The organism is Leptospira perdikensis (assembly GCF_004769575.1).
Classification (GTDB): domain Bacteria; phylum Spirochaetota; class Leptospiria; order Leptospirales; family Leptospiraceae; genus Leptospira_A; species Leptospira_A perdikensis.
This window is the reverse complement of record NZ_RQGA01000003.1, coordinates 461,373-519,043: the sequence shown is the minus strand read 5'-3', so window position 1 is coordinate 519,043 and position 57,671 is coordinate 461,373. Positions and strand designations below refer to the sequence as shown.

At 37.0% G+C, this 57,671-nt stretch carries 60 protein-coding genes (2 of these 60 cut by a window edge); 37 read left to right on the top strand and 23 right to left on the bottom strand.

Going from position 1 to position 57,671, the window contains the following annotated elements; genetic code table 11:
• A protein-coding gene (locus EHQ49_RS03780; RefSeq protein ID WP_135576494.1) for a hypothetical protein crosses the window boundary here: on the top strand, nucleotides 1-310 show its 3' portion. 116 nt of this gene lie to the left of the window's left edge; the window shows 310 of its 426 coding nt (coding positions 117-426); the start codon falls outside the window, past its left edge; the stop codon is at nucleotides 308-310.
• 74 nt (nucleotides 311-384) lie between these two features.
• Here the strand turns inward: EHQ49_RS03780 and EHQ49_RS03775 are convergent, their stop codons facing one another.
• Both EHQ49_RS03775 and EHQ49_RS03770 read right to left on the bottom strand, forming a co-directional pair.
• Nucleotides 385-1,251 (bottom strand): DUF4349 domain-containing protein, encoded by an 867-nt coding sequence (locus EHQ49_RS03775; RefSeq protein WP_135576492.1) that lies wholly within the window; start codon nucleotides 1,249-1,251, stop codon nucleotides 385-387.
• 294 nt (nucleotides 1,252-1,545) lie between these two features.
• The gene (locus EHQ49_RS03770) at nucleotides 1,546-2,799 is read right to left on the bottom strand and encodes a U32 family peptidase C-terminal domain-containing protein (RefSeq protein ID WP_135576490.1); all 1,254 of its coding nucleotides are present in this window, start codon (nucleotides 2,797-2,799) and stop codon (nucleotides 1,546-1,548) included.
• A 127-nt stretch (nucleotides 2,800-2,926) separates the two neighbouring features.
• On the opposite strand from EHQ49_RS03770, the gene EHQ49_RS03765 reads away from it, so the two are divergent.
• The 6 genes from EHQ49_RS03765 to EHQ49_RS03740 all read left to right on the top strand — a co-directional run bounded on the left by EHQ49_RS03765 (nucleotide 2,927) and on the right by EHQ49_RS03740 (nucleotide 6,779).
• Complete coding sequence (locus tag EHQ49_RS03765; RefSeq protein WP_135576488.1) at nucleotides 2,927-3,430, top strand: hypothetical protein; 504 nt, start codon at nucleotides 2,927-2,929, stop codon at nucleotides 3,428-3,430.
• A gap of 45 nt (nucleotides 3,431-3,475) precedes the next feature.
• On the top strand, nucleotides 3,476-4,873 hold the full coding sequence (locus tag EHQ49_RS03760) for an OmpP1/FadL family transporter (protein WP_135576486.1): 1,398 nt from the start codon (nucleotides 3,476-3,478) through the stop codon (nucleotides 4,871-4,873).
• A gap of 15 nt (nucleotides 4,874-4,888) precedes the next feature.
• The gene (locus tag EHQ49_RS03755; RefSeq protein ID WP_135576484.1) at nucleotides 4,889-5,371 is read left to right on the top strand and encodes a hypothetical protein; all 483 of its coding nucleotides are present in this window, start codon (nucleotides 4,889-4,891) and stop codon (nucleotides 5,369-5,371) included.
• A 16-nt stretch (nucleotides 5,372-5,387) separates the two neighbouring features.
• Nucleotides 5,388-5,801, top strand: a complete 414-nt coding sequence (locus tag EHQ49_RS03750) for a hypothetical protein (protein ID WP_135576481.1) — start codon at nucleotides 5,388-5,390, stop codon at nucleotides 5,799-5,801.
• Nucleotides 5,802-5,809: 8 nt separating this feature from the next.
• The gene (locus EHQ49_RS03745; RefSeq protein WP_135576479.1) at nucleotides 5,810-6,217 is read left to right on the top strand and encodes a hypothetical protein; all 408 of its coding nucleotides are present in this window, start codon (nucleotides 5,810-5,812) and stop codon (nucleotides 6,215-6,217) included.
• Nucleotides 6,218-6,365: 148 nt separating this feature from the next.
• Entirely contained in the window at nucleotides 6,366-6,779 is a 414-nt protein-coding gene (locus tag EHQ49_RS03740) for a hypothetical protein (protein ID WP_135576477.1), read from the top strand.
• A 22-nt stretch (nucleotides 6,780-6,801) separates the two neighbouring features.
• On the opposite strand, the gene EHQ49_RS03735 is transcribed toward EHQ49_RS03740, so the two are convergent.
• Nucleotides 6,802-7,239, bottom strand: a complete 438-nt coding sequence (locus tag EHQ49_RS03735; RefSeq protein WP_135576475.1) for a bacteriohemerythrin — start codon at nucleotides 7,237-7,239, stop codon at nucleotides 6,802-6,804.
• Nucleotides 7,240-7,561: 322 nt separating this feature from the next.
• Between EHQ49_RS03735 and EHQ49_RS03730 the strand changes: the two genes are divergently transcribed.
• The 22 genes from EHQ49_RS03730 (at nucleotide 7,562) to EHQ49_RS03625 (ending at nucleotide 26,208) form a co-directional block, all read left to right on the top strand.
• Complete coding sequence (locus EHQ49_RS03730) at nucleotides 7,562-8,125, top strand: fasciclin domain-containing protein (RefSeq protein ID WP_244241328.1); 564 nt, start codon at nucleotides 7,562-7,564, stop codon at nucleotides 8,123-8,125.
• 30 nt (nucleotides 8,126-8,155) lie between these two features.
• Entirely contained in the window at nucleotides 8,156-8,617 is a 462-nt protein-coding gene (locus EHQ49_RS03725) for a c-type cytochrome (RefSeq protein ID WP_135576472.1), read from the top strand.
• A gap of 8 nt (nucleotides 8,618-8,625) precedes the next feature.
• Nucleotides 8,626-10,545: a Sec-dependent nitrous-oxide reductase gene (nosZ, locus tag EHQ49_RS03720; RefSeq protein ID WP_135576470.1), complete on the top strand. Its 1,920-nt coding sequence runs from the start codon at nucleotides 8,626-8,628 to the stop codon at nucleotides 10,543-10,545.
• 5 nt (nucleotides 10,546-10,550) lie between these two features.
• Nucleotides 10,551-11,162: a hypothetical protein gene (locus EHQ49_RS03715; RefSeq protein WP_135576468.1), complete on the top strand. Its 612-nt coding sequence runs from the start codon at nucleotides 10,551-10,553 to the stop codon at nucleotides 11,160-11,162.
• Nucleotides 11,152-11,538: a nitrous oxide reductase accessory protein NosL gene (locus tag EHQ49_RS03710; RefSeq protein ID WP_135576466.1), complete on the top strand. Its 387-nt coding sequence runs from the start codon at nucleotides 11,152-11,154 to the stop codon at nucleotides 11,536-11,538. Before EHQ49_RS03715 ends, EHQ49_RS03710 begins: the two co-directional genes overlap by 11 nt.
• Nucleotides 11,492-12,850, top strand: coding sequence for a nitrous oxide reductase family maturation protein NosD (locus EHQ49_RS03705; RefSeq protein ID WP_244241327.1), 1,359 nt, complete (start codon nucleotides 11,492-11,494; stop codon nucleotides 12,848-12,850). Before EHQ49_RS03710 ends, EHQ49_RS03705 begins: the two co-directional genes overlap by 47 nt.
• On the top strand, nucleotides 12,847-13,554 hold the full coding sequence (locus EHQ49_RS03700) for an ABC transporter ATP-binding protein (protein WP_135576462.1): 708 nt from the start codon (nucleotides 12,847-12,849) through the stop codon (nucleotides 13,552-13,554). The genes EHQ49_RS03705 and EHQ49_RS03700 overlap by 4 nt, the downstream gene beginning before the upstream one ends.
• The gene (locus tag EHQ49_RS03695) at nucleotides 13,551-14,336 is read left to right on the top strand and encodes an ABC transporter permease (protein WP_135576460.1); all 786 of its coding nucleotides are present in this window, start codon (nucleotides 13,551-13,553) and stop codon (nucleotides 14,334-14,336) included. The genes EHQ49_RS03700 and EHQ49_RS03695 overlap by 4 nt, the downstream gene beginning before the upstream one ends.
• Nucleotides 14,337-14,428: 92 nt before the next feature.
• Entirely contained in the window at nucleotides 14,429-14,842 is a 414-nt protein-coding gene (locus tag EHQ49_RS03690) for an LIC_11090 family protein (RefSeq protein WP_135576458.1), read from the top strand.
• 104 nt (nucleotides 14,843-14,946) lie between these two features.
• Entirely contained in the window at nucleotides 14,947-15,732 is a 786-nt protein-coding gene (locus EHQ49_RS03685; RefSeq protein ID WP_135576456.1) for a hypothetical protein, read from the top strand.
• A gap of 76 nt (nucleotides 15,733-15,808) precedes the next feature.
• Nucleotides 15,809-17,416: a copper chaperone PCu(A)C domain-containing protein gene (locus EHQ49_RS03680; protein ID WP_135576454.1), complete on the top strand. Its 1,608-nt coding sequence runs from the start codon at nucleotides 15,809-15,811 to the stop codon at nucleotides 17,414-17,416.
• Nucleotides 17,417-17,607: 191 nt separating this feature from the next.
• The gene (locus tag EHQ49_RS03675; protein ID WP_135576452.1) at nucleotides 17,608-18,219 is read left to right on the top strand and encodes a GNAT family N-acetyltransferase; all 612 of its coding nucleotides are present in this window, start codon (nucleotides 17,608-17,610) and stop codon (nucleotides 18,217-18,219) included.
• An 8-nt stretch (nucleotides 18,220-18,227) separates the two neighbouring features.
• On the top strand, nucleotides 18,228-18,992 hold the full coding sequence (locus tag EHQ49_RS03670; protein WP_135576450.1) for a phytanoyl-CoA dioxygenase family protein: 765 nt from the start codon (nucleotides 18,228-18,230) through the stop codon (nucleotides 18,990-18,992).
• A gap of 179 nt (nucleotides 18,993-19,171) precedes the next feature.
• A complete protein-coding gene (locus EHQ49_RS03665; protein WP_135576448.1) occupies nucleotides 19,172-19,669 on the top strand; it encodes a DinB family protein in 498 nt (165 codons plus the stop codon).
• A 1-nt stretch (nucleotide 19,670) separates the two neighbouring features.
• Complete coding sequence (locus EHQ49_RS03660) at nucleotides 19,671-20,078, top strand: hypothetical protein (RefSeq protein ID WP_135576446.1); 408 nt, start codon at nucleotides 19,671-19,673, stop codon at nucleotides 20,076-20,078.
• Nucleotides 20,068-20,517, top strand: coding sequence for a GNAT family N-acetyltransferase (locus tag EHQ49_RS03655; protein ID WP_135576444.1), 450 nt, complete (start codon nucleotides 20,068-20,070; stop codon nucleotides 20,515-20,517). The genes EHQ49_RS03660 and EHQ49_RS03655 overlap by 11 nt, the downstream gene beginning before the upstream one ends.
• Nucleotides 20,518-20,541: 24 nt before the next feature.
• Nucleotides 20,542-21,153 (top strand): FMN-binding negative transcriptional regulator, encoded by a 612-nt coding sequence (locus EHQ49_RS03650; RefSeq protein WP_135576442.1) that lies wholly within the window; start codon nucleotides 20,542-20,544, stop codon nucleotides 21,151-21,153.
• 44 nt (nucleotides 21,154-21,197) lie between these two features.
• Nucleotides 21,198-22,376: a chromate efflux transporter gene (chrA, locus tag EHQ49_RS03645; protein WP_135576440.1), complete on the top strand. Its 1,179-nt coding sequence runs from the start codon at nucleotides 21,198-21,200 to the stop codon at nucleotides 22,374-22,376.
• A gap of 18 nt (nucleotides 22,377-22,394) precedes the next feature.
• Nucleotides 22,395-23,957, top strand: a complete 1,563-nt coding sequence (locus EHQ49_RS03640; protein ID WP_135576438.1) for an NAD(P)/FAD-dependent oxidoreductase — start codon at nucleotides 22,395-22,397, stop codon at nucleotides 23,955-23,957.
• Nucleotides 23,958-23,959: 2 nt separating this feature from the next.
• The gene (locus tag EHQ49_RS03635) at nucleotides 23,960-25,258 is read left to right on the top strand and encodes a DUF2079 domain-containing protein (RefSeq protein WP_135576436.1); all 1,299 of its coding nucleotides are present in this window, start codon (nucleotides 23,960-23,962) and stop codon (nucleotides 25,256-25,258) included.
• Nucleotides 25,259-25,300: 42 nt separating this feature from the next.
• The gene (locus tag EHQ49_RS03630) at nucleotides 25,301-25,876 is read left to right on the top strand and encodes an LBF_2127 family putative lipoprotein (RefSeq protein WP_135576433.1); all 576 of its coding nucleotides are present in this window, start codon (nucleotides 25,301-25,303) and stop codon (nucleotides 25,874-25,876) included.
• Nucleotides 25,846-26,208, top strand: coding sequence for a hypothetical protein (locus tag EHQ49_RS03625; RefSeq protein WP_135576430.1), 363 nt, complete (start codon nucleotides 25,846-25,848; stop codon nucleotides 26,206-26,208). The genes EHQ49_RS03630 and EHQ49_RS03625 overlap by 31 nt, the downstream gene beginning before the upstream one ends.
• On the opposite strand, the gene EHQ49_RS03620 is transcribed toward EHQ49_RS03625, so the two are convergent.
• The 6 genes from EHQ49_RS03620 to EHQ49_RS03595 form a co-directional block, all read right to left on the bottom strand.
• Complete coding sequence (locus tag EHQ49_RS03620; protein ID WP_135576428.1) at nucleotides 26,205-27,566, bottom strand: TolC family protein; 1,362 nt, start codon at nucleotides 27,564-27,566, stop codon at nucleotides 26,205-26,207. The genes EHQ49_RS03625 and EHQ49_RS03620 overlap by 4 nt on opposite strands.
• 8 nt (nucleotides 27,567-27,574) lie before the next feature.
• Nucleotides 27,575-30,637 (bottom strand): ATP-binding cassette domain-containing protein, encoded by a 3,063-nt coding sequence (locus tag EHQ49_RS03615; protein ID WP_135576426.1) that lies wholly within the window; start codon nucleotides 30,635-30,637, stop codon nucleotides 27,575-27,577.
• 2 nt (nucleotides 30,638-30,639) lie between these two features.
• A complete protein-coding gene (locus EHQ49_RS03610) occupies nucleotides 30,640-31,743 on the bottom strand; it encodes a beta-barrel domain-containing protein (RefSeq protein WP_135576424.1) in 1,104 nt (367 codons plus the stop codon).
• Nucleotides 31,736-34,801, bottom strand: a complete 3,066-nt coding sequence (locus tag EHQ49_RS03605) for a peptidase domain-containing ABC transporter (RefSeq protein ID WP_135576422.1) — start codon at nucleotides 34,799-34,801, stop codon at nucleotides 31,736-31,738. The genes EHQ49_RS03610 and EHQ49_RS03605 overlap by 8 nt, the downstream gene beginning before the upstream one ends.
• Complete coding sequence (locus EHQ49_RS03600) at nucleotides 34,802-36,298, bottom strand: transferase (protein ID WP_244241325.1); 1,497 nt, start codon at nucleotides 36,296-36,298, stop codon at nucleotides 34,802-34,804.
• Nucleotides 36,299-36,417: 119 nt separating this feature from the next.
• Entirely contained in the window at nucleotides 36,418-37,599 is a 1,182-nt protein-coding gene (locus EHQ49_RS03595; protein ID WP_135576418.1) for an acetyl-CoA C-acetyltransferase, read from the bottom strand.
• A gap of 104 nt (nucleotides 37,600-37,703) precedes the next feature.
• Here EHQ49_RS03595 and EHQ49_RS03590 point away from each other — a divergent pair, with 104 nt between their 5' ends.
• Nucleotides 37,704-39,086 (top strand): DUF6938 domain-containing protein, encoded by a 1,383-nt coding sequence (locus EHQ49_RS03590; RefSeq protein ID WP_244241324.1) that lies wholly within the window; start codon nucleotides 37,704-37,706, stop codon nucleotides 39,084-39,086.
• A gap of 15 nt (nucleotides 39,087-39,101) precedes the next feature.
• Here the strand turns inward: EHQ49_RS03590 and EHQ49_RS03585 are convergent, their stop codons facing one another.
• The gene (locus tag EHQ49_RS03585; protein WP_135576414.1) at nucleotides 39,102-39,410 is read right to left on the bottom strand and encodes an Hpt domain-containing protein; all 309 of its coding nucleotides are present in this window, start codon (nucleotides 39,408-39,410) and stop codon (nucleotides 39,102-39,104) included.
• A 143-nt stretch (nucleotides 39,411-39,553) separates the two neighbouring features.
• Between EHQ49_RS03585 and lpxA the strand changes: the two genes are divergently transcribed.
• Entirely contained in the window at nucleotides 39,554-40,360 is an 807-nt protein-coding gene (lpxA, locus tag EHQ49_RS03580) for an acyl-ACP--UDP-N-acetylglucosamine O-acyltransferase (protein WP_135576411.1), read from the top strand.
• Nucleotides 40,357-41,325, top strand: coding sequence for a UDP-glucose 4-epimerase GalE (gene galE / locus EHQ49_RS03575; RefSeq protein WP_135576409.1), 969 nt, complete (start codon nucleotides 40,357-40,359; stop codon nucleotides 41,323-41,325). Before lpxA ends, galE begins: the two co-directional genes overlap by 4 nt.
• Here the strand turns inward: galE and EHQ49_RS03570 are convergent.
• From EHQ49_RS03570 to EHQ49_RS03550, 5 genes are read right to left on the bottom strand one after another with little or no spacing between them, the layout of a single operon-like run.
• Nucleotides 41,320-42,108, bottom strand: a complete 789-nt coding sequence (locus tag EHQ49_RS03570; RefSeq protein WP_135576407.1) for a M15 family metallopeptidase — start codon at nucleotides 42,106-42,108, stop codon at nucleotides 41,320-41,322. The two genes, galE and EHQ49_RS03570, sit on opposite strands and share 6 nt — an antisense overlap.
• A gap of 26 nt (nucleotides 42,109-42,134) precedes the next feature.
• Nucleotides 42,135-44,204 (bottom strand): ATP-dependent DNA helicase RecG, encoded by a 2,070-nt coding sequence (recG, locus tag EHQ49_RS03565; RefSeq protein WP_135576405.1) that lies wholly within the window; start codon nucleotides 44,202-44,204, stop codon nucleotides 42,135-42,137.
• Nucleotides 44,201-44,602 carry a hypothetical protein gene (locus EHQ49_RS03560; protein WP_135576403.1) on the bottom strand — a complete coding sequence of 134 codons (402 nt, stop codon included), beginning with the start codon at nucleotides 44,600-44,602 and terminating at the stop codon, nucleotides 44,201-44,203. Before EHQ49_RS03560 ends, recG begins: the two co-directional genes overlap by 4 nt.
• Nucleotides 44,603-45,607: a metallophosphoesterase family protein gene (locus EHQ49_RS03555; protein WP_135576401.1), complete on the bottom strand. Its 1,005-nt coding sequence runs from the start codon at nucleotides 45,605-45,607 to the stop codon at nucleotides 44,603-44,605.
• Complete coding sequence (locus EHQ49_RS03550; RefSeq protein ID WP_135576399.1) at nucleotides 45,608-46,288, bottom strand: hypothetical protein; 681 nt, start codon at nucleotides 46,286-46,288, stop codon at nucleotides 45,608-45,610.
• A gap of 56 nt (nucleotides 46,289-46,344) precedes the next feature.
• Here EHQ49_RS03550 and EHQ49_RS03545 point away from each other — a divergent pair, with 56 nt between their 5' ends.
• Nucleotides 46,345-47,346 carry an NAD(P)H-dependent glycerol-3-phosphate dehydrogenase gene (locus EHQ49_RS03545; protein WP_135576397.1) on the top strand — a complete coding sequence of 334 codons (1,002 nt, stop codon included), beginning with the start codon at nucleotides 46,345-46,347 and terminating at the stop codon, nucleotides 47,344-47,346.
• Here the strand turns inward: EHQ49_RS03545 and EHQ49_RS03540 are convergent.
• The 8 genes from EHQ49_RS03540 to EHQ49_RS03505 form a co-directional block, all read right to left on the bottom strand.
• A complete protein-coding gene (locus EHQ49_RS03540) occupies nucleotides 47,343-47,747 on the bottom strand; it encodes an MAPEG family protein (RefSeq protein WP_135576395.1) in 405 nt (134 codons plus the stop codon). The two genes, EHQ49_RS03545 and EHQ49_RS03540, sit on opposite strands and share 4 nt — an antisense overlap.
• A 126-nt stretch (nucleotides 47,748-47,873) precedes the next feature.
• Nucleotides 47,874-48,665 (bottom strand): alpha/beta fold hydrolase, encoded by a 792-nt coding sequence (locus tag EHQ49_RS03535; RefSeq protein WP_135576393.1) that lies wholly within the window; start codon nucleotides 48,663-48,665, stop codon nucleotides 47,874-47,876.
• On the bottom strand, nucleotides 48,662-49,417 hold the full coding sequence (gene map / locus EHQ49_RS03530; protein WP_135576391.1) for a type I methionyl aminopeptidase: 756 nt from the start codon (nucleotides 49,415-49,417) through the stop codon (nucleotides 48,662-48,664). The genes EHQ49_RS03535 and map overlap by 4 nt, the downstream gene beginning before the upstream one ends.
• Nucleotides 49,418-50,392, bottom strand: a complete 975-nt coding sequence (arsS, locus tag EHQ49_RS03525; protein WP_135576389.1) for an arsenosugar biosynthesis radical SAM (seleno)protein ArsS — start codon at nucleotides 50,390-50,392, stop codon at nucleotides 49,418-49,420. It lies immediately after the preceding gene.
• Nucleotides 50,393-50,394: 2 nt separating this feature from the next.
• Complete coding sequence (locus EHQ49_RS03520) at nucleotides 50,395-50,736, bottom strand: arsenosugar biosynthesis-associated peroxidase-like protein (RefSeq protein ID WP_135576387.1); 342 nt, start codon at nucleotides 50,734-50,736, stop codon at nucleotides 50,395-50,397.
• 128 nt (nucleotides 50,737-50,864) lie between these two features.
• A complete protein-coding gene (locus EHQ49_RS03515; protein ID WP_135576385.1) occupies nucleotides 50,865-51,641 on the bottom strand; it encodes an enoyl-CoA hydratase/isomerase family protein in 777 nt (258 codons plus the stop codon).
• A 1-nt stretch (nucleotide 51,642) separates the two neighbouring features.
• Complete coding sequence (locus EHQ49_RS03510; protein WP_135576383.1) at nucleotides 51,643-53,691, bottom strand: AMP-dependent synthetase/ligase; 2,049 nt, start codon at nucleotides 53,689-53,691, stop codon at nucleotides 51,643-51,645.
• Nucleotides 53,692-53,759: 68 nt separating this feature from the next.
• The gene (locus EHQ49_RS03505) at nucleotides 53,760-53,972 is read right to left on the bottom strand and encodes a hypothetical protein (RefSeq protein WP_231292475.1); all 213 of its coding nucleotides are present in this window, start codon (nucleotides 53,970-53,972) and stop codon (nucleotides 53,760-53,762) included.
• A 166-nt stretch (nucleotides 53,973-54,138) separates the two neighbouring features.
• On the opposite strand from EHQ49_RS03505, the gene EHQ49_RS18805 reads away from it, so the two are divergent.
• The 4 genes from EHQ49_RS18805 to EHQ49_RS03485 form a co-directional block, all read left to right on the top strand.
• Nucleotides 54,139-54,369 (top strand): hypothetical protein, encoded by a 231-nt coding sequence (locus EHQ49_RS18805; RefSeq protein WP_084764902.1) that lies wholly within the window; start codon nucleotides 54,139-54,141, stop codon nucleotides 54,367-54,369.
• A 229-nt stretch (nucleotides 54,370-54,598) separates the two neighbouring features.
• Nucleotides 54,599-56,122 carry a MutS-related protein gene (locus EHQ49_RS03495; protein ID WP_135577719.1) on the top strand — a complete coding sequence of 508 codons (1,524 nt, stop codon included), beginning with the start codon at nucleotides 54,599-54,601 and terminating at the stop codon, nucleotides 56,120-56,122.
• A gap of 105 nt (nucleotides 56,123-56,227) precedes the next feature.
• A complete protein-coding gene (locus tag EHQ49_RS03490) occupies nucleotides 56,228-57,268 on the top strand; it encodes a HEAT repeat domain-containing protein (protein WP_244241323.1) in 1,041 nt (346 codons plus the stop codon).
• 17 nt (nucleotides 57,269-57,285) lie between these two features.
• Nucleotides 57,286-57,671, top strand: partial view of a hypothetical protein gene (locus EHQ49_RS03485; RefSeq protein WP_135576379.1) — the 5' end (the start) only. 1,306 nt of this gene lie beyond the right edge of the window; 386 of the gene's 1,692 nt are visible here — the first part of the coding sequence; the start codon lies at nucleotides 57,286-57,288; its stop codon lies off the right edge, out of view.

The following is a 57,671-nucleotide window of genomic DNA, read 5'->3' as shown; positions in this document are numbered from 1 at the left end:
TAAAACATCCGATAAAAAGAAATGTTTATCTCAAAGAGAAAAACATGTAAAAGCACTAAAAAAAGGGTCCAAATCATATGAATCCTATTTAAACGCCCTTCAGAAATGCGAACAAGAGTTAGCTGGTAGTACGGAAATCAATCCAAATTTGACAACAAAAGAAAAAACTTCAGTCATCTGCGATTGTTTTCAAAAAGCAGAAAAACAAAACAGTATGACATGTTTCAAATTACAAAGTGACTATGGAAAAACGATAGCAGATCCAGAAGAGAAAAAACAGTTTAATCTCTCTTCTGGAAGTTGTAATTAAAAAATCAACCAAAGACGAACGTTAACAACTAAAGAATGTAACCTTTAGTTGTTATGTTTCCTTCGATCTCTCGATTACTTTTTAAAGTAATGATAAACCTTTTTCAAAGGGAAGTATAAAATACCAGCAAGTAAGAGAAATGGAATCATCCAAATGAGATAATAGGTTAATTCTAAAAATACATTTAGAATTCCTATGAATGCATTTTTATAAGTTGGTATTTGAATTTTATCGGGTGGGATGGGACTTGAAAAATTGATATTCAATGTAGCCCATTTCACCCTATCTTTGATTTTCCAAATTTCATGTTCCGACTGGTCCAAATTGTTTTCGCTATCTGTAATCGCTTCTTCGATCGCTTCCCAGTTTTTAGAATTACCTGAAGTTTGATTGTTTGCATTCGTACGTCGACCTAAACGAATTTTCTCTCGATTCGATTTTATTTTTTGCCAAACCATTCCTTCCGTATGATCTACAGTGGAAATATCTTCACTCAGTAATACTCCATAACTATCCAATTCAATCAGTGCATCATAAAGTTTTTCAGATCGAATATGGACTCGTAAATTCATATAAGGAGAGTCTGTATTCACTGCAGAACTACTTTCGATAAATCCATATTTGGTGATAAAAGTTAGAAGGTCCTTTCTTGTTTTGATTAAGTCTTGAGTTTGATAACTCAATTGAACTTGGTATTCAAGTAATCGTTCTGAAGTATTTTGAATGGGAACAAATACTTGCCCCAGTTGGTTGGGTGCGGAATCTGCATCAAGAGTTTCTTCTGCTCTGGGAGCACTCGGTGCTACTTTTTTCTCCATAGCCACATCAGAGGACATCTTTGCTGATTCTAAAGGAGCCGCCGATTCTTCGTTAGCTTCTTTGCCACAGTTGAGGAAAAACACAAACAGAACGAAAAAAATAACTTTAAAAAGATTTTTCACAATACCCTTACCTTACATTTCTATATTCTATTAACAGTTCTCCTTAGACAAATTCTCAAATGAAAAAAATCGGAATTGGGGGCAAATCCAGCACCCTCCGGTGCTGGACCGGGCTTTCCGCTCCAATCTGCAAAGCAACAGAAGGTTTTCATTTTCTACCAGAACAAATACACCTAACTTCCGTTGCATTGCAGTATTTACGCTACAATCCCTTTCGCAAAAATTGACGACTAACTTCGCTTGGGGACTTACGCAGTTACTAACACCTTAATATTTGATTCCACCGATTTTCTCTTACAATTTTTTACTTAAAAACGATTTTGAAGGAATGACAAACGGAACCTCAAGTTCCACAGTTCCCATTCCCCCACTGATCACTTCCACAGGTTTTTCTTTATAAAAAATTTGATCCACAGTAAAGGACAATGCATCCGGATCAGAAGCTGTGATCACTTCCATCACATCTCCTTTTTGGATTTTATTTTTGACTTCAATGACAATCCGTTGTGTATCAGAATTATATTCTTTTACGAGCCCTGCATACTTTTGGCTCATAAAAAGACTCGTTCCAAATTCATTGTTTTGAAATTCTCTTTCTTCTTCCGGGACACGATCTTCCATACCTCGAGTTAAAAAACCAGAGAAGTACTTTCTAGAAGATACTTTATCCAATTCCTGTAACCACTTTCTATCAAATGATTCACCTCGTGCAATAGAATCTAAAGTATGACGATAACTGCGAGCCACCATTCCCACATAATAATCGTTTTTAGTACGACCTTCTACTTTTACAGAGTCAACACCCGCATCACATAGCTCTTGCAAAAACTCAATGGCACGTAAGTCTTTGGAATTCATTAAAAAAGTTCCCTCTTCGTCTGTGATGAGTTCCATCGGTTCTTCATTTTGTTTTGGGTTGGTGACAAAAACTTGATACAAATCTCGACATGCATTGTTGCAGGAACCTTGATTGGCATCTCGTTTTTTAAAATAATTACTCATAAAACAACGACCACTATGAGCAATACAAATCGATCCATGAACAAAAACTTCAATTTCCATATCGGGAACTTGGTTTTTGATTTCTGCAATTTCTGAAATGGATACTTCACGAGATAAAATAACACGAGTGGCTCCAAATTGTTTCCAAAACTTAACAGCAGCATAGTTCATTGTGTTCGCTTGGACAGAAATATGAATGTCAATTTCAGGATGTGATTCTTTGGTCATTAAAATCAATCCCGGATCTGCCATAATGAAAGCATCCGGTTTTAATGTTGCCATCTGGTCTAGGTATTTTGGAAAGGATGGAAGTTTTGAATTTCTTGGAATGTTATTCACCGTGAAGTAAATTTTTTTACCAAGTTTTCTTGCGAGGTTTACACCCGCATCCAAAGCCTCCATGGTAAAATCATTTTCTCTGGCACGTAACGAAAATCTAGGAACACCACAGTATGCAGCATCCGCGCCAAATAGATAAGCAATTTCTAATTTTTCTAAACTTCCTGCAGGTAATAATAATTCTGGAATTTTTCTAATTTGGGACATACACTTTACCCATCCCAAAAGAAGTTTCTTTTCTAAAAAAGAAAAATATATATTACAAATTTAGATCATTTCTAAATCAAAAAAAGGAAACGACAAACGAATCAACACATTCAATTCTTTAGAAATTATGTTGTTTTACTTTATCCTTTTAATTCTCCATATTTTCTCAGCTATGATTTGGGTTGGTGGAATGATTTTTTATGTCATTGTTGTCATGCCTGTGATACGAAATTTAGAATTCAAAGATCATAAATTAAAGTTATTACAATTAACAGCATTACATTTCAGAAACATATCTTACTTTATTTTTTTGATTTTTGTTGTTTCTGGAACAGGTTTATTATTTGAGAAAGGATTTTTCCATTTTGAGTCAGGTTTAGAATTATGGACATCTAACATTGGTTTAATGTTTTTAACCAAAATAGGTTTGTTCACCGTTTTATTTTTATCTTCTTTGTATCATGATTTTGTAACAGGTCCAAAAACCTTTGTTTACTTAACCACAGATCCCAGTCGTCACGAAAGGTATAGAAAAACATCGGCTTTCTTTGGAAGGTTCAATCTGCTGATCTCCGTATCAATTGCAATCTTTGGAATCTTGGCCTCTAGAGGATTTTCAATTTTTCTTTAGTTTTATCCCCTTGACAGCCTAGGCTTCAATCTTTCCCTTAAGTAAATGATTCTGAGTCGCACTTACATTTATTTAATGATTCTCATTCTAATTTTAGGACCTCGGTTTTCGGACACAGACCTGGAAGCCTTTCATGGAATCATGCAACCCGCCTTTGGTGCCAGACAAGCCGGGATGGGAGGAGCCTTCCAAGCCATTGGTGGATCTGTGATGGATTTGGAATCAAACCCCTCACATTTAGCGAGAACCAAAAGAACCAAATGGGAGTTAGGTTCTGCAATTCACTTACCAAACATAGAATATAATGATGAATACGTAGATGTAGACCCTAATCGATCGTATCGAAATACAATTGTAGAACATCCGAAAGCTGTTCTTCCCTATATCGGGATCATCAAACCGGTTTCGGATAATATAAGTATTGGATTTGCTTTGTATGCACAAGGTGGTGGCGGTGGTCAGTTTAAAAATATCAAACGACAAACACCAGACGGAAGGACATTGAACGAAACTTTTGGAATAAATATTCCTATTATTGGCGAAAGTACAAAAGCGGTTGAAGATTTAAATTTTAGATTTATGACCATGAAATCAACGTTTGGTGCTGGATACAAAAGAGGTAATTTTGCGATTGGTGCAGGAATCGATTTTGTTTATGGGTTTATGGAACTCAAAAGAACCTACCAAGATGAAACAAGGAGTCTTACCATTCCCGGTGGAATCCGTTACCAAAGTGATTCCGCTTATACTATGGGAGGAAAAATTGGAACCTCTTATGACATAACAGAAAACATCCGAGTGGCCTATTCGTATACAACAAGAAATCTTTTACCTATGGATGGAACCATGAAGATAGACGGTTATGCCCCCGAAAGATCTTTTGGTACAAGAGTGTCTCGTTATATGATTTGGCCAGACAAACATGTAATAGGAATATCATACAGAACCGATCGATTTCTGATCGACTTTGATATCAAATACGTTCCTTGGTCAGAAAGTTTTAATTCAAGTAAGTTTCGATTGGAAGATGTATGGATGAGAACACCCATTGGAGTAGAAACCAATAACTTTCAATTCAATTTAAACTGGAAAAACCAGACCATTTTTGCCCTAGGTGCCGAATACAAGTGGAATGATCGTTATACAAGTAGGATGGGATATAGTTATGGTAAAAATATCATTCCAGCTAGCGGTGTAAGTCCAATGTTAGGTGCAAGTATTGAACATCATGTATCTGTTGGGGGAAGTGTTTCCTGGAATGATTCCACAATACACATTGCTTGCGAATATGGATTCCCTAAAAAAACCTATGGTGGAAAAACTTCAGACTGGACGTTATCACATTCCGTATATTCTAGTACAGAAGTTCATCCATTTCAATTTTCGTATCAAAAACAAATGAGCATATTTAGCATTTATCTTGGAATGGAACAACTGATTTAAAATGGGAAGGAAAAAGTGAATTCAAAATCTATTGGAAAATTTGCTATCGGGCTTTGGATCGTAACAGTACTAACACTTGGTTATTTTTTTTATTTTGGAAGTACAAGTCGTTCGCTCGATAGTCGAACAGCGATCCATTTGACACCAGCAGAACGGCAACTGGTATTAACGGAAATGCGAGCATTATTATCATCCGTTAATGGAATGTTAAGTGGACTTGCTGAGAAAGATTATGAACGGGCTGCAAAGGCTGCCGATGCTGTGGGTATGGGTCTTGTTGCTAGTTTGGAACACCAAGAAAAAACGATTCTTTTAAAACTCCCTGTTGCATTTAAAAAACTAGGTTTTGGTACTCACGAGAAATTCGATGACATCGCTGTAAAAATTCGCAAAAAACAAGATATCCATACATTACTTAGAGAAATGGATGAACTTACGCGTAACTGTGTCGCTTGCCATGCAACCTATAAAATTGAAGTTGAGTCTGAAAAAAAATGAACTAAAACAGATTCAAATGCCAAAAATTTCAAGATACTTTATTAAATCCGGAATGGTATATCTTCTATTTGGTGTTCTGGTTTACGGCCTTGCCGAATTTCCTGGAACAAAATGGGACGTTCATCTAATGCCCGTTTATTGGCATATGATCGCCCTTGGATGGATTACACAAATCATTATGGGAGTTTCTCTCTGGATGTTTCCGAAGGGGAAAAATCCAAGTCCCAAAGAGGGATCTTCCTTCGCTTGGATAGCATACTTTGCTCTAAACCTAGGTTTATGTTTACGAATCGTTTCAGAACCATTTTTATACGGAAATAAAGAAGTCTTCATTTTACCATTTCTTTGTTCTGTCTTTCTACAATTGGTAGGAATCCTCAGTTTTGTATTCGAAATTTGGCCTAGACTAAAACCAAAACCGCAAGGGTAAATAAAAGTATGTTTCCAATACAGTCCGTTTGGTTGATTCGAATTTCCTTGATTTATTTAATCATCGGATCTTCCCTTGGAGCCCTACTTATGGTAAATAAAGCCATTGATTTCGACCAAAGAATTTGGAGTTTATTACCATTACATTATACGATTCTTATTTGGGGCTTTTTCATTCAGTTGATTATGGGAACTGCCTATTGGATGTTCCCTAAGTTTCTGTCGAATCGCCCGAGGGGTTCCAGTTGGCAAACTTGGTTTGTGTTTTATAATTACAATCTTGGTTTGGTTCTGTATTTAATCACAAAATTTATGATTCCAATCAATCCCTTAACTTTACTCGGAAAATTTCTGATTTTTCTCGGTTTGGTCACATTTATAAAATTAACTTGGACCAGAGTTATTTCATACACTTAGGTCCATCCTAAATCCAATGTTTTACCAAATTTGATTGAAAATAAAAATTCAATCCCCTAACAACGAACTAAAACAGATTTTATCAAAAAAAATATTTGTTCTTGATTTAGATCAATTCCTTCCAGTGGTAAGACTGGTAGTTTGTATTATGAAGTTTTCCCAATCTATTTTCAATGGTTGTATTTTTTTCCTGTTACTTATTTCCTTCTCATGCCATGAACATACAGGATCAAAACTTCCAGAACTAAACAATGGTAAACCTTGGGAGATGGACAGATCAACAAGGTTGGGATTTCAGAGGATGGACGAACAATTTCACCATGCAAATTCTGATGAGTCAATAGAAGAATACCACAGACAAGCCGATCAAATTATATCCATTATCAGCGAAATTCAAACTTCTTGTACAATGACAGGACAAGGTCATGAGCAACTACATAAATATATAAATTTATTATTAGAAGAAATACAAATTATGAAAGGAAAAGACATCGATTTAGCTAAAAAAGCAAAATCAAATCTTATCGAAAAGATATCTAGATATTCTTTATATTTTAAGTGAAAAATTAGATTTATATAGAATATTAAATACTAAACTTAATGAACGGTTTGTAATCCATATCCTCTTTAAGAATATGATTGGTAAGCCATGCACGTAGAAATTCTATTAAATCTTTAAAGAATACATCTAATAAACCATCACTAGAATGTAAATCTCCTTGATTTAATCGATTCTTTAGATCCAAAATTTTATCTGTAAACTTGTTATGTTGTAAGATATGTGCTTCCAAATCAGGATATTGGTTTAATTCCATCACACGTTCTTCAATTAAAAAATGACTAAGAGTATAATCCTCTAATTCCGAAACAGCATCTATCAATATCTTTGTTTTACCCGATAGGTGGTGTTTGTTTTCATCATAAACTTCTTCGATATTATTGATCAAACGAAAGAGTTTTTTATGTTGAGAATCAATCTCGGAAATGTTTGTTTCATATTTCGAATCCCAATTTGTTATCATGAGAAGAACCTCGTTCTTTCAGGATTTTGTAACAGCACAATAGGACAAGTGAATAATCCAAACACTCATGTTAACACCTCATTGCGCAATACCATAACTAGAATTAGTTTAATTCTAAACAAATTTACAGAATGTATGTTTCAATGGCCTAGAAAGGCTTTATAGGAATTCAATTCATTCTAACTCTAAAGATATATCTTCAATCACTTATCTCTATTGATAAAAATCAATACTTAGTATCCTTCTCCAATTGATTTAGATCAATGCAGTTTCATTTGCTCTGGTGTCCCATGGTATTGAACCAATGAGTGGGCGGTATCAAATGAACAAAATAAAATTTCAACTAACAATGATCGCAGCTATCACCTGTCTTTCGCTAGTCGGTGTAAATTGCGGAAAAAATGAAGATTCCAATTCTGGCAAAGGGATATCGGCAGTTGCAGATGACAAATCACAACAAGATGTTCTAAAAATAGCTATGGGTTCTAAAGACCATACAACCCTTGTCGCAGCTGTCCAAGCAGCAGGTCTCGTGGATTCCCTTGCAAACCAAGGCCCATTCACTGTGTTTGCACCAACAAACGATGCCTTTGCGAAATTACCAGCAGGCACTGTTGATGATCTTTTAAAACCAAGTCAAAAGGATTCATTAAAGAACATATTAGAATACCACGTTGTTGTAGGTAACTTAACTGAATCCATTTTGAAATCTGAGTTCACAGGTAAAGACGATGAACTCGGTATGGCGAACGGAAGTCATACAAAAGTTTCCATAAAAAATGGAAAGGTAATGATCAATGGTGCAACGATAGTGGCATCCATTCCTGCAACGAACGGAATCATCCATGTTGTGGATACGGTATTACTACCCCCAGCCAAGAAATGATAAATACTAAAATACTAAGGAGTATTTAAGATGAACCTTTCAAAATTTAACGGAGCACACAACCGACTAAAAATCGGACTCATATTGGGACTCCTAATGAGTATGACAATTATATCCTGTGGAGGAGATAAAACAGAAGAGACACCTGCATCTAACGCAGGTTCCAAGGGAATAGGGCCAGTTAAGTCAGTTAACATCGGAGCTTTGGACCAAACAATGGCCGACCGTGGTAAAAAACAATTTGAAGCAAAGTGTTCTGCTTGTCACAAATTTGAAGAGAAAGTTGTAGGACCTGCTCTTCAAGATGTTACACTTCGCAGAACTCCTGAATGGATCATGAATATGATTCTAAATCCGGTAGAGATGACTCAGAAAGATCCGATTGGACAAGAGTTACTCGGAGAACACTTAACTCAAATGACATTTCAAAATATTAAGGAAGAAGAAGCCCGAGAGATTCTCGAGTACTTCCGTAAGATGGATTTAAAATAGGTAACTATATGAACAAAAAATCAAATCTAATATTGATTATATTAGGAGTCACACTTTTTTCATTGATTCCTAATTGTAAAAAAGGTGCATCAACAGCAACACTTGCTTCCGATGCAGCTTCTCGAGTTTACGTCGCACCAGGAGAAAAGGACGAAGTGTACGCCTTTTTATCTGGTGGATTTAGCGGCCAGATGTCAGTTTACGGAATCCCATCGGCGCGGTTATTCAAAATCATTCCAGTGTTTTCTGTTTTTCCTGAAAACGGGTATGGATTTGATGAAGAAACCAAAGATATGTTAAAAACAACTCATGGTTATGTGCCGTGGGATGACAGCCATCACGTTGAAGCATCGATGACAGATGGAAAACAAGATGGTCGTTGGATGTTTTTAAATGCAAACAACACACCGAGGCTTGCAAGGATTGATTTAAAGTCTTTTGAAACCAAGGAAATTTTAGAAATTCCAAACACAGCAGGAAACCATGCTTCCCCATTTGCTACCGAAAACACAGAGTATCTAATGGCAGCGACACGTTTCTCGGTTCCTGTTCCCCAAGCAAGTGTGGCAATCGATAGTTTTTCCAAAGGTGGGTTCAAAGGAACTGTCACTATGGTAAAAGTTGATAAAAACACAGGAAGACTTTCTATTGAATTACAGGTTCTTGTTCCTGGATTCAACTATGACTTATCCCATTGTGGGAAAAAGAAATCCCATGACTGGTGTTTCTTCAGTAGTTACAATTCGGAACAAGCACATAAAATGTTAGAGGTTGGGGCTTCCAAAAAAGATAAAGACTTTATCTTAGCATTCAACTGGGTTCGTGCAAAGGAATGTAAAGACCAAGGCAAGGCTTATAATTTTGGTGGTGACTACGTAAACAACTTTCATGATGAAAACAAACCTGCCGTATCCACTCGGTTAAGCGGTGTGAAAATGTTAAATCCGAAAGATTGTCCAGGTATGATGTATTATATGCCAACACCAAAAAGTCCACATGGAACCGATGTTGACTCCACAGGAGAATACATTGTTGGTGGTGGAAAGTTAGCTTCTGTCATTCCCGTTCACTCCTTTAGCAAAATGATCGAAGTAAAAGATAAGAAAGAACACCATTCCACTGAAATCGAAGGGATTCCCGTTCTTAAATATGAATCTACACTTGCTGGTGAAGTACAAAAACCATGTCTTGGTCCATTACATACTGAGTTCGACGGTCAAGGGTATGCTTATACATCTTGTTTCGTAAGTTCTGAAGTAGTAAAATGGAAACTGGGAACTTGGGAAGTGGTCCAACATCTTCCAGCTTATTATAGTGTAGGTCACTTATCAATAGTTGGTGGTAGTTCAACAGAACCTTATGGTAAATATCTAATCGCCATGAACAAAATCACTAAAGATCGCTATCTACCAGTGGGTATGGAATTACCTCAAAGTGCTCAGCTTTATGATATCTCATCTGGTAAAGCAGAGTTATTATCTGACTTCCCTACCGTTGGGGAACCACACTATTCACAAATGATTCCTGCGAAACTGCTTATGGATAAAACTGCAAAACTCTATCCTCTAGAGGAAAACAAACATCCATATGCAACCAAAAGCGAGAATGAAGCAAAAATCGTAAGACTTGGAAGTACCATTCATATCTACATGACAGCCATTCGTTCTCACTTCAAACCAGATATTATTGAAGCAAAAACTGGAGAAACTTTATACTTCCACGTTACCAACCTGGAACAAGACTACGATATTCCTCATGGTTTTGCGATCGGTGGAGCACCTAACATGACAAATCTACTCATCATGCCAGGGGAAACTAGAACCTTCAAGTGGGTGGCTCCAAAACCGGGTATTTATCCATTTTATTGCACTGACTTCTGTTCTGCTCTCCACCAAGAGATGCAACAGTACATCCGAGTTAGTCCATAACCTATATGAAAACTTTACTTTTCCAAACGTTAAGTAAAAGAAACCGGCTCCTAATCTTAGGGGTCGGTTTGATTCTTGTTTCCGTATTTTTGATTCCTATTTGGTCTATTTCGATATCGGCTCCGCAATACCCTGAAGGGCTTGGAATGCAGATTTGGATTAACAAAATCACTGGTGCAACACCTTATGATTTAAAAAATATAAACCTTTTAAATCATTATATAGGTATGCAAGAGATTATATCAGAATCGATTCCGGAACTACTGTTTATGCCGTATGTTCTTGGTTATCTGATCTTTGGAGCTTTCATCACTGAATTGTATCCAAAAGTAGGAATGGCCATTCTTGGAATCATTAACCTAATCATTGTCGGTCTCGTTGGACTATCTGATTTCTGGCGATGGGAATACAACTATGGACATAACTTAAACCCAGATGCGCCCATTATCATTGAAGGAATGGCTTATCAACCACCACTACTTGGCTGTAAGGTGATGTTAAACATTACTGCTTGTAGTTATCCTTCTTATGGTGGTGTGATTTTAGGCCTTAGTCTCGTCACATTGGTATATATCCTCTGGGATGAGAATCGAAGGAAAAAATCAAATGTGCATTAAAAGTTTAAGACTAATTTGTATTTTCCTCATAGTTGGTTTTATCAACTGTGGGGAAGTTCATCCTGAAAAATTGATAGTAGGAGAAATGAAATGTAGCCATTGTTCCATGAACATTGTAGATATGCGATTTCACACACAAATCATTACATACAAAGGGAAAAGATACCATTTTGATGCCATTGAATGTATGAACCAGTTCCAAAAGGATAAACAATTGAGAATCGAAAAAATCTGGGTTACCAATTACTTAGATCAAAATGAATTTCTATTAAAAGAAAAGGCAACCATTATCCAATCTAGTAAAATTCGTTCACCCATGGGAGCGGGATTTGCCGCTTTTAAAACTTATGAAGACTCCATCCCTTTCCAAAATTAAAAAAGTTTCTCTTGGAACCAAATGGAATTTTAACCATCATCTCAATCTGCATATAGTTCTTCAAACTATCAAACCTCCAATATCCCTATTTACTTTTATACTAATTGTAATTTTACCTATCTATCCGCTATTTACAAAAACCATTGCTGTTTGTACAAAATGTACGATAAAAACAGTAAAGAATGCTATTGATATCTCAAAAAATGGAGACACCATTCAGATCCAAGAGGGAATCTATAAAGAAGGTTTTTTACCTATTACCAAATCCATTACCATTAATGGCGAAGCAGGTGTTGTGATTGATGGACTCAAACAAAAACACGTGTTTGGAATTTATTCCAATGGGGTTCGGATTCAAAATCTAACAATCAAGGGAAGTGGAATCTCTGATTTAACAGAATTTGCAGGAGTCCATGCCGAAAAAGTCAAAGATTGTCACTTCGAAAATCTAGTCTTAGAAGATAATGTTTATGGTTTTTATCTGGCAGAAACCACTCACTGCACTCTTAAAAATAATATTTCAATAGGCAATGCTGAAAATGAAGTACTCGGAGGAAACGGCATCCACCTTTGGTCTGCAAGTCATAATAAAATCATCGGTAACCAACTGAAAAAACATAGAGATGGGATATATTTAGAATTTTCAGAGAACCTCGAAATTGAAGGAAATGAATCTAAGGAAAACATTCGTTACGGAATGCACTTCATGTTTTCAGGGCATAATAAATTCAGTCGTAATGTTTTTAAAAACAACTCTGCCGGTGTTGCTGTGATGTATAGCAAAGATATCGTTATGGATGAAAATCAGTTTATGGATAACTGGGGGGAAAGTTCCAATGGAATTTTACTCAAAGACATTGCAGATAGCACATTAACTAAAAATCGATTTGAAGGGAATACCATCGCTGTGTTTGCTGATGGAATCAACAATATCAAATTTCAAAATAATGACTTCATTAACAATGGATGGGGAATTAAAATTCTAGGAAACACTGATCATAACAAAATCACTGATAACAATTTTATAAAGAATGTATTTGATATTAGTACCAATACAAAATCCACAACAAATGAATTTATAAATAATTATTGGGATCATTATGAAGGGTATGATTTAAATAAAGATCATTACGGTGACATCCCTCACAAAACCATTCACTTCTTTGGATACTGGATTGCAGTGTATCCTTTTCTAATGGTGTTATATGAATCCCCTGTCGTTTTATTTTTACAAGGAATCGAAAAAGCATTCCCCATTGTAACACCAATTGAATTTGAAGACCAACATCCTCGGATGAAGGAAAGAATATGATAGAAGTAAAGAATCTTACCATCAGTTATGGAGGAAACTCTATCGCTGTTAAAGATATAAATTTTCTAACGGAACCAGGAACCATTCTCTCCATCATTGGTCCAAATGGGTCAGGAAAAAGTTCCCTCATCAAAGGAATTCTTGGACTCGTACAACCAACTTCCGGTTACATTGAGTTTATAGAAAAAAAACAAGACCCACATACAATCGGTTATATGCCACAAACACCAAGATTTCCGGCAAATATCAAAGTGAAGGAACTAATTTCTTTTTTTAAAAAATTAGAACCTGTCGAGGAAGAATCATTTCAAAAATTATTCTCTACTTTAGAGTTAAACAACCACATGGATAAAAAAATTGGTTCACTTTCTGGCGGAACCAAACAAAAAATCAGTATCCTCCAATGTTTTTCTTCTAAAAAAGATTTGTATGTCATTGATGAACCTACAGCTAGTTTGGATCCATATATCTCACACTTACTAAAATCGCTTTTGATAGAAAAGAAAAAAGAAGGATCTCTTGTGATCTTTTCTACTCACATACTAGCAGAATTACAAGAGTTAGCAGATCGATTCCTCCTTTTATCAGAAGGATCGATCTTAATTGATGATTCACCCGGAAATTTTTTGCGAAAAAACAATAAAACCGATTTAGACCAAGCTTTGATGAATTTCTGGAACGAGGAATACAAAACAAAACCATGAAAGAAATTCTAATCTTCGAAATTAAAGAAAACATAAGAAGTCGCTGGGTATTTATCTATTCTGGCCTACTTATACTCGTAATGATGATCCTTAGTTTTTTTGGCGATCAAAATGGAATTCGTTTACTCATAAGTATCATGAACTTAACACTCATTGTAATTCCACTTTTTTCCATCACATTTTCAGGACTGTCATTTTTAGAATCTATGCCTTTTGCAGAAGTATTACTTTCAAAATCGGTAAGTCGAACTGCATTGTTTTTTGGGAAATATTTAGGAATTACTATCTCTTTATCACTCGGCTTAGTGTTAGGCCTTGGAATTCCCGGAGTGTTTCTGTTTTTTCAAGATCCGAAGTTTCTTTTTTTATTTTTAGAACTATTGACTTTTGGAATCTTTTTAACTGCAATCTTTGTTGCGATTGCTTTTTTAATTTCTTCTTTTGTAAGAAGAGGGGAAATCGTTTTGACCTTCTCTCTTTTGGTTTGGTTATACTTTTTTATCTTCTTTGATGCTTTAGTTTTTATCTTTAGTTTGTATTTAGGAGAATATCCTATTGAAATTCCATCTCTTATCATCATTCTACTCAACCCAATCGATTTAATTAGAATTCTTTTAATATTACAAACTAGTTCTTCTGCCCTTCTCGGTTTTTCTGGTGCTCTGTTATTAAAACAACTGGGATTATTAGGTGTATCAGCGATCACTACTTTGTTTTTATCTTTATGGGTAACCATACCATTGATGGTTTCTTTCAAACGATTCAAAAAGCGAAATTTTTAATCTTTGTTTTAGATTTTAGCAAATAAAGGGATCCACTTGATTTAGATCATGGAAAGATCAAAGTGAAAAGAATAGAATGATATTTGACTACTATGAAACGTTGGTTACAAATAGCTTCGGTTTTGATTCTCCTTCCTTTTATAGGTAAAATCCTATTTCTGGAAACGGGACTATTTGCCCAGTCTATGTATAGACTTTCTATGATTTGTCATTGCAATCATGGCTCTAAAAATGAAATCCACAGAGATGAAAACACAGACCAAACAAAACGGATTACCTGTCTTTTAAGAAAAGGAAGTGGTCCACACCAATGTTCTTGTTCTAAAAAAAAATCGGCAACAAAAGTCCTCCAGTCTCAATCCATGAACCCGAGTTTCCCTTTCGAAACAAAATTTCAAAATCAAATTTCCTATGACGCACTCATTTTTTCCTTCCAAACTAATACCCATTTATTGATTGGATTTTCACACCCACCAGACAAACCACCAAGACATACCTTTTCTTAGAAACAAATAAATGTATTGGTTCCTTATATAAGAACCATTTCCCAATCAATGAGGAAAACTGAATCAACAGTTGAGTCCTTGGTCTTCAATCAAAAGGTAATTTTATGTTAAAGAATTTATTCCATTCCACTTTAGTATGTTTGCTTTCTATTAATTGTAGTATGGCTAAGACTACAGAGGCGAACAATTCATCAAACCTACTCTCTCTCCTTGTCGCAGCAACAACCAACCCCGGTTGTGCTCTCTCCTCTGTGCAATCCATTACAAGTAATCTCACACAAGTAGAAAACAAACCACGCACAAAGTATTCCATTTCTGAATGTAATGAAGTGGGATTCAATAATTTAGGTCTCACTCAAACAGAGATCACTAAAGGAGCAACCGGGGTGAGTGCATCATCAATATTGTATACAAACAATGATGTAATGTATGCCACAAACAAAGGAGGAACCAATATAGAAGTTACCTTCACTTTAAACTCACCAACTAGTACACTTGATGTGGTTGGTTATGGATCTGGGAATCCAGTCTCTGGCCCCACATACAGACTGGTCGCAGGAGCACAAACTCAGTATAAAAATGCATCAGGTGTATTTGCCAATACAGGAAAAGGAGGTTCTGTTTCCGCACCCATTCCTTCCGCCGGAACAAGTTACACCTTCTGTTTAGATTTTCAATCAACACCGAGTGGATCGAGATTTTTAAACGGCTTCAATAAACCATGTTCAGAGTTAACAGATACGGAAAGAGGATCTATGTCTTACTATCCTATCATGCAAATGATGAACGTTCCAGTGTATACAAACGGAAATCGGTTAGGATTTATATTAAACGGAGTGACCATCACTTCCTTTACAATCGGCTCCATTGTATCGAATACAGAAATGTAAATTCTCTCTCCAAACACTTGTCATACTGGTGAATCAAGTAGCCGGTATGATTTTTTTCGAAAGGGTAATCACACAAATGAAACTAAAAACACTAATCCTATTATTTCTCATCACCACTCCTCTTTTTTCCAAAGGGATTATCATTGAGAATGCTTATATCAAATATACATCCTCCAAAAACTCAGTTGTTTATTTTTCCATTCATAACACAACAAACACCGAAAAAAAAATTATCCAAACAAAGTCTGACATAGCAGATCGCGTCGAATTATTTACCATGAAACCTTCGGACTCAGGAATGAAAATGATTCCCGTAGAAGAATTCTCAATTCCGAAAAATAGTTCCTTACACCTTAGTCCGAGAGGTGACCACATCATGCTCTTTGGAATCAAATCTCCTCTAAAATTAAAAGAATCGATTCCTTTTCGTTTTATTTTTTCCGATGGAAGTGAAATTCAAAAGGATATTCCAGTCGAAAACGAAAGACCAAATAATGAATTAAACAAAAAACTAGAACTATCTGAAAAAAACAACAAAGAGATAAGAAATAAAAACAATGTTATCGATGAATCAAAAGAAGATGTTATGTCAAATTATGATCAGAACATACCAACTAACGAAGACCACTCGGAACACAATCATGAAGGGCATGATCACCATAATCGCGCGGATACCCTAGCTCCTGCAGGAATCATGAACCCACATATTCATGAAAAAGGGAAATGGATGGTGGATTATCGTTATATGGGTATGAAGATGTGGGGTTTACAATCAGGCGGAAAAAGCCAATCCGATCTGGGAACGTTATATTTTCCTTACACTGATCCAACAGTCCAAATGCCATCGGGAAGTTTGATTACAAGTTCCCCTCTTGGAACCACAATTCCAATACTTTCACCTAACAAATACAATTATATGTCTGTTCCTGCAGATATGGTAATGGAAATGAATATGGTGAGTGCTATGACTTCTATCTCCGATAAATGGATGATCATGTTTATGGTCCCTGCGATCAAAAACAAAATGACTATGGTATCAAGTAATTTTGATCGAGCACCTATGAGCTCAGCAGGTATAGGTGATGTAAGTTTTAGCACAGCCTATAGGTTGATCAAAACAGAACATCAAAATTTTTTTACAGGGATGGGTCTTTCTCTTCCTACTGGCTCCATTGATGAAAGAGACAATATGCCTATGATGGGTGTACAAAAAGTTCCTTATAATATGCAACCTGGATCCGGTACTTACAGTTTATTACCACAACTATCATATAACGGTAATTACAAAAAAATTTCGTGGGGAGCTCAATCACAAGCCAACTTACGTATTGGAAAAAATGATAACCATTATAGATTTGGAAATCGATATGAAGTTTCTGGATGGTTATCGTTTCTTATACACGAATCCATGTCTTTCTCAGTTCGTGTAGCCAAACAAAGATGGTTGAACTTACAAGGGGCTGATGCCACCTTAGATCCGAAAATGGATCCGCAAAATGATCCCTACCGCCAAGGGGGAATGCGTAGCGACCTACTAATCGGAGTTAACTTTTTAATTACCAAAGGAATTCTACAAGGTGCTCGGTTTGGATTCGAATATGGGAAACCCTTTCATCAAAATTTAAACGGACCCCAACTGGGAACAAGAGAACTCGTTAACGTATTTGCCTCTTTTACGTTTTAGAAATTTAGTTTTGTTTTTTCTTTGGGCGCACATCTCCGGCTCTCCGCTACAATCTTTCCTATCGGAAAGGATTTTCGCTTCGATCCGGGGCGCGAAGAAATTGATTTCTCTATTGACGAATTAAAGTGATTTCCAAAAAATTTAGTGAGTGATCTAACTAAATTTAAGGATTTCACTTCCCGACACCTCTTATGACAAATACCCACCTAACCATTCGAAACGCAAAACCTAGTGATGTAGATTCCATAGTTCCCCTCATCCATTCTTCAGGACCCAAAGCTTGGACCTTTGTCTTCCAAGAAGAAAAAAAAACTGCCTTTGATTTTTTAAATTCCTCCTATATTCGTCGTGGAAATACAGTATCTTATACCAATCATTGTGTAGCAGAAATCGATGGTCGGGTCGTAGGATCTATCCTCTCTTATTCACAACCTAGTTTTTTAGCACTGACAATGGGAACAGCGCTTCGTATCCTTTCCGTATATACATGGAAAGCGCCGAAAGTGATGGCGCGAGGTCTCAAAACAGAAACCATCATCCAACCACCAAAACCAGGATGTTTGTATTTAGGTCATATTGCTGTATTAGAATCAGAAAGAAATAAAGGGATCGCAGGAGAACTCATCCAGTATATGTTAAACAAAGAAACAAAATATAAAACTGCTTCTTTGGATGTATCGGCTGAAAACAAACCGGCAATTTCTCTTTATCAAAAGTTAGGATTTCAAATTAAAGAAACAAGACATCCTTTAGGTTGGGAAGGAATCATTCCTTCACATCACTATATGGAAAAACAAATTTAAACTTTTGTATGAAAAAAGACATTCATTCAAAAGCAAAATCACAACTAACAAGTTCTGGTTATTATCTGTTTCACAATTTAATTCCACTGACTACTATCAATATCTTAAAAGATATTCTTCTTCGTTCCCACGAGGAATGGTTACAAGAATTTCGGAACCCAAAGAATGTGAATAGTGCCTATCTCACTTCCAAAAAATTTACAAAAGATACACAAAACAGAAAAACTCTATTCGCATTCATTGAATCTGACTTATTATTAGATATCTGTGATTTGGTTTTCCAGGATCCTATTTACTTTCTCAATACACAGATATTTTTTAACCCAACAGATAAGGACAAACTTCCTTATTGGCATAGAGATATCCAATATATGGGGATTCCGGAAGAAGAACAAAAAGAAAGGATTCATAAAGATTTTGTTTGGCATTTTCGTATTCCTTTGGAAATGGATCCAGGGATTTGGATTGTGCCTGGTTCCCAAAACCGTTGGGATTCCGAAGAAGAAAGAAACATACGTTTGGAATTAGAAGGTAAAAAAAACCATGACGACATTCCTGGACAAATTCTGATCCCACATGTACCAGGGGACCTGCTTGTATTTTCAGCTCATCTCATTCACAAAGGGAATTATGATTCCGAACGTTTCTCTTTCGATATCTTATACACAAACTTTCCAGAACAAAAACAAACCGCAGAAATCTGGAACCACTTTCCAGAAGAAGAAATCCAAGTCAAAAAATCCAAAAACAATTCCATATTCCAACTCCGCTAAGAATGGGAATCTAAAATAAAACCCAAGCGCCAGCGACCGCAGTGGAAATCCTTTCCCGAAGGGAAAGATTGGAACGTAGGGCGCGGTCATTTGTTGGATAACTCCAACTCATCTAACAATTTCGAGGCGCCCCAATTTTAGTCATTGATTTCCCGCCAAAGCAGGAAAAACCATTCCGTATGAAAGATTTTTTCTTACGAAACAATGCTTATCATATTTGGGCGACCAATCTTTTGTATGAGTCATTAGAAACCATAACAAATGAGGATTACAAAAAAGATGTAGGATTATTTTTTAAATCCATTCACGGAACATTAAACCATTTGTTAATTGTTGAGAAAGTTTGGTATTCACGTCTTGTTGGCGAAGTTTACGCCCCAACATCCTTAAGTGAAGAAATCGAAACCGATCGCCAAACATTGAAAAAACGAATGATCGAAAGTTTAGAATTATGGAATACTTGGCTACAAGGTTTGAATGATTCCGTTTGGCCCACTCTTTTTCGTTACAAAACCATGCGTGGGTTTGAAGCTGAACTCATTTTTAGTGATGTGGTGCAACACAACTTCAACCACCGCACCCATCATAGAGGCCAAATTACTGCCGCCATAACATTATTAGGTGGAAAATCCCCAGAAATCGATTTTGTTTATTACCTTCAAACTTTAGGAAAATAATATGTGGAACCCATCCAAAAAAACCAGAACCATCGCTAGTAGGATTTTAACCGTTTTGTTTTCAATAACAATGGTCTTTCATGTGGTTGCCCTCTTTCAACTCATTCCCTACCAATACCTTTGGGGTGGGAGACTAAGTAACTTAGAAGAAATGTATGTGATGGAGACGGTAGCTCTGATCGTAAATGGATTTTTTTTGTGGTCAAGTGTTCAGTATTTAAGATACATAAATCGAGGTTTGGTGCCCATTTGGATTCGAATTCTGTTTGGATTCATTGGAGTTATATTTTTACTCAATACTCTCGGGAATCTAGTTGCCATCACCAATTTAGAAACTTTACTGGCTACACCGGTAACAGCAATTTTATCGGCAATTTGTTTCTCATTGGTACCAAAATATGAAAATTAGACAAGCTAACTACAAAGACATTTCCAAACTCTCTGAGATATTCGATGCTTATAGACAATTCTATGGACAAAATTCGAATATAACAGGCGCTTCACGATTCCTTCAAGATCGAATGGAACACGGACAATCCATTATCTTTTTGGCAGAAGATTCTAAATCAGGTGAAATTGCTGGATTCACACAACTATACCCTGTATTCTCTTCCATTTCTATGCAAAGGTCTTATATTCTAAATGACCTCTTTGTCAAAAAAGATTTTCGTAAACAAGGAATCGCCAAACAATTGATTGCCGAAGTTAAATCTTTTACTAAAACCAATTCTGGAAAAGGTTTAGAACTTTCCACTTCCACACATAACAAAGAAGCTCGTGCGCTTTATTCCCAAGAAGGTTTCGAACAAGAAACTGAGTTTTTAACTTATTTCTGGAAATCTGTTTAAATTAATTTAAAGGAGTAAGTTACTGTGTACATTCCCGAATATTTCAAGATGGAAACTGACTTCATATACAAATGTATTGAAGAAAATCCATTTTCTCTATTGGTTTCTGAAATCCAAGGGAACTTAAGTGCTACACATATACCTCTGCTCCTTTCCAAAGACAAACAATCATTAATTGGCCATTTTGCAAAACCAAATCCACAAAAAGAAAGTTTAGGTAAAGAAGTTCTTTGTATTTTTTCTGGCCCTCACTGTTATATCTCTCCTTCTTGGTATGAAACAGACCGCGCAGTACCGACATGGAATTTTACAGCAGTACATGTAAAAGGCATTCTAAACATTGTGGAAGATCCTAATTTAATTCATGATAGTTTACTTACACTGGTCAATAGATTTGAATCTAAAGATTCAAGTTATAAAATGGATCATGTAGATACCAAATACATTGAAGGTCTAAAAAAAGGAATTGTTCCTTTTGAAATCAGAATTACTTCCATAGAAGGAAAGGCAAAACTAAGCCAAAACCATTCTGAAGAACGTAAGAAAAAAGTGATTTCTGAACTCGAACTACTACCAGGTGAAAATGAAAAAGCCATTGCAAAATTAATGAAAGACGAACTTACAAAGGGAAGTTGATACTTGGGAATGAATTTATCCTTTGTTTGTTCGATTGAAACTCTATGAATTTATATTTAGATTTATTCAAAACTTTTTTTATTTTAGGATGTACATCCTTTGGTGGGCCAGTTGCTCATTTGGGATACTTCCAACACGAATTTGTTGAAAAGAAAAAATGGGTCACATCTTCCGCCTATGCAGACTTAGTTGCTCTTTCACAATTTTTACCTGGTCCTGCCAGTAGCCAAGTAGGAATCGCCATTGGACAAATCCGTGGCGGAATCTTCGGTGGAATCCTTGCTTGGTTTGCTTTTACACTTCCTTCTGCAGCACTCATGGTCATTTTTGGACTTGGTGTTGGTTTATATCCCGAATTTTGGAACCAAGGTGTCTTACATGGATTCAAAATTGCCGCTGTGGTTGTAGTCGCTCATGCCGTTTGGTCCATGGGTATCAAACTTTGTCCCGATAAAGAAAGGATCAGTCTCGCAGTAATCGCATTAGGAATATCAGTTGGTATTGGTGGGACATTAGGACAACTGCTTCCAATTTTGTTAGGTGGTATCTTCGGGTTTTTCTTTTTAAAAAAAGTAGATAACCTTCCCCATTCACCGACTGGATTTAAAATTTCAACTTCTTATTCCTATGCCCTACTCACCTTTTTTTTCCTACTTCTATTTTTTCTTCCCATTCTATCTAATTTCTTCCAAAACCAATCGATTCGGATATTTGATAGTTTCTTTCGTGTTGGCTCTTTGGTGTTTGGAGGTGGACATGTTGTATTACCTCTACTCAAAGAAGAAGTAGTCACTACTGGTCTTGTTTCAAACCAAATGTTTATGGTAGGTTATGGTGCAGCCCAGGCCATTCCAGGTCCGCTATTTACCTTCACTGCTTATCTTGGAACAGTTTCAAATCTACCACCGAATGGAATTTGGGGTGGAGTTTTTTGTTTGGTTGCTGCTTTTTTACCGGCTTATCTACTGATCATCGGTGTTCTTCCTCTTTGGGAAAAATTTCGAAAAGAATCTTGGCTAAAACAATCAATGGCTGGTATCAATGCGGTTGTTGTTGGGTTACTTATCTCTGCTTTGTATTCTCCGGTTTGGACTGAAGCAATTTTTAATCGATTTGATTTTGTTGTATTTGCTCTCGGTTTTATTTTACTTATGTTTTGGAAGTTTCCCTCTTGGAGCATTGTCGTTGTTTGTGCCTTTTTGGGATTTTGTTTGAATTTTTAATTTAGGAAAATATCTCTCGTGAAACTAGAATTAAATGTCAGAGTGACTCCAGAGATTGCCACAAACCCGGACCATCTCTTACAATTTGTTTCCAAACAAAACAAAATTCCGAAAACATCCATCAAACACATTGAATGTACTTCACGTTCCATTGATGCAAGACAAAGAAATGTTGTTTTCCAATTACGATTGGACGTGTATGTAAACGAAGGTTTTATTCCTTTAGAATATACAATTCCTCAATTTCCAAATGTAAATTCAGCGGAGCCAGTCATTATCATCGGAGCAGGTCCTGCTGGATTATTTGCCGCATTACGTGTGCTAGAACTTGGAAAAAAGCCGATTATCTTGGAACGAGGAAAAAATGTAAAAGATCGTATAGACGACCTTCGGGGAATCAATGTCCATCATATTGTAAACGAAGATTCCAATTATTGTTTCGGAGAAGGAGGAGCAGGAACTTATTCCGACGGAAAACTCTACACCAGATCCAAAAAAAGAGGAAACATTCGTAAAGTTTTAGAGTATTTAGTTTCCTTTGGGGCCACCAAACAAATACTAGTTGATGCACATCCACACATTGGAACAAACAAACTCCCTCGTATCATTCAAAATATTAGAGAGTGTATTCTTTCTTCCGGTGGAGAGGTTCATTTTCAAACTCGTATCACGGATCTGATTCTTTCAGGAAATTCCATTGTGGGGGTGAGTTCCGCCTCGGGTAACAAGTGGATGGCCAAAAATGTCATTATCGCCACAGGCCATTCAGGACGAGAAATGTTCGAACTTCTCCATACAAAGGGAATCGAAATTCAAACAAAACCTTTAGCCATTGGTGTACGGGTAGAACATCCACAGAGTTTGATTGATTCTATCCAATACCATTGTGATGTAAAAAACCCACTATTACCTGCATCTGAATATTCTCTTGTGAAACAAATTAATGGCAGAGGTGTGTATAGTTTTTGTATGTGTCCTGGCGGAGTGATTGCACCCTGCGCCACCAAACCAGGAGAAGTTGTGACCAATGGTTGGTCGAGTGCAGAACGTTCACGACCAACTGCCAATTCTGGAATTGTCGTAGAACTAAGATTTGATGACTTTAAACCATTTGAATCTTATGGCGTTTTTTCTGCCCTTAAATACCAATCGACAATTGAACAAAAAGCCTTCCAAATGAATGGAGGAACACAAAAAGCCCCAGCACAAAGAATGGTAGACTTTACAAAAAATCAAATCTCCACCGATCTTCCAAAAACTTCTTATACACCTGGACTTGTATCCGTTTCTCTTTCCGACTTACTCCCACCACTCATTGCAGACTCTTTAAAAAAAGGGTTCCAGGAATTTGATTCTTCTATGAAAGGATACTTTACGAACGAAGCCATCATTCATGCACCGGAAACACGTACTTCTTCTCCCATCCAAGTTCCAAGAAATCCTGAGACATTAGAACATATACGTATTAAAGGATTGTATCCATGTGGAGAAGGAGCCGGTTATGCAGGTGGGATTGTATCAGCAGCCATTGATGGAATGAAATGTGCAGAAGCTGCCCTTACTGGTAGTTTTACAAAGTAGAGATGAAACAGTTTCGTGATTATCTACCATCCCTTTGTATTTGGGTGGTGGTCTTTTATTTTTTATCAGAAAGATCGATCTTTCGTTACCAACATATGGGAGCAGGAGTGGACATCGGTCTGTTTGAAAACCTATTCTATAATTTGGTACACAATACAAAGGCTGTCACTTCCATCGGGATTGATGGTAAAGAACATCACTACTTTGCCGACCATATCAATTGGTATATTTACCCTTTAAGTCTGATTTATCGTATTTTTCCTTTTGTAGAAGGTTTTTTAGTCTTTCAAGCTTTTGTATTGAGTGTACCTATCTTAATTCTTCCTCTGTTCCAAAAAAATTCTTTTCTTCAATGGATTTATCCTTTGTTATATGGCTGTTTTTTACCGGTTTACTGGATTCAAATTTTTGATTTCCATCCTGAAGTTCTTTGGATCCCTTTATTTTTTTTATTCTATTACTTTTGGAAACAAAAATCACCTTATTGGATTTTGTTTTTCTTTTTAAGTTTATTTGCTAAAGAAGAATGTGCTTTAGTTTTTATTACATTTTCCTTGGTCGAAGGGAGATCTAGGAAAAAAGAAAATTTATTTATCGGAATCTTATCATCTGTTTATTTTATCTTTTGTATTTTTCTTCTCAGCCAGTTTCGAAATCCTTCTCTGACTGTACAATTCCCTGCACACTGGGAGAGGTATCAAAACCCAATTGTTGCTTTGCAAAACTTACATTTGTTTCCTTATCTTTTTATGTTTTTAAACCTACCATTTGTTTTTTTGACATTTAGAAACAAATTGATGTTCTGTTTGATCCCTTATCTTTGTTATTCGCTATTTTCTTCATATGAAGTGAACAAAACTCCTTTCACCCATCACAGTTTCATAACAATCCCCCTCCTCTTTCTTAGTTTTATAGAAACTATAGATACATTCCAAGAAAAAAACAAATGGTTGTTTGCTTGTATAACACTAACTATTTCTCTTATTCTTTTTGTTTCATTTGGCCCTCCATCCAAATCTTATTCCTATAAAAAAGAATATATGAATCCAGGTATTTCCATAAGAGATCTCACTACCATGCGTACGTTAATCGCAGAAAAATCAGTGGTTTCGAATGTACCGCAGTATCTTTCCAATCGAAGCCAAGTTCAGATGTTTTTATCAGGCCATGAGTATTCGGCTGATTATTTTGTTTTTTATCAATTCCGGAATGAAACTCTACCGATAGCCATTCCGAAGGGATATATTTGGGAAAGAGAGATAGAAAACCATATTCAAATTTATAAATGTAAAGAAAATTGATTGATCTCTTCTCAAAACTACTTAGAGTGAAGACTAAAAAAAATGAGAACCTTCTCTTATTATCTATTAATCCTTTTTTTCCTTCAATGCTCTGTCGATTTACGTCAGGTGCCTCCCCCTTCCCCGAATGGAAATACAAACCGAACACAGACAAATCTTCCTTTAGTAATCGGTAAATTTGAAATCCTATCTGCTGATCGCGGAGTATATACGGATGCATGGAGAATGGCATTCAAAGGCCACCTAACATCATCTGGATTATTTCCAAGTGTGGTTACAGAACTCGATCCAAAAACCACATCTGATTTTTATACGATCGATGTTGAAATGAAAACACATTATGAAGACAACTACAACTGGTGGTATACATGGCCCGCAGCATATCCGTTGATTGCCATCTGGCCCATTCAATATAGGATAGCCGAGTATACAGTTGACTTCAAATACAAACTGTATAAAAACAAATCTCTTATGAAAGAAGAAACGATTACCAAAAAAGGAAATGCAACCGAATTTTTATATGGTTTTTTTAAAGTAAGAAATTTCCAACGAATGATTGAAGAAACAAACTTAGAAGCTGTAAGAACATGCATTCAAAATTTATCCGATTCATTATAATACTTAATCTTTTAAGTTTTACCGGTTGTGTAAGTATTCCTTTCCAAACGGCAAATCATACAGACGACTGTTTGGCTTATTATTACCAAACCAAACGTCAAGTCACAGAAGTATTCGATGAAAACGCATTAACACTCGGGCTTGTTGTGGTTCTTTCACTTCTCAATTCAGCTTTTTCTCCTATTTTTCTTTTACCGATTCTCACCACCCCATACATTCATTATAAGAATAAGGTTAAATCGGATGAAATTCTAAGCCAATGGAAAAAAGAAAGATGTGGAATTCCAGAAACAGGTTCGGAACAAAACACAATTCGTCCCACTGATCTTTAGTTATTATTTAAGAACTTCATTGTGTCTCCTAAAAGAAGACCAATCTGAAGCCTCAGCTGAATGAGATCATATCGATTTTGAATTTCGTTTCGCATCACATCACGGAGTCGCCTATCAACTGTTTGCAATTCGATCACAGATGCAGATCCCGTTTTGTAGGCCTTTTCCATAATTTGATAGTTTTCTTCGGCAATCCGTTTACTTTCGCGCGAGATATCATACAACTCGACTAGGTTGTTATGTTGTTGGATCAACTCAAAGAGATACAAACCGGTATTTTCTCTTAAAAATTGCGATTGAGACTTAGCTAATTTAATTTCGATTTTAGATTTATCAAATTCATTTTTAGACAACCAACGATTGAACAAAGGAAATCGAAATCCAAAATTTCCACCTACATTAAAATCCGCATCAGAAGATCTGGCATAACGACTAAAATCGTTCCGACTATAGTCATAAACTTCCATAGAATTTGCCCATGTTCCGCTAAGACCCGAATAGGATTCCCGACTGGACTGGTTATAAACATTCACAAAAAAATCAGGAACCCAGAGTTCGTTGAATCTTACCATCTTTTGAATTTCTAAAATCTTAACTTGGTTGATAGTAAGGATGATATCAAAATTCAGATCGGTTAGATTTTTTTCATATTCGGATAATGTTGATTCTAAAGGAAGAATTTTATATTCACGTTCGGGTATTTGTTTTAAAGCAACATCTTTAAGTAAAAACTTTCTTCTAAATATGGATTGGCTTTTTTGTTGGTCCAACCTTGATTTGATCACATTGTATTTATAAAAGAAATAATCTACTTTTGAGTTTTGAGTTACTAAATAGGATTCAATACCTTGTTTATAAAGTTTCTGAACAGTTTGAAATTGTTTATCTGCATCTGATTCATTGGAAAAATCATAATCATAAAACGCTAATAACTTTAAGGTCTCTGCATATTGAAATGCTTGGTCAAATAACTCCTTTTGATAAAGAGCACGATATTCCAATAACAAACGTTCATATTCTAATTCCAATATCATATTGGTTAGAACGGTATTTCCTTGGTCTTGGAAATTCCAATTTAGATTTAAAGATGTATTCCAACCTTTTCTGTTATAACCATCCCCTCGTAATGATTCAAAGAATGGAGAATGTTCTAGATTGACAGAAGGCAAATAACGTAAATTTCTTGAATCGATATCGACTTTTTTACGTTCAATTTCCATTTCTTTTAATTTTAACTCATATGACTTTTCACCAACTAACTTTGGCAAGTCATGAAATTCGACCGCATCTGCCCAAATATTTAAAATTGGTACAATGGATAAAAAAAAGAAAAATATGAATAAATAAAAACGGATCACTAATTCAATTATCGGATCGCTTCCTGTTTGGAATGAAGTAATTGGTAAATTCCGCCTTTAGAAAGTAACTCCCTATGAGTGCCTTTCCCCTCCAACTTCCCCCTCTCTAATACAAAAATTTGGTCATAATTACGGATTGTATCCAATCTGTGAGCAACAGTAATGATGGTTGCATTTGCAAATACAGAACCTATATGAGACAGAATTCGTGCTTCCGTTTCCTTATCTAAGGAGGCTGTTGGTTCATCCAAAAGCAGAACATTAGGCCTTTGTAAAAACAAACGTGCAAGCGAAACTCTTTGTTTTTGACCACCGGAAAAAATAAACCCTCTTTCTGAAATTTCCGTATCATAACCAAGCGGAAGTTTGACGATATCATCATGAATACAAGCCAATTTAGCGGCTTCGACTACTTCACTTAAAGTTGCTTCCGGTTTTGTAATAGATATGTTTTCCCTGACCGTTCCTGAAATCAAAGGATTCTCTTGAAACAACACACCTATTTTTGTTCTCAAACTAGGAAGCCAAATTTCGTTCAAAGTTACATCATCTATGATGATTTCTCCTTCTTGTGGATTGTACAAACCAAGAATGAGTTTTAAAATGGTAGATTTCCCACTTCCACTTCTTCCTACAAAGGCAACTTTTTTTCCGGCTTTGATTTTAATTTTTAGATTTCGAATTCCTGATTCTGGTTTTAAAGTATCATACGAAAAACTTAAATTTTTAAATTCTATGTCACCTTTAACTTCAGGTAAATCTATTTTAAATAAATTATCTCTATCTGTGATTTCACTATCCAAAGATTCAAAACTTCTTAAACGATTCCAAGATACATTTGCTTTGTGAAACTTTAAAAAATCATCATATAAAGAAACAATGGGATTTCGAATATAGGCAACAAGACCAATGATCGCATACAACGTTCCGAGTGTCATTTTGTCATTCAGAATAAGAATACTACCAACTAACATTACAACCACTACGGTGATCTGTTTAAAAAACTCAGTATTGGTAAAAAGTAAGTTGGAATAAAATAGTTTTTTTCCTTCTGAATTCAGTTGAGTGGTCAGTCTTTTTTCGAAGTCCCAACGGTGTGAATAAGTTGCACCTAAATTTTTAATTGTCTCGAAACCGTGAATGGTCTCTATGAAGTAACTTAAAGTTTCAGATTTTTTAAGTGATTCTTTTTTTGTTTCCTCAATAATCTTTGGTGTAAGTGCACGAAGAATCAACATCTCCGGTAAAATTAAAAATCCAATGATTACCAACAACAAAGGAGAGAGGAAAAGAAAAATAATAAATACCAAAGAACTAAAAAGCAAATCGAACAATTTCATTGCCCCTTGGTCAGAAAAAAACAAAATTACCGATTCTATTTCTTCCCAACGATTAAGAATTTCCCCTTTCCGATTCCTTTCAAAAAAAGAGATAGGTAAAGAAATTAGTTTCACTAAAAACCGAATGGCAATGGTTTGATTTACTCGATTACTCGTAAAAAAAATAACATTCGATCTAAAGTAAGCAAGAAAAGACTGCGAAAAACTAAGCAAAACAACAGCTAAAATCACAGGAAGAAAAAACTCTTTGTTCTCTTGTAACAAAACAGCATCAATCAAATACAAATTTACTAATGGGATGAATACTTCCAAACCTTTGATTACAAAACTAGCAGCAATACCCGCTTTTAAATACTTAATTGCAGGTATAAAATATTCGGCAAGGCCTGAAAAAAATCGATTCCTCCATTCCCATTTCTGATCGGGTTTTACTTTAGGAATAAAATAGATAAGTACGGTCGAAGATTTTTGTTCCCATTCTTCTCGAGATATAGTCATCTCACCAAACTCTGGGTCCATGATGAGAACCTTTTTATGGCCAATTGACTTAACGACAACATACTTCGAGTTTTCAAAAAAATTAATGGCTGGATTGTTATTTAATTCTACTTCATGGTCCTTCCAATTTACAAAATAACAATCACCTTTCTCTTCTCCAAAACAACTCTTCCAATGGTTAGGCCGAATATCAGGATCAAAATCTGGAAAGGATGGATCTGCATCATATTCTGCAAATGAATATCCCCAATAACGAAATATCATTTTACGGCAAGCATCACCCGATTGTGACTTACCATCTTGAAACAGAAATGGAAATCGTATTTGGTTTCTAAGTGGAGGAGAAAATTTTAACTTGGGTAAAAAATGAAATCGATCTTCTTCATAAATATTGGATGTTTCAAACTTGTCTTCTTCGGAACCATCACCTAAATTAAGTTTCCTTTCACTCATAATCGAACGAATGGTGATCAGCAAACTCTCCGATTTTTTGAAAAAACTTTCTGCATCTTTTGAAGAAAGTTCATAAACAAAACTCTCTTCCACTGCGGTAACAGTAGCATTTCTTGCCTTTTTCTCTAATACCCCCATCTCACCTAACACAGAACCTGCTTCAACAAAAGAAAAATAATCCTTCTGCCAAGTAGATTTAGTAACTTTAAATCTTCCTGATCGAATGAAAAATAAAGAAGAACTTTTACTACCTTCTTTCATTAGAATTTGACCAGAATTTATCTTTCGTTTTACCAATACCTTCGATATGTCCTGGATTTCTGTATTGGAAAGTTTTCTAAAATAAGGATGAATTCTCAATTCATCACGAAGTTGTACATTTTCCTTATATTCATTCCATAATTGTTTTTTAGTTTTATCGGATTCAATGAATTTTAAAAATGAGAGAGGTGATAGAACCAGAACCTTTGAATTTTCTTCTACTTGAAAGATTTGTTTTTTTAATGAATCAGAGGAGAACTCGGAAATTCCATAAAAAGAACCTTCTGTTAAAGTTTTAATCAGAAGTTCCTTTTCGTTTATTTTTAATTTTACCTGAATTCTTCCCGTCTCTACGATAATAATTGGTGTTAGTTCTATTCCACTCCCACCAACCCTATCATTTGCAATCAACGATCTAAATTCGAATAAATTGATTAGTTTCTTTAAATCGTTAGTTGGCAGTGTTGATAAAAAATCATCTTCACTAACATCTTTAGGAATTTCTTTTACCGTTTTCAAAACTAATTCCTAGGATCCGCATAACGAAACAAAATTTGATAAATACTTTTTCTATCGATAACTATATCAGCAACTACTTTCAGACCTGGGAACAATTGGAATTCTTTTCCATCTTGGTTTAAGTCCTGTGTTCCCAAAATAAGAACAACTGAAAATGAATCCTTTTCTTTTGTATTGGGAATGATTTGTGAAACCGTTCCTTCGACCACACCAAAATCATTTTGATGGAACGCCTTTACTTTAATCACTGAGGATAAACCTATACGAACTGCACCAATATCTTTACTACTGACTTCCACTATCGCTTCCAAAGGTTGCCCCTCTTCCATGAGTGAAGCTACAGTTTGTCCTCGGATAATATTTTGCCCTACGTTATTGACTGAAAGTTCTCCTATGATACCTGAAAATGGCATACGAATCACAGCATTGGCCACTCTCTCTCGTTTTAACTTTGTATCTCCCCGAAGGCTGGAAATTAAATTTTCTTCTCGTTGAATTTCATCTTTTAAATTTCCAAACTCTTCATTAAACTCTAATAAACTTTGATCATAAATGAATTTTGCTCCAACACCATTCTGAAAATCCATAAATGCTTTTTTTAAATTAACAAATTTGTTTAATACTCCACCCGACAATAAAGAACCAGAATTATTTTCTAAATTATAAGCTAAGTTTTTTAAAATCTTTTCAGCTTCTCTTCTATTTCGAACTAACCTCTGCAATTTCTTTTCTTCGTAATCTAAATTGTTAGTATCCTTTGATAATTCAATTTGTTGTTCAGAGAATTCTAACTCCATGATGGGGTCACCTTTTTTAAGAAAGTCCCCTGATTTAACATATAAGTTGGTCAGTGTACCTGTTTCCAAAGCCTCCACCATATGGTAGTTACCTTTCGGCCTGATAGACCCTGTTGCTTGAACAACCACATCCACCCTTCCCAAAACTAAAAATAAAACAAAACATATAAAAAATGCAGTAATAAGATAAATTCCTTTTCGTTCCCAATTTGGAGCTGGGTGTTTTAATAACTCATCATAATAGGATGCCGAATGTCTTGATTCCCAATTGGAATCAGTTTCTTTTATGTTTTTAAATTTTTTAAACATCTTTATCCCCTTCGCTTAAAGTTGGAAACAAATGGTAATAAAAACCTTTTGTTGTGATCAACTCAGCATGAGTTCCCATCTCAACGATGCGGCCTTCATCTAATACTATGATTTTATCAGCACTCACCGTACTATGAAGTCTATGCGAGATTTGAATGACAGTTCTATCTTGGAATACGGTTTCCCATTGCGACTGGATATGTGATTCTGTTTCCGAATCCAATGCAGAAGTAGGTTCATCCAAAAAAAGTATACTTGGATTAGTAACAAGCGCTCTAGCAATGGCTAGCCGTTGCCTTTGCCCACCTGAAAGACCAATTCCAGATTCTCCAATTTTTGTTTCATATTTCATTGGAAATCTTTCAACAAATTGATCCACAGAAGCTAACTTTGCACCAGCTAACAAAGATTCTCGATTTAAAGATGGGTTTTTTTTGGATAGATTTTCGGCAATGGTTCCAGAAAAAAGAATCGGATGTTGTTCTACTGCTCCAAATTGAATCCTTACTTCTTCAGGATCTAATGTAGAAAGATCGAATGAGTCCACAAACACTTTCCCTTTACTGGGAATGAGTGTCCCCATCATCACCCTCATCAAAGTAGACTTACCACACCCACTCCTTCCCACTATGGCAATTTTTTCTCCGGCTTCGATTTCTAAATGAATATCAGAAAGTATTTCAGGGCTGGTCTCTGAATAACGAAAACTAACATGGTCTAAAGTAATTTTTCCAGAAAGTCTAGGTAATTCACCAAACGGACGTTGACTGACAATTTCCCCAGGCAAAGAATAAATCTCCGTGAGTCGCATACGAGACTCTCGCAATTCACTTAAGTCTTCATACAAATGACAAAGCCTAACAATAGGTTCCATAAGAAGTGAGTATAATACAAGGAATGCCAAAAAACTTCCCAACGTTAGTGACTCATACAAAACATCGCTAACACCGAATGTAATCACTGCAATTAGACCAATTTGTTCAAAGAACTTACTCATAAGTTCCAATACATGGACTCGTTTTCCAACTCTTAGATTGGTTAAGATGGTTCTTGCTATTTCATTCAAACCCTTAGCAAGGTATCGACTTTCCATTGCAGAAGATTTAATAAGTGGCATTCCAGCAAACAATGATAGGAAAAAGGAAGTGGTTTTCTTTTTGGATTCAAAGCTATGTTTTTGTAATTTTTTAATTTTAGCGCTAGAACGAACAACAAACAAAGAATAAACGATAAGGAAAAAAAGCCCGACAAAAGTAAGACTTTTATCTAAACGAAATAGTATAAAAAGGTAAATTGGTAAAGTTACCAAATCTAGAATTAGAAACAATCCTGACCTTTGTGTAATTTCCAATATCCTTTGATTTTCTTTTAATCTTTGCGTAAAGTCGCCGGTTTCAAATTTTCTAAATTCGGGTAAGGTTAAATTCAGTATATGTTGGAAAAATCTTACAAAGTAATTGTATTCCAAACTTTGCATAAGACCAATTGCGATTAAGTTGCGAAATAAAGAAAATAAAGTCTGGAAAAATATAGCAAGTGCCACACCAAAAACTAAGGTAAATAGAAAATTGCGATCGGAAAAAACTAGAACCTGATCCACTACCTGCCGGATCAAATAAGGCAAAGACAAAGTCAAAAATGCAGAAAATACCGTAGCGACTAAAATCCAACGAATCTCACTTCGTTTGGGACTAAACAAAATTCTAAGTTCTTTAAAAAAACTAATCAAACTAACATCGGCAGACATTGCAGCCGGTGCCGGCGAAAACTGCAATATCACTCCATCCCAAATTTTTAAAAACTCAGGAATAGAAAGTTCATAAACACCTTTGATTGGATGAGAGATAAGAACTGCATCTAACTCTTGGTCATATAAATAAAGTAAACAAGGAACACTTTCATCGTCAGTTATAAAAACTGGGTTTTCTAAATCAGAAAGTTGTTCTGGAGAAAGATGTTGTTGTTTGGTTAAAAAACCCAACTTCTCTAACTCAATGGCTAATTCAAAAATCCCAGGAACAATATTTCTACTGAGTTCATTTTTGATTCTGATTTTCCAATTGTTAGGTAGAGGTCTATCAAATGCTCTTAGAGCAAGTTCACTACAAACCAAACCGACCAAAGTGATTTGGTCAGTAGTCACTTGTTCGATGAAGATTTTTTTTGTAGTTTTTCTAAATTCAAAACGTTTAGAAACAAAAGGACGAATTGTATTTTCTTCTTTTTCTTTTGCCTTATAAGTTGAATAACGAAGTAACCGCGACTGAACAATTTCTTCTAGTTTATTTCCTTTCTCAACACCTATGACTTTTCGGAAAACAACACCAGGGATTTTATACAAATCAGAATCTTCGGAGGCAACAGCACTTGCTAATCTTTTCTGTTGTTTGAAGATTGCAATCTCACCGAGGATGTCTCCCGAACGCATAATAGAGATAATCTTTCTTGGATTTTCTGTCCGAATTTGGATTTTTCCGGATCGAACGATGTAGGCAGCATCCCCGTCTTCCCCTTCTGCAAAAATAAAATCCCCTTGTTGGACTTTAACTAACTGAATGGATTTGAGAATGAGTTTGATCTCTTCTGGCGATAATTCACCAAAAAAACTGAGTTTACGAACATAATGAAACTTTTCTTGTTCTTCTTCTCTATGTTTGGCTTTTTCTACTATTTCTGGATGTGATTCAACTAACTTTAAAAAACGAGATGTTGGAAGTAAAAGGACAATGGAAGGTTCCAATGCATAATAATCATGTTTAGATGGAGTTTTAGTCAGTGTAATTCTTTCGCCTATTGATTCACCAACTTCAACAAATGCAAATCGACCTAAATTGACCTCTTGTTTGTTTTGTTTCATCCCAAATCGACCAGTCATTACAAAATGAATGTAATCCGGCATTTGATTAGCTTTGATTAAATTTTGTCCTAACCGTACAAAACGTACTTCTATATACGGTAATAAATTTTCAATTTCCGATTCTTCTAACTCTGCAAGTAAATAATTACTCCGAAACACAGCGCGGATTTTTTCAAGATTTCGCCTAACTTCTGATTGCATCTATTTTTCCGCTAACAAAAGCATATGAGTCACAGGAAAATCCATAGGAATTAAATCTTCCTTAGAATGAGGAACGTCCTTCTCCGATGTAAATATTTTGGTTTTGCCTAAATACCGATTTTCCACCAACCATTCATTCCGATAGGCATGTGATTTGGACGAAACCTGAAACCCAACGGATTCTAAATGGGATTTCCAATCACTAAAACTCCAAAAACAAAAAGATTCGTGCATTTCACTTTCCCAATTGTCCGTATAATCTTTTTTGGAGAGATATTCACATACATCGGCAAGTTTCATACGGTGGTATTCTATACCATCGACGAAAATGGACTTAGTCCTAAGCACATAACCTTCTTCCTTTCGAAAGTCGGATTGAAATCGGAAAAATCGTTCCTTTGTGGACAAAGAATCCAAATACTCTTTGAGATCAGCGAATGATTTTGGTTCTTGTCCTAAATTGGTACCATCTGCATCCTGAAACCAAACGAATACTTCTCTTTCTTTATCCTCAGGTCCAACAACATCCCGATTGATCCAAACCCCACCCATCGCCAGTTCCAGATAACGATTCTGAATGAAAGAAAGAAGTTTGTCCCGGTTGCCATAGGATTCAATTTCGTGAGTGAGTGAGGAGGAATGGATGGTATTCATCGTTCCTGCAGGGTAAACAAGTCCACTCACGGCATTTTTCCTTAAGAAAAAAACGTTGGGATTGAGGAACTCTCCATTTTCTTTTCTTTGTTCACAAACTTGAAACAGATGTCTTGCGATCTCCACTCCGTAAAAATCGGATTCGAACAATCGCTCATTTTCACAAGCAAGTTTAATCCAAGATCCTACGGCACATCCAATGTCGCCAATTCGTCCTGGTAAAATATAATTTTTAGTTTCATTAAACTTCAGTTCGGCGATAGTATCCATCTCCCGAACATAAGTATTATAATCTCGAGATTCGGTCAGGTCTCCGTCTTCACCAATCACCGAGTCAGAAAACAACATTTTTATTTTGTCCCAAATTCCATACACATTCCACAAACGAATGCTTGTTGGATCCATATAGGAAACCAATTCTTCTTTAGTTTTATTCTCTCCCTTCCCTACTGGTTTAGCCAAACCTTCTAAAATTTCCCAAGGAAGTTTGGTATGATACTTATCTTCCCTACCCGGAATTCGTTCCACTGGAAGGATGGAATACCCAAGTTCCGAATATAAATTGGCTACGGGAGTAGAACAAAGAACAATCGTATTCGCTGGTGTTAAGTGTAGTTGCATCTCCGTTTCTGCTTCAATCTTTTTGATTGTATACGAAGCAAAGTTAGGTGATTGACCAATATCATCAATGGGAATCACCAAAGAAGGAATCCCTATATCCTTAGAAAAATCCTGGACCATCATCGCACGTTGGTAAAGTGGAAGTGGGTTTCGTCTTGTGTTATTATGATTGGCAGAGGTGACTGCGAAGATGATGGTTTGGGGAAATTTGGAAATCCGCAATGGATTTCCAAAATGATCTTTTACTTCCGAGAGGCCATCCTTTACCAATTGGATCAGATAATCCTTTTGGTACCGTGTCAGGAGGTGATGACGACCCGGAAGCAATAAATACATGTATTTTAAGCTTTCGGATTTTCTAAAACGATAGCTATTCCTTGCCCACCACCAATACAAAGTGAGGCGACTCCGTATTTAACTCCTCTTCTTTGCATTTCTAATGCAAGAGTCAAAGTCACACGATTACCAGAAGCCCCGAGTGGATGTCCAATCGCAACAGCCCCACCATTCACGTTGGTAATTTTAGGATCAAGCCCCAACTCTTTTTGAACTGCTAAATACTGTGCAGCAAATGCTTCATTGATTTCAAATAGGCCGATGTCTTTCAAACTAAGACCAGCTTTTTGTAATGCGGCAGGAATTGCAATCGCCGGACCAATCCCCATCTTTGCAGGTTCACAACCAGCATGTCCCCATGATTTCACGATAGCTAAAGGTTCTTTTCCTAATTTTTTTGCTTGGGATGCTGAGGCCACAATCAATGCAGAAGCACCGTCATTGATACCAGATGCATTTCCTGCAGTGACAGTTCCGTCTTTTTTGAAAGCAGGTTTTAAGTTTGCTAGTTTTGTCGCACCTGCTTTTCCTTTAATGAATTCATCCTTATCAAATACGATAGGGGTTTTTCCGTTTATGGTAATTGTATGAATCTCATCTTTTAAGATTCCTTTGTTTGTCGCTTCTTCAGCTCTTTCTTGTGAAGTGGCAGCCCAAAGGTCTTGTTCTTCCCTTGAGATTTTGTATTGGTCAGCTAAATTTTCCGCTGTCATACCCATAGGAAGTTCTACATAAACATCCGTTAAACCTTGTGCTAAAGAATCTTCAAATTCAGTATTTCCATAACGAACACCAAATCTTGCATTTCTTACCACATAAGGTGCGTTACTCATCGATTCCACACCACCAGCAAGAACAGTGTGTGCTTCTCCCAACATAATTTTTTTTGCAGCTTGGATGACTGCTTCCATTCCCGAACCACAAAGTCTGTTGAGAGTGAGGGCTGGGCTTGCAATCGGAACCCCTGATTTCAAACCGATATGTCGTGCTAAATAGATTCCATCTTTTCCTGTAGGGATTACGTTCCCAAAAATACTTTCTTCAATGAGGGAAGCATCTACGCCAGTCTTTTGAAGTGCTGCTTTTGAAACTTCGACTCCAAGATCTACGGCACTCATGTCTTTGAGAGTTCCGCCAAAACTACCGAAAGCAGACCGGAGTCCGCCCAATATATAAACTTGTTCCATAGATACCAGGAATGGCCAAATTTAGTCACCTGTCAGCTAAGAATTGAAATTTCACTTGAAAGAGAATCTCAGATGGATACACTTCCTGCATGAATCGAGAACCCATGTTCGGCCTGGAAACCGGCTTTTTATCCAAACAAACGGCAGGTCTCATTCGCGGGATCCTACAAAAACGGTATTCCATCGGCAATTCTTCCGTTCCTTTGTTTTCTTCTCCATCAAATTTGTATCCTGGTTTGGAACTCATCTCAGACCAAGGACCAAATCCCATCCAAAAACGATTGGTGGTCGGAAGTGTTCGTATGGGGTATGGGCACCATCGTATGGCCCTTTCCGTTTATTCTCATTCTTTAAAAAAACAAATTCCAACTTACTTACATGACTTACTCGCCATAAGCTCCCCGGAAGCAAAAGCGATTGCCGACATTGATTCGGGTTATAGTTATTTTTCAAGACTCAGTGCTGAAATCGGTGGGCCAGCGGAATGGCTCTGGGGTCTGCTTATGTCCCAAGGAAACCTCACTTCTTTGGAACTCTCTTGCCAATTGGCTGAGTTGTATAAAGGACTCATGAAAGGAATTCCTACTGATTCACCCGTGATCACCACATACCCGTTAAATGGTCAGATCGCAGTAACTTCAGGATTTCAAAAAACAATCCATCTTATCTGCGATAACTATCCACAGTATTATTTATTAGTGCCAGGAGCTTTGAATTTAGTCCAAACACCTTCCGCTTATACAAAGTTTATCCAGATGGGTATACCAAAAGAAAACCTAGCCGTTGCTGGACATTGGGTCAATGAAGACATTGTATCTGGCGCTGTCACTGATAGTGAAAATCGAGTTCGTCGCATAGATGCAAAAAAATGTAGAAGGTTTCTCATTCCGATTGGAGGAGCGGGTGCGCAAAAAGGATATGTGCTCGATTTGATTCGTTTGAGTAAAAAACATCTACAGAATAAAAAAGCAGTATTTTGGATCAATACAGGTGATCATTCTAAAGTTTTAAAATCCATTGAAGAATTTCTCATTGTTCAAAAGATTTCTTATTTATCCATCAATACTTGGGAAGATTTAATTCGTTTTATTGAACGGCATCCTTTACGTTCCGAGGATAACGAAAACAATCCACCTGTAGTTTTGTTTCATTTCCCATCACATACAGAAGCTTTTTCTGCTACTGATCGATTGATACGTATTACGGATGTTCTCGTTACAAAACCATCGGAACTTGCTTTTTATCCTGTTCCCAAACTTTTTATCCGCCGAGTGGGAGATCATGAAGCAGCATCAGTTCTTAGGTCATTGGAACTAGGAGAAGGAACTGTGGAATGTCGGGAAGTGATACATGCAAAAGAACTTGTGCATATTTTTACCGAGTCGGACGATCTGTTACTGCGGATGAATGAGTCTGTAATCAAAAACATCATCGAAGGTATCTATAACGGAAGTAAGACGGCCGTGGAAATAGCGACCGCAAATTAATTTAGACCAAAACCTTTATGTAGAAAACTTTTTTTCTAATTCTTGCCTAGTCGATTCCCAAACCCCGGCAATTTTGGCTCCTTCTGCTACAGAGGAGTCAATTTCACCCGCTTTGGCAAAACCTTCTGCTTTGATTACGAGTTCAGAAAGTGCTGCCAAACCGAAATTGGCGGCCACACCTTTGATTTGGTGTAGTTCGGCTTGCAAATCCTTTGGCTCCTTGGACACCAAAAGACGGTCTAAATTTTCGATCCGAGTAGCCATGTTTTCTAAAAGAGAGGTTATCATCTCTTTGAGCCATGCCCTGTCCTCAGGATCGTTCATATCCACTAAAGATTCTATTCGAGACCAATCTATAAGCAAGTTACACCACCCAGTCAAAAGTAAACAGACTAGAGAAAGCGTGTAAATTACATTTTAAAAAATCATTTCCAGGTCGTCGGAATCGGTTTTTTTTGTAAAACAATATGAAAATTCACCCCACTGCCATCATCGATCCGAAGGCGGAACTCCATGAGTCCGTAGAAGTAGGACCGTTTTGTATCATTGAGAAAGATGTCAAAATCGGAGAAGGAACCGTCATTGAATCCCATGTAAAAATCCTATCTGGGACAAGAATTGGTAAGTTCAACAAACTATCTTCGGGGGGAAGTTACGGTGGTTTGCCACAAGATCTTGCCTTCAAACCAGAAACAAAGACCTATTTGGAAATTGGTGACCACAACCATATCAGAGAAAACATCATCTTTCACCGTGCAACCGTAGAAGGAAAAGCTACAATTATTGGAAGTCACAACTATCTTATGGGAAACGTTCATATTGCGCACGATGTGATCGTTGGAGACCATAACATTATGGTTCAAAACACGATGCTTGCTGGCCACGTAGTGATCGGAAACAAAGTATTTATCTCAGGATCCGTTGGTGTTCACCAATTTGTCCGTGTTTCCGATTATGCAATGTTAGCTGGCCTAACAAAAGTAGTAAAAGATGTTCCTCCTTATGCAACCGTAGACGGACATCCTGGTTCAGTCGTTAGTTTGAACGTTGTGGGTATGAAACGAGCTGGAATTTCTGCCGATGTTCGTTTGGCAATCAAACGAGTTTACAAAGTCATTTACCATAGTGGGTTTAATACCAAACAAGCACTTACTGAATTAAAAAAAGATCCAAACCCGGCTCCAGAAGTTCAAAAAATTATCGAGTTCTTTGAGACAAGTAAACGTGGTGTTGTCGATCACCGTTTTGTTTCTGGTGGATCTGACGAAGAATGAGAGTACTCGTTACCGGGGGAGCCGGTTACATAGGAAGTCATATTGTTTTAGAACTGATGGAACTGGGACATGAAATTCTTGTCGTAGATGATATGGAAAAAGGAAACGAAGCCAATTTGTTTCCTGGAAATGAATTCATCAAAGGAGAAATCCAAAACCCAGAAATCTTAAAACAAATATTTGCTAAAAAGATAGACGCGGTATTTCACTTTGCTGCTTGGAAGGCAGCAGGTGAATCGATGACAGATCCACTTAAGTATACAATGAACAATTTAAATGGAACCTTTACTCTGTTAAACGCACTAATTGAAAATAATTGTAAGTATATTGTTTTTTCATCGTCTGCTGCTGTATATGGAGCACCGAAATATTTACCTATCGATGAAAACCATCCTCTAAATCCAGAGAACTACTACGGATATACAAAACTCTGTATTGAAGAAAACCTCGCATGGTTTGATAAATTAAAAGGTTTAAAATCAGCTAGATTACGTTATTTCAATGCTGCAGGATATGATCCAAAAGGTAGAATCAAAGGTATTGAAAAAACTCCTGCCAATTTACTCCCAATCATCATGGAAGCGGCCTCTGGAATCCGAAACGGCTATGAAATCTTCGGAACTGATTACGAAACAGAAGATGGGACCTGTGTTCGCGACTACATCCATGTTTCAGATTTAGCTAAAGCACATGTCTTAGCATTGAATTACATTATGTCGAAAAATGAAAGTTTGACGGTGAATTTAGGTTCTGAGGCAGGATATTCTGTCAAAGAAATGGCTGATCTTTCCGAAAAAGTAGTAGGAAAAACAATCTCTCACAAAACAAGTGGTAGACGAGCAGGAGATCCTGCAAAGTTACTTGCATCCTCTGCAAAAGCAAGAGAACTCTTAAATTGGAAACCAATGTACAGCGATGCAGAAACTCTACTTTCTAGTATGTGGAATTTGTATAAAACCCTATAAAGAAGGGTTTTGAATCTTTTCACAATCCGGGTTTATGGAACGAACAAAATCCAAAGCCCGGTCTCCAAGAACATCCGCTCCGAGAAAACTTCCATCCAAACGAATCTCACCTGATGTAAATCCTTTGACCCATTCTTTTGTGAGTTGGTTCGAAATAGGTGCATACGACCAGTGCCACTTTTCTTCCTGGTATCCTTTGTTATTTCTTGTTGATAAACGACTGTATGGTTGGCAAAACCCATACTTCGAAGCATTTTGTTTTAACCAATCGTAAAGGATTTTTCCCTTTCCCTTCTCTTCAAAATAGGAATTATCTAGGGCATTGATATCAAAATCAGTTCCCCAATGGTGACGAGATGTTCCCGGTGCACTAGAAAATTCCAAAATCAAATTTGTAATTTCTTCCGGTGTTTTCCCTTTAATGGGAACCCGCATCACTTTTTTTCCAGTGAATTTAGATTCCCAAATTCCTTTTTGGTGACTGAAGTTTCGAAAAGAAGATACTAAAAAGATATGTTGTTTGTAAGTAGCGGGTTTTGAATCTTCAAAATCGTTCACCATTTGATGGAGAGCTTTTTTTACATCTGGTCTTAAGAAATGATCCTTTGCATTTTCCTCAAGTATAACAGGCGCTAATGGTCCAGGAGAATTAAATTTACCAGTTAAATAAGAAATTTTATCGAGACCTAAATACAAATCCGTTTGGGATGTTTTGAGCGGTTTTTCGCCGCAAACGAAAAATAGAGAAACTAATAATAAGGATATGTATCTAGTTCGTAACATAGTTAAGTTCATTAAAAATTGGAGGATTAATTCGCAAATAAAAATTTGCCTTCACTGAATCTTGTACTCAATTCTGCCAATTCACTGGGATCATCCAAAGGAAAGGAAGAAGCATCTTCCTTGGCTTCATCAAGTAGGTTCCGATCTGAAACCAAATCGGCAATTTTAAATTCAGGAAGTCCACTTTGTTTCACTCCAAGGAGTTCTCCCGGGCCTCGTATGGCCAAATCCTTTTCAGCCAGATAGTATCCATCATTGGAAGCAACAAGAGCCTCTAAACGGTCCCTTCCTTCATCACTGATAAAATCACCCGTCATTAAAATACAAAAACTTTCGATATCACTTCTTCCCACACGACCACGTAACTGGTGTAATTGGGAAATTCCAAACCGATCGGCATGTTCCACTACTAAAATGGTAGCATTGGGAACATCTACTCCTACTTCTACAACTGTTGTTGTTACAAGGATTTGGATTTCTCCTGATTTGAATTTTTCCATCACTGATTCTTTTTCTGCACTTTTCATCTTTCCATGTAACAAACCAATTTTCAAATCTGGGAATACATTGGTTCGTAAGTTTTCATAGGCGACCGTACAAGATTCCAAATCGACTTTTTCCGATTCTTCTACTAATGGATATACAATATAACACTGCCTTCCTGAACTCACATACTTACGAATGGAATTATAAACACCAATCCTTCGGTCTTCTTTATACCATCTAGTATCAATAGGTTTACGGCCTTTGGGTTTGGTTTTGATATTTACTAAAGTTAAATCTCCATACAGAGTGAGACAAAGTGTACGTGGGATCGGCGTGGCTGTCATCGCCAAGATATCAGGATTTTTTCCTTTGGAACGAATGGTTTCTCTTTGATCCACTCCAAACTTATGTTGTTCATCAATCACAACAAGACCCAAATCAGAAAACACCACATCTTCTTGTAATAAAGAGTGAGTTCCGATTATGATATTGGATTCTCCTGTTTTGATCCTTGTCAATTTTTCTAAACGAGTCTTTTTATTCTCGCCACCTAACAGTAACTCAATACCTAAAAATGGCATATTCCCCATAAATTTATAAATCGTTTGGTAATGTTGCCGCGCTAAAATTTCGGTAGGTGCTAAAAATACCACTTGGATGTGGTTATCGATATAATGAAGTCCTATGAGAAGTGCGGTGATGGTTTTTCCTGAACCCACATCTCCCTGCAACAGAAATGCTGCCGGTGAATCCGAATTCGTCTGCGAAAGGATAGTTGAGACCGCAAGTTTTTGATCTTCAGTCAATTCAAAGGGAAGGTTTTTTTCCAAATTCTCATGGGAAGGAGATTTAGGAAGTGGCCATAACATTCGTTTTACTTTTTGACGTTCTCTTTGTTTGTAGAGAAGGAGTCTTTGGAAATAAAAGAATTCTTCATAAGCAAATCGTTTCCGTGCAATTTGAACGGCTTCCATCGTTTCAGGAAAATGAATTTCATGAAAGGCCTGGTCACGGCCAAGTAACGTTCTTTTTTTGACTAATTTTGGTGGAAGGTTTTCCGGAATCCCTCCCGCTTCCAAAACCTGGTGAATGAGTTTTCGTAATCCTTTGGAATCAAGACCATCTTCTTTTAACGCTTCTGTAGACGGATAAAGAGGAATAATACGACCCGCATGGATGGAATCTTCCGGATCATCCTTATCTGATAAAAATTCATACTCAGGATGGACAATTTGATAACCTTTGAAGTATTCTAGTTTTCCAGAAACCACTACCTTTCTATCTACAGTGAAAATCTTATGAAAAAAATTCACCCCACGAAAGAATACCAAATTGATTCTTTCATTATTTAAGGTTCTAAATCCAACCAGTAACCGACTCTTTTTACCATGAACAATATAACTATCTGCAATCGTTCCAAGAAGGGTGACAACATCCCCTTGTTTTAAGATGATGTCTTTAGTAAAATTGCGATCTAAATAACGACGTGGAAAGTAAGTTAAAAGTTCAAAAAAAGTAGAGATCCCATGTTCCAAAAGGACGGACTTCCGTTTGGGCCCAATCCCTTTCAGTGTGGATAAACTTTGTGATAAATCCAATCCCTGTTTCATATTTCATCTGTGGGTGTAGGAGGCCCAAATCCATTGTCTTTTACATTCGTTGACTCAGGTAAATTTTTTTCAGAGTTTAAAATCAAATAACAATATTTACATCCATAAATTTGTGCCTGTTTTTTACCTTCGCTATTTGTATATGTAGAGATGGCCGCATACAAAAATTCATTTTTGTTTAAGACTGTCCCACAAACAGGACATAAACGGAGGCGAGGCATATTTGGATCTTTTTCCTTTCCATATACCTTTCTTGGATCTCCGACACGCAAATTTCCTTCTTTTGCCAGGCGTTCTTTTTCTTTTTTATCTAAACTTTGATTGTCAACCGCGGAAAGGGCATATAAAAAAAAGGCTACCGTAAATAGGACACCGCATATCGTAAGAAAGGTGACCATTTAAATGCCTCGGATATAATCTTCGGAACTCACTGTGGAGATAGGGTTTTGCGATATTAATTTCGGATATTTTTCAGAACAATCCACTTCTATGAGTGTATGCCATTCCTCACCGCGCAATTGACAAAGGTTGGATTGAACTACATCCTTTCCTTCCATAATGATTTCAGCAAAATAACCACCCTCTTGAAATCCATGTAAAGAATCCACAGCACCAAAGTTAGATGGGTTGATAAAAACGGTATTTCTAGTTTTTTTGATTCCTTGGTCTTCATGTACATGACCTGAAACCACAAGTGAAGGAGATTCATCATCCAAATACCGACGAATCCCCTGGCTTCCACATTTCCCTACACCAGGAATGTTATCGAAGTATCCGTAAGCCGGATTATGAATCCAACAGATATCAGGTAGTTCCGCTCGAAAGAAATCTTCTGGTTCACTATAATTTTTTCCGTTTTTGGTATATTCATGGAAAACTACTGTTAGTTTTTCGGGAATCCCTGAAGTCCAAATGGGTGCCCCACCATAACCAGAAACTTTTAAGTTTCCAAATTCAAAACTTTTCCTATGTACTTCACGTTGGTATAGTTCTGTATACTGCAAATCCAAGTCATAATTTCCCGGCAAACAGTAAACAGGTGACTTCGCATATTTAATAATTAGTTTTTCGATGATTTCATATTTTTCTTTCATCGTTTTAGCAGCGAGTTTGTATAAATCTCGATACTTTTGCGATTTTTCTACAATGGCAGTGGAATACTTTTCTGGAAAACGAATGGCATGAGTTGTAAAATCAAAGGGAGTGGAGTCATCTTTTCTTTCCGTTAACAAATAATATAATTCTTCTTGGACTCCACAAAAGTCAATGATACGATCAAAGGAAAAAAATGCCTTATAAATAATATCTCCTGAAAACAAATACAAATCTGCTTCTGTAGTTTGCAGAATTCGTTTCAGACCATGAAGGCCATCATGGATATCAGTAAGATAAATGATTTTCATTTATTCATTTTCCCAAAGTAACATCTGTATATCACGATCTTCTTCAATATAATCGATTTTTAGATATTCAGGTCCAAAAAAATCTACAAGAGGTTTTAGGATGGTGGAAGATCTTACAAAAATATAAAGTTCGTTGTTATCTCCAATGATGTATTGGATTTCAATTTTTCCTGCAATGGAAGGAACCAAATTCAAAAAATAATTTAAATCGAATAAAATTTCCCACTTTAAACCAGTGAGAGAGAGAAGATGAGGAGCTGCATAAAGAATGGATTCAAAAACTTTTTTTTTGTGAAAAGGGTCTACTTTGCCAAACCACCTAACAAAATCAAATCGCCTTGGTTTAGTATCCCATACTCGATAACCAACAATTTTCAAACGGGCCTTATTGTCTTTAACGGAAACGGGTTTCAATCGGACTCGATATTTGATCGATTCCACTTTCAAAAAACGAGCAATCCAGAGCCATCCCATCCGGTAAACTCCAGTCATTATAACTTCACCTTTAGAAGAAGAAACTTCCAAACTCTCTAAATCGGGATCTTCTGCAATGATCTCAGTGGATATGACCTTTCGTAAGCTACCTAAAAGTAAGGTGACTTTATAATTACTCTTTGGGACCACTTTTGGTGGCAAAAAGAGATTCAGTGGATTGAAACGGAGAAGATCCGTTAAAAGCATATTTTAATTTTATTTTCTATTGCCTTTTTGGAAAGCAGATTTAGAATACTGAACTCATGAAGATTGGTATCATTGGCGCCGGAAGTTTTGGCACTGCACTAGGTAGTATTTTAGCGGACAAGGGTTATGACGTGACCCTTTGGACCAGAAGCGAGGATCAAGCAAGATCCATCAATGAAAACCATATGAATACCAAACATATGCCCGATTTGGTACTTCCGGATAAACTAAAAGCGGATACCAACCTCATCCATGTTGTGAAAGACAAGGACATGATTGTTTCTGCTCCTCCAAGCCACGCTCTTTCCGGTATTCTGAGAGAAATCAAAGATCATATCCCACCCAAAGTGCCCATTGTTTCTGCCTCCAAAGGGATCGAAAACGAAAGCCTAAGACTTGTTTCCGAGATTTTTGAATCCGAACTTCCAGGACAATTCCATTCCCAACTTTCGTATCTTTCGGGGCCAAGTTTTGCCAAAGAAATGGTGAGACGAGTTCCGACCATTGTTTCTATCGCTTCCAAAAACGAAGCCACCGCCAAACGAGTGCAAGAAATCTTCAGTTTTACTTATTTCCGTACTTATTGGACTCCCGATGTTGTGGGTGTTGAAGTGGGTGGTGCTTTAAAAAACGTAATTGCCATTGCTGCTGGGGTTGCCGATGGACTGGGGTTTGGTCAAAATACAAGGGCTGCCCTCATCACACGTGGGTTAAACGAAATCACGAGGATGGGAATCAAAATGGGTGCCGATCCAATGACTTTCCTTGGACCATCGGGGATGGGAGATTTGGTTCTTACTTGTTGTGGAGAAGGATCACGGAACAGAACCGTAGGTTTTCGTTTGGGTAAAGGTGAAAAACTAAAAGATATTTTAGCTTCTATGAACGAAGTCGCGGAAGGTGTCAAAACCACTCAATCCGCAAAAAATCTTTCGGACAAACTGGGCATGGAAATGGCCATCACCCAGGAAGTCTATCGAATGTTATACGAAGATAAAGATCCGAAAGAAGTGGTCAAAGCTCTGATGAGCCGTGATCTAAAACGGGAAGGTGTCTAAAAAAGACGTACCAGTAAAATGATATAGGTTACAATTTGTATCATATAAAATGTAAACCGAACGTTCACAGCAAGAACACTAGTAGAAGTTAGATGAGTGAGGGATTGTAAAACCCTTGCTCCTAAAATCACAAGACCTGCTTGGTTCACAAAATTATCAATCATACCTAAGTTAGCAGTTAAAAAAACCACTGCCACAAACAAAGGTAGGTTTTCCAAACTGTTGAGGTGAGCCCTGTTGAGTCTCCAGTAAAAGTCGGAACCATGTTGAATTCCTGCCGGGAATTCATTCGATTTTTTTTTACCGAGTAACACGAGTACACCTCGGTAAGAAGTTAAAAATACTCCAAGCCCTAATGCCCAAAGTGTAAATCCAATGAGTGTAAGATAAATGGTTTCCACAAATCCTCCTTTTGTATCAGAACCAAATCATCTTAGTTCTGAAGATACAGGTGGAGATTCTAAATGACTCTAATTCATTTGTAAACTAATTAAATGAAATTCTTGATTGGATATGGAATCTTTCTTTTAAAATCCAATGGTTTGGATTTGTTTCCAAACTGTAAGCCAAGTGGATGAAAAAAAATGGTCGGGGGCTTCTGGAATTTCAATACAATTCAGTCCGTTCTCTTTTGCAAAACGGATGGTGGATTCTTTTGGAAACCATTTGTCTTCTTTAGGAAGAAAGATTGTGTAATTGGTTCTTTTTTGTATGACTGATCTATCCACTACAAATCCAGGTAAAAAAAGATTCTTCAAAAACATTGATAAGTCTTCTAAGCGAATTCTAGAATTTTGGATTTGAACTTTGAGATGATCGATTTTTCCATCTTCTAACCACTGAGGATTCGAAAGAGTCTCTAATATCTGTTTGTTGGGAGCCATATCATCCGAGACATCTGGCAAAAGAAGAAGGCGACTGAACTCTTCTATCGAATGAGATTCATACAAATACCGAAGGCTAAGAACACTATCGAGAATAGGGGAAAGTAAAAACAATTTTCGAAAAGGAACTAAATTGGCATACATCATAAGGGCGGCCCCTCCCCCACTATGCCCAATCCCATACAATTCTTTGTTTGTATATCCGCGTTCTTTCAGATAAACATCTAACAAAGGTATGGAGGTTTTGGGATCGTAGATTCCTTTTGAATTTCCGTGAGAAGGAGGATTGAACCGAACAAGCCTTAATCCCAAGGATTCCAGTTCGGAATCACGAATCCGAAACGATCTCGCATTACCACCCGTACTTGGCCAAATGACAAGAATCCCTCTCGCCTCTTCCTTCGAGGCTCCCGATTCTATGATTTCTAAAGTCAAAGTGTAACGATGATAGGTTTTCCGTTTTGGACAATGACAGTATGTTCACACTGTGCTACATAACTGAGTTCCCCACGACGATTGCTGGCAACCAATGTCCATCCATCTTCTTCTTCGTAAGCAGTTTGGCTTCCCGTAGAAATAAAAGATTCAATTGCAAGAACAAGTCCATTCCCCAATTTTCTTTGGTCACGTTTTTCTTCATAAACCAAAACTTGAGGTTCTTCATGGAGTTTTTTTCCCGTTCCATGGCCCGCTAAATTTTTTATGACTGTAAATCCATTTTCTACTGCAGCAGAGTGAATTTCTCTTCCAATGTTTCGAAGATAATTTCCAGTAAACGCCTGTTGTGTGGCACGCATGGTTCCTTCAATGGCTGTTTCACAAAGTTTTTGAAGAGAGGCGTTGGACTGACCGACAACAAAAGAAATTCCTGTGTCGGCATAGTATCCGTCTAGTTTTGCAGATACGTCTATATTGACTAAATCTCCATCCTTTAAGATGGTTTCTTTTTTAGGAATCCCATGTGCGATTTCAAAATTGGTACTGATACAGGTATAACCAGGGAATTTGTAATCAAACTTCGGTGCTGAAAATGCTCCTGCTTTTTCAAATTCCTGTTTGGCAATGTTGTCTAGTTCCAAAGTAGACACTCCGGGTTTGGCCAGAAGTTTTAAAAGTTCACGAACCTTTGCTACAAACTTCCCTGCTTTTAAAATCCCCTGAAGGTCTTTTTCATTTTGAATCGACATCTAAACAATCTCCCCACCACAACTGGATCCCGCACCGGCAGTACACCCGTAACAATGATTTGCTACTACGATATCTCGGCTAAGAAAAGATTGCAAATCGAAATCCTTTAGATGTTTTACGTTTCTCGCCTTCAAATCTAACATTTGATTGAAATCACAATCATATACAGAACCGTCATAACCTACCGATATTTGATCCAAACACATAAGACCTTCAACAGTCGCAGGATTGTAGGCATTGGCTAGAGTTTCCATATACATTTCGAATTTACCGCCCCGAACAAGTGCGCCTAAAAAACGGCTGATCGGGAGGTTATTGATACAAAACAATTGGTTGAATACGATTCCGTATTTTTTTTCCAATGTTTCTTTGTATTCTCTTTCTAAAACGGATTGGCCGGAACCTAAAAATAATCCGTTAGGATTATAAACTAAATTTAAAGGAAGTTTGGTTCCATAACCAAGAGCATTTAACTTCTTTAATGCGGTAATGGATTTTTGATAAACTCCCTTTCCTCTTTGATTGTCCGTAGTACTTTCAATGAACGAAGGTAATGAGGATACAACTTCCACCTGATTGGATGCTAAAAAATCATACAACCAATCGTTTCCTGGTTCTTCAAGGATGGTTAAGTTACAACGATCCATCACTCGTTTCCCAAGTTTTCTCGCACCTAAAACCAAATCCTTAAAATGAGGATTTCCTTCAGGGGCACCACCCGTGATATCTACAGTTTCTATCCCCGGTGTTTTTTCGATAATTTCCAAACACAAATCGATTGTGGTTTTATCCATCATCTCGGTTCGTATGGGTGATGCATCTACATGGCAATGTCGACAAGCTTGGTTGCACCATTTACCCACATTAATTTGGAAAACCTTTAGAGACCGAGCATGGATAGAATGTCCGACAGAATCGGAAAACTTTTTACCACTGAATGATTGTAAGGTGGAAAGTTGTTCCTTCGTTTCCATAACTAAAAAGAAAGTTCGTCTATTTTGTTTTGCATTTGAACACTATGAACTAAATTGATTCCGGCAGCCATTGCTGCAGCTACGTGAACCGCTTCATTCATTTGTGCTTCATTGGCACCTTTTTGGAGAGATGTGGATGTATAGGCATCAATACAATATGGGCATTTTAATGCATGAGAAACTGCAAGAGCAATGAGTGCCTTTTCTCTTTCCGTGAGTGCCCCTTCCGCCATCACTGCACCATAATAAGCAAAAAACTTTTCTGCTAGAACAGGGTTCGTACGTCCGATCTCACCAAATTTTCCAAGATCCGTTGCGTTGTAATAATGATTTGTTTCTGCCATGATTGACTCCTTACCGTTAGACTTTTTTAAGCCGTGATGGAGTCAATGGAGTAGTTTTTGGAAATCCAAGTCCAGCACAGAATTTTACTCAAAATGTAGAAGGAATCAAACAAAGCAGAAACCTAAATTCAAGTAATGAACTTAGGCCGACGTTTTTCAATTAACGAATGAAATCCTTCCTGTCCATCATGAGACAAAATGACTTTTGTAAAAAGATCTGCATCAATTTGGAACAAAGATTCCATTTTTTTTCGGTAAGGTTCCCGTTGGGCAGTTTTCATTCCACGGCTAGAATTGTTTGTGAGTTTGGAAAGTGACTCGGCAAATTTTAAGGATTCACCAAACAATGATTCAGCAGTAAACAATTCATCCACAAGGCCAATTTCTTTGGCTTCAGGACCTTTGATTTGTTTCCCCGAGTAAAGAAGGTCACGAGTGACTTTTACACCCACTAAATCTTGTAAAACAATGGTTGGAATGGATGGAAAGTTAAGACCAACAATGGCTTCGGAAAATCCAATCCTTGCCCCTTTATCGACCATATACCGATAGTCTGAAAACAAAGCAAAAACAGCACCGGCCGCCATACAATGTCCGTTGACTACAGCAATGGTAGGAACTGGAAAATGGAAATAGGTTTGTGCAGTCCTTAACAATTGTTCGACGGATTTACGAACATCAGCTTCTGTTTTTCCATACATGAGAGTCGGTTCAATCCCGTTGGAAAAAAACTGTGTTTGTGCGGATGTAAAAAGTAAAACACGCAAATTTGGATTGTTTGCGTGTTTGTTCAAAATTTGTTCGAATAATACAAAAGCTTCGAAATCAAAAGTATTCTTTTCATTGGATTGCATCTTGATTTCCAAGATGCGTTCTCCATGAAAGATCTCTGCAAAAGGATTCATATTAACTGTTTTTGTAGAGTTCCAAAATTCTGTCTTTGTATTTTTCAGTAATCACATGTCGTTTCATCTTCATTAAGTTAGTTAGTTCATCACCAACCTCAAACGGTTTTGTAATGAGTGTTACATATTGTACTTGTTCGAAGTTTTTGAAACCGGTTTTAACACTGTTAAAATTACGAACTTCCTTTTTGTAAAAATCAACAATCTTAGGATTGGCAATGAGTTTCTCAGGGTTTTTTTCTGAGATTCCATTTTCTTCTGCCCAAGGAAGAAGTGCATCAAAATCAGGAACAATGATGGCACCTAAAACTTTTTGGTCTTGGCCCACAATCATCGACTGCTTGATATAAGTTGATTCATCAATTTTGTTTTCAATAGGAACTGGTTCTACGTTTTCACCACCGAGAAGAACGATTGTATCCTTCGCACGACCTGTAAGAGTCAGTGTTTTTTTGAAGTTAATCATCCCGATGTCACCGGTATTGAGCCAGTTGTCCACTATGGTTTTTTTGGTAGTTTCTGGATTTTTATAATATCCTTTCATTACCTGAGGCCCTTTGATATGAACTACGCCCTTCACACCTAACTTTCCAAAGATGATATTTCGTTTGTCGTCGATATGGCAAAGAACATTACCTGCATCATCCCGAATTTGTACTTGGCTGAGTGGAACAATATCACCCACAGATCCCATCACCGGCCTTTCAAAAGTTCGTGCAGAAATGACAGGGCCAGTTTCAGTCATACCGTATCCTTCTAGAACGGTAATCCCAATATCCATAAAGAAAGCATCCACATGTTTTTGAAGGGCTCCACCACCAGATAAAGTGGCACGTAAATGACCACCCGTTGCTTGGCGGATCTTTGAAAGAACAATGCGGTCCAGGGTAAAAGAATTAAAAATTACACCAAACCCAGCGATTACATAAAGTGGAGTTTTAAAAGCACTGTCTTCTGGTAATCCAAACTGTGCTGCCAAAATCGCAAGAATCGAAACTGTAAATGGACCTGTTAACAAAAGTTTAACAACGGAAAAAACAGAAGATCCTAATGATTGTAAAATGTTTCTTCCTTCATAATCCACTTCCCAACCTTTGAGAAAACGAACTGCCGCATGGTAGTGTTTCGAAAAGAAATAAGCGACTTTGAACAAAAATCTTCTCACAGGAGGAGTTTGTTTCGGATCATTGATACGAGTGTAAATACCATTGTAAATACTTTCCCAAACCCTTGGGGCAGATGCCATAAACGTCGGTCTTGCTTTTTGGATGTCGTTACGAAGTTCCGTTACTTTAGTGTAGTAAGTAGAACCGCCGTTGATGATAGCAAAGTATTCAACAACACGTTCAAAAATATGCCAAACAGGGAGAATGGACAACATACGATCGTCAGGTGTTACTTTGGCAACACGTGGAACCACATAATGCATTTGGTGGATCATGTTGGAATGCATGAGCATAACCCCTTTTGGCATTCCTGTTGTTCCTGAAGTATAAATAAGAGTGTACAAATCGTCCGGTTTGATTCCGGCCATTCGTTTTTCCGCTTCTCGTTTTCCTTTGGCACGCATCTCTCTCCCTTTTTCTAGGAGATCATAAAAATGGAGGATTCCAGCACCTGATTTGAGTTTGGTTTCTTTATCCATGATGATGACGGTTTTCACCGACTTCACTTGGGATTTGTTGTTTTTATATTTTTCGTAAACTTTGTCATTTTCAACGAAAACAATCTTCGCTTCAGAATGATTCAAAATATAAACAATTTCGGAATCGGTAATATCAGAACCTCGTGGAACATTGGCTGCACCTGCAGTGAGCACCGCACAATCGGCGATGATCCATTCCATACGGTTATCAGCCAAAACACCAACGTGTTCTCTGGCCTTAACTCCTAAATCAATGAGGGCTTCCGCCAATGCGAGTCCGTCTTCGTAGAGTTCTTTGTAAGTGAGGGCTTGGTAATCCTTTTGAGCATTCTTATACCAGAATGCGGGTCTTGGACCGAATTTTTCTGCGGATTCCTTATAAACGTCTGCTAGGTTATTTGCCATATCTCTCCATCTAAAAGCGGTCTTTATGATAGGGCCTACTTTTAGATGGTCAAGAGAAATTTAGGTGTTTAATCCCAGTGGAACCCTTCGCGTTGGTGTCCTTTTTTCAAATGGCGTTTGCGAATTTCGCGAAGTTTGGTCATTTGTTCGAGATTGAGTAGGTTACGTGCCGCAAGTCCCATTTGAGGGAGAAGGGTTTCGTCTTGTGTGTTAGCTAAAAACTGGTTGGTCTTCACAAAGGAGCTTTTAAACTCCAAATTCATATCGGGATAGAAATCCATACAAGCCTCCGTGCTTTCCGGTTTCCGGGGTATTTGTTTTTTAAGGTTCCCCACCATCCGTGGTAAGTAGCCTTTCCCCGATATATGTATCGCCGGAAAATGAATATCCTGAAGTAAAAAATTTTGCTTGTACTATTTTTTTTTATCTGATTTTTGGTATTCGTTCATGACGATTCGATTGGAAAATTCTACTGGCAGACGGAACGGGCGTTTCGTGGCTTATGAGTATGGGGAAGACCTATTTGGTACCCTGTATTTGAATAAATTTTCTGGTCGGGAAAGAGGGCGTCTCATCGACAAATGGAGATTAAATGATTTAGGAAGTCTCATTCGTGTTCTTGATACGGAGATTTCCCGCAGGGAAGAAGAAAATTACGAACGACCTCTTTTCCACTAATCCAACCAATCTGTTCCTAAACCAAAGGAAGAAACGTTACCAAAACAAAATCCAATTCCTTTCTAAAAAACTAAAAAGGGTTTCGATCTTTCGGTTCATCACTTTCACTCTTTTTTCTGTCGCAGTTCTTTTTTGTTATCTAAATAAACAATCTTGGAAAGAGTATTTATATTCTCTTCTGATCCTTCTTCCTTTTCTATATTTAGTGCGACTGTATTCCAAAAGAAAGATACAGATTTTATACGCAAAAAAAACACAAACCTTCCTTCAGGAAGAAATCTTCAGACTCCAAGCTGAATTCAAAAAAATCAAAACAAGAGAAGTTTGGGAATATCCAGAATCCGTGCGGAACCATCCACTTTCTATCGATTTGGATCTTTGCACCAAACAAGGGTTTTTGGGGATTTATGATACAACCATCACGGAACTTGGATTTCAAACTTATCTCAAACGGTTTTTACAAGAACCTATCGAAGATACAAAACTAAATTTCCATCCAGGTGAAATTCAAAACATTCTGCAAAAAAATTCTTATCATGCCTATCATCTCCTTCGTAAGTATTTAGTACCCGAGGCGGAGACAAATGAAAAGTTTCCCTTGTCTCACATCAATACAGAAGATTCGTTTTGGAAAAAAAGAAGGTTTTTAAAGGGTTTTTTCCCAATTTGGGGTGTTTTCTCACCTGTGTATATGGCTCTGGGATTGTTATTTGACTTACCTCTCATCCCACTCGTTCTCCTCATCAATGGAATTTTGTTTGTTACTTACCGAAATGATTCTTTAAAACAATGGAAAGAAATTAAGGCACTTTCTTCTGGGGCCTCAAGATTTCAAAAAACTTTTGTTTATTTGGCAAAAGATAGAAAAACCACAAAACAAATGATAGGTCAAATTTCTTCTCTCGGTGATTCTTCTGAGTTACTCATTTCCCCTTTACCACATTTAATTTTGAATCTGATTTGTTTGTGGGATCTTTGGAAAATCAAATCCCTCGAAAAATGGAAAAGGAAATTTGGAAATCTTTGGAATGACCTCCAAATAGAAATCATAAAAACCGATTCCATGTTGCCCTTTGTGAATTTTGGATTTTTGTTCCCAGAAGCTAGTTTTGCAAGTTCATCATCGGCTGGAAATTTAACTGCCAAAAGTTTAGTGCACCCCCTTCTCTCTAAATCCAGTCGAGTGTTCAATCCACTTACCAAAATGGAACCTGGAGATTTAATGATTGTTACGGGGTCTAATATGAGTGGTAAAACTACGTATCTAAGATCTATCGCCATGTCATTGTTACTTGCCGGTTCGGGTGCGCCCATACTTGGAACAGAATTTGAATACCCGGAGTTTCAGATTCATACTCTCATCCGATCTCAAGATTCAATGGAAGATGGAGTTTCCTTTTTCTATAGTGAAGTCAGAAGGTTATCATCCATAATCCAGAATGCTGATGGATCGAAAAAAATACCGGTTTTGTTTTTGGATGAAATTTTGAAAGGAACCAATTCCAAAGAACGATATATCGCAACTCGGGAGATTCTTTCTGTTCTACGCGAAAAAAGAACCATAGTATTTCTCACGACACATGACTTAAAACTAGCAGAAATTCCTTGGGCCAAACGATTCCATTTCACCGAACTAGAAGTAGATGGACAAATGGATTTTGATTACCGAATCCGCGAAGGTGTTTCCGGCTCCACAAACGCACTTAAAATCTTAAAAAAAGAAGGAATCCCGATTCGAAACGAAGCAGATTAAGAATGGTTTTTAGTTTTCCCAACCTTATTTTAATTCTTTGACAGCCCCATAATTTTCCCAGATAATTGTCGAAATTCAGGTGAGAGCCAACCAATGGAGAGTTATGTGAAGAATTTCCTTTTGTTTTTGTCAATATTTACCAGTTTCGGTTTGTTTGCCGGTGATCTAAAAGAAGATCTCAAAAATGCATCCAGTGACAGTGATAAAATTTCTATCCTTTCGGAAATGGGGAAATCAGGCGATTCCAAATTTGTAAAACCCATCATTGAACAATTGGAAAAGGGTGAGTCCAGTAAAATTCGATCCCAAGCAGCAAGTTCGTTAGGTGATCTCAAGTCAGGCATCAATGAACTACAGAAAGCTTTTGATAATGATGATGTTTATGTTCGAGAAGCAAGTATTGATGCGTTAGCTCGAATTGGAAATGCAAAATCACAATCACACTTTGAAAAAGGTGTAAAAGATAAAAGTGAAAAGATTCGTTTCTTTAGCGTACAGGGACTTTCCAAAACAGGAAGGAGTGGGAATGCTTCTATCTTTCGGAGCGCACTCGACTGGAAGGATAAAAATACACAACTTGCTGCTATTCGCGGTTTAGGAAATATCAATGCTTGGGATGAGTGGAAGTATGTAAAACCTTTCTGTTCCAACCAAGACAAAGATTATGTTTTAGCTTGTCTTTATAGTGCAGGAAAATTTAAAACAGATGATTCTCTCTCTGCTATTGAAGGACTTCTTGCAAATACAGACAATGAAATTAGTAAAGAAGCTTTTAATTCAATTTCTAATTTTAAACCAACTCAAGTAATCCCCACTTTGATTCGATTTAAAAAAGCAAACCCAAACCATCCCAATCTTGTTAGCCTTGGAGACAATTTAAAAAAACTAAAAGCAGCCAAACAATATGCTATCATCAATGTATCTGATCGATTGAATCTACGATCGCAGGCCAATGAAAGATCCGAAGTGATCACTGGTCTTGCGGGAAATTCTGTTGTAGAAATTCTATCTAGAGAACCAAGAAAGTACATCATCACCAACAGCAAAGGAGAAGAGATGGAAGACTTTTGGTACCAAGTAAAAACCAGTGAAGGTAAAAAAGGTTACCTCTTTGGTGAATACATTCACGTTGTGGATAGTTATTAGGAATTCAGTTGAATCAAATGAAACAGTTATCAAAACTTATTTTCGTCTTTTTGATTTTCCCAACTGCATTTCTCATGAATTGCAGCAAAAAGAAAGTTGAAAACTTTCCAGCACCTAAATCAATATTTTTTGTTGGTGATACAGTCGGTATTCAATATTATCTAACTGAAGAACCGGATTCAGAAAAAGGTGAAGTTTTATTAGTATCGGATAATGTAAAGGTAGTCGGATCGATTCAAATCGAAAAAGGCCAATCCAACTATAAAACTTATCAGATACAATGCCCTGAACGAATTAAAGCCAAATGTAAATCTGAATTTGTTTATGTGAGAGCTGATGACATTGCCGATGAATCAATCTTAAGTGCCAATTACTACACAACAAGTCAGTTAAACAAATACAT

Bases quoted from the DNA above. Each gene is read 5' to 3' on its own strand.
- galE (WP_135576409.1), top strand. From the start codon at position 40,357: ATGAGAGTACTCGTTACCGGGGGAGCCGGTTACATAGGAAGTCATATT.
- EHQ49_RS03740 (WP_135576477.1), top strand. From the start codon at position 6,366: ATGAAGTTTTCCCAATCTATTTTCAATGGTTGTATTTTTTTCCTGTTA.
- EHQ49_RS03520 (WP_135576387.1), bottom strand. From the start codon at position 50,736: ATGGCAGAAACAAATCATTATTACAACGCAACGGATCTTGGAAAATTT.
- EHQ49_RS03765 (WP_135576488.1), top strand. From the start codon at position 2,927: ATGTTGTTTTACTTTATCCTTTTAATTCTCCATATTTTCTCAGCTATG.
- EHQ49_RS03715 (WP_135576468.1), top strand. From the start codon at position 10,551: ATGAAAACTTTACTTTTCCAAACGTTAAGTAAAAGAAACCGGCTCCTA.
- EHQ49_RS03625 (WP_135576430.1), top strand. From the start codon at position 25,846: ATGCATTCAAAATTTATCCGATTCATTATAATACTTAATCTTTTAAGT.
- EHQ49_RS03560 (WP_135576403.1), bottom strand. From the start codon at position 44,602: ATGGTCACCTTTCTTACGATATGCGGTGTCCTATTTACGGTAGCCTTT.
- EHQ49_RS03595 (WP_135576418.1), bottom strand. From the start codon at position 37,599: ATGGAACAAGTTTATATATTGGGCGGACTCCGGTCTGCTTTCGGTAGT.
- EHQ49_RS03745 (WP_135576479.1), top strand. From the start codon at position 5,810: ATGTTTCCAATACAGTCCGTTTGGTTGATTCGAATTTCCTTGATTTAT.
- lpxA (WP_135576411.1), top strand. From the start codon at position 39,554: ATGAAAATTCACCCCACTGCCATCATCGATCCGAAGGCGGAACTCCAT.
- chrA (WP_135576440.1), top strand. From the start codon at position 21,198: ATGAATTTATATTTAGATTTATTCAAAACTTTTTTTATTTTAGGATGT.
- EHQ49_RS18805 (WP_084764902.1), top strand. From the start codon at position 54,139: ATGACGATTCGATTGGAAAATTCTACTGGCAGACGGAACGGGCGTTTC.
- EHQ49_RS03635 (WP_135576436.1), top strand. From the start codon at position 23,960: ATGAAACAGTTTCGTGATTATCTACCATCCCTTTGTATTTGGGTGGTG.
- EHQ49_RS03510 (WP_135576383.1), bottom strand. From the start codon at position 53,691: ATGGCAAATAACCTAGCAGACGTTTATAAGGAATCCGCAGAAAAATTC.
- EHQ49_RS03605 (WP_135576422.1), bottom strand. From the start codon at position 34,801: ATGCAATCAGAAGTTAGGCGAAATCTTGAAAAAATCCGCGCTGTGTTT.
- EHQ49_RS03730 (WP_244241328.1), top strand. From the start codon at position 7,562: ATGAACAAAATAAAATTTCAACTAACAATGATCGCAGCTATCACCTGT.
- EHQ49_RS03680 (WP_135576454.1), top strand. From the start codon at position 15,809: ATGAAACTAAAAACACTAATCCTATTATTTCTCATCACCACTCCTCTT.
- EHQ49_RS03630 (WP_135576433.1), top strand. From the start codon at position 25,301: ATGAGAACCTTCTCTTATTATCTATTAATCCTTTTTTTCCTTCAATGC.
- EHQ49_RS03515 (WP_135576385.1), bottom strand. From the start codon at position 51,641: ATGAATCCTTTTGCAGAGATCTTTCATGGAGAACGCATCTTGGAAATC.
- EHQ49_RS03555 (WP_135576401.1), bottom strand. From the start codon at position 45,607: ATGAAAATCATTTATCTTACTGATATCCATGATGGCCTTCATGGTCTG.
- EHQ49_RS03770 (WP_135576490.1), bottom strand. From the start codon at position 2,799: ATGTCCCAAATTAGAAAAATTCCAGAATTATTATTACCTGCAGGAAGT.
- EHQ49_RS03735 (WP_135576475.1), bottom strand. From the start codon at position 7,239: ATGATAACAAATTGGGATTCGAAATATGAAACAAACATTTCCGAGATT.
- EHQ49_RS03590 (WP_244241324.1), top strand. From the start codon at position 37,704: ATGTTCGGCCTGGAAACCGGCTTTTTATCCAAACAAACGGCAGGTCTC.
- EHQ49_RS03710 (WP_135576466.1), top strand. From the start codon at position 11,152: ATGTGCATTAAAAGTTTAAGACTAATTTGTATTTTCCTCATAGTTGGT.
- EHQ49_RS03685 (WP_135576456.1), top strand. From the start codon at position 14,947: ATGTTAAAGAATTTATTCCATTCCACTTTAGTATGTTTGCTTTCTATT.
- EHQ49_RS03700 (WP_135576462.1), top strand. From the start codon at position 12,847: ATGATAGAAGTAAAGAATCTTACCATCAGTTATGGAGGAAACTCTATC.
- EHQ49_RS03690 (WP_135576458.1), top strand. From the start codon at position 14,429: ATGAAACGTTGGTTACAAATAGCTTCGGTTTTGATTCTCCTTCCTTTT.
- EHQ49_RS03570 (WP_135576407.1), bottom strand. From the start codon at position 42,108: ATGTTACGAACTAGATACATATCCTTATTATTAGTTTCTCTATTTTTC.
- EHQ49_RS03585 (WP_135576414.1), bottom strand. From the start codon at position 39,410: ATGAACGATCCTGAGGACAGGGCATGGCTCAAAGAGATGATAACCTCT.
- recG (WP_135576405.1), bottom strand. From the start codon at position 44,204: ATGAAACAGGGATTGGATTTATCACAAAGTTTATCCACACTGAAAGGG.
- EHQ49_RS03660 (WP_135576446.1), top strand. From the start codon at position 19,671: ATGTGGAACCCATCCAAAAAAACCAGAACCATCGCTAGTAGGATTTTA.
- EHQ49_RS03545 (WP_135576397.1), top strand. From the start codon at position 46,345: ATGAAGATTGGTATCATTGGCGCCGGAAGTTTTGGCACTGCACTAGGT.
- EHQ49_RS03550 (WP_135576399.1), bottom strand. From the start codon at position 46,288: ATGCTTTTAACGGATCTTCTCCGTTTCAATCCACTGAATCTCTTTTTG.
- nosZ (WP_135576470.1), top strand. From the start codon at position 8,626: ATGAACAAAAAATCAAATCTAATATTGATTATATTAGGAGTCACACTT.
- EHQ49_RS03665 (WP_135576448.1), top strand. From the start codon at position 19,172: ATGAAAGATTTTTTCTTACGAAACAATGCTTATCATATTTGGGCGACC.
- map (WP_135576391.1), bottom strand. From the start codon at position 49,417: ATGTCGATTCAAAATGAAAAAGACCTTCAGGGGATTTTAAAAGCAGGG.
- EHQ49_RS03760 (WP_135576486.1), top strand. From the start codon at position 3,476: ATGATTCTGAGTCGCACTTACATTTATTTAATGATTCTCATTCTAATT.
- EHQ49_RS03610 (WP_135576424.1), bottom strand. From the start codon at position 31,743: ATGTTTAAAAAATTTAAAAACATAAAAGAAACTGATTCCAATTGGGAA.
- EHQ49_RS03655 (WP_135576444.1), top strand. From the start codon at position 20,068: ATGAAAATTAGACAAGCTAACTACAAAGACATTTCCAAACTCTCTGAG.
- EHQ49_RS03725 (WP_135576472.1), top strand. From the start codon at position 8,156: ATGAACCTTTCAAAATTTAACGGAGCACACAACCGACTAAAAATCGGA.
- arsS (WP_135576389.1), bottom strand. From the start codon at position 50,392: ATGGAAACGAAGGAACAACTTTCCACCTTACAATCATTCAGTGGTAAA.
- EHQ49_RS03750 (WP_135576481.1), top strand. From the start codon at position 5,388: ATGCCAAAAATTTCAAGATACTTTATTAAATCCGGAATGGTATATCTT.
- EHQ49_RS03675 (WP_135576452.1), top strand. From the start codon at position 17,608: ATGACAAATACCCACCTAACCATTCGAAACGCAAAACCTAGTGATGTA.
- EHQ49_RS03670 (WP_135576450.1), top strand. From the start codon at position 18,228: ATGAAAAAAGACATTCATTCAAAAGCAAAATCACAACTAACAAGTTCT.
- EHQ49_RS03505 (WP_231292475.1), bottom strand. From the start codon at position 53,972: ATGGATTTCTATCCCGATATGAATTTGGAGTTTAAAAGCTCCTTTGTG.
- EHQ49_RS03695 (WP_135576460.1), top strand. From the start codon at position 13,551: ATGAAAGAAATTCTAATCTTCGAAATTAAAGAAAACATAAGAAGTCGC.